Annotated in this window: 46 protein-coding genes (1 of these 46 running past the window's edge); 18 read left to right on the plus strand and 28 right to left on the minus strand. The window is 61.1% G+C overall.

Going from position 1 to position 57671, the window contains the following annotated elements; translation table 11 throughout:
- Nucleotides 1-88: 88 nt before the first annotated feature.
- The gene (locus ACEW8Q_RS04960) at nucleotides 89-574 is read right to left on the minus strand and encodes an integrase arm-type DNA-binding domain-containing protein (RefSeq protein WP_373502947.1); all 486 of its coding nucleotides are present in this window, start codon (nucleotides 572-574) and stop codon (nucleotides 89-91) included.
- 334 nt (nucleotides 575-908) lie between these two features.
- The gene (locus ACEW8Q_RS04965) at nucleotides 909-1889 is read right to left on the minus strand and encodes a LysR family transcriptional regulator (RefSeq protein ID WP_373502948.1); all 981 of its coding nucleotides are present in this window, start codon (nucleotides 1887-1889) and stop codon (nucleotides 909-911) included.
- A 115-nt stretch (nucleotides 1890-2004) separates the two neighbouring features.
- Here ACEW8Q_RS04965 and ACEW8Q_RS04970 point away from each other — a divergent pair, with 115 nt between their 5' ends.
- From ACEW8Q_RS04970 to ACEW8Q_RS04990, 5 genes are read left to right on the plus strand one after another with little or no spacing between them, the layout of a single operon-like run.
- Nucleotides 2005-3528: a trimethylamine methyltransferase family protein gene (locus ACEW8Q_RS04970; RefSeq protein ID WP_373502949.1), complete on the plus strand. Its 1524-nt coding sequence runs from the start codon at nucleotides 2005-2007 to the stop codon at nucleotides 3526-3528.
- Nucleotides 3528-5897, plus strand: coding sequence for an FAD-dependent oxidoreductase (locus tag ACEW8Q_RS04975; protein WP_373502950.1), 2370 nt, complete (start codon nucleotides 3528-3530; stop codon nucleotides 5895-5897). The genes ACEW8Q_RS04970 and ACEW8Q_RS04975 overlap by 1 nt, the downstream gene beginning before the upstream one ends.
- On the plus strand, nucleotides 5894-8290 hold the full coding sequence (locus ACEW8Q_RS04980; protein ID WP_373502951.1) for an FAD-dependent oxidoreductase: 2397 nt from the start codon (nucleotides 5894-5896) through the stop codon (nucleotides 8288-8290). The genes ACEW8Q_RS04975 and ACEW8Q_RS04980 overlap by 4 nt, the downstream gene beginning before the upstream one ends.
- Nucleotides 8291-8299: 9 nt before the next feature.
- A complete protein-coding gene (locus ACEW8Q_RS04985; RefSeq protein ID WP_373502952.1) occupies nucleotides 8300-9610 on the plus strand; it encodes an aspartate aminotransferase family protein in 1311 nt (436 codons plus the stop codon).
- Complete coding sequence (locus ACEW8Q_RS04990) at nucleotides 9607-10347, plus strand: hypothetical protein (protein WP_373502953.1); 741 nt, start codon at nucleotides 9607-9609, stop codon at nucleotides 10345-10347. The genes ACEW8Q_RS04985 and ACEW8Q_RS04990 overlap by 4 nt, the downstream gene beginning before the upstream one ends.
- 31 nt (nucleotides 10348-10378) lie before the next feature.
- Here ACEW8Q_RS04990 and ACEW8Q_RS04995 read toward each other — a convergent pair whose 3' ends face one another.
- From ACEW8Q_RS04995 to ACEW8Q_RS05020, 6 genes are all read right to left on the minus strand, one after another.
- Nucleotides 10379-11281: a carbohydrate ABC transporter permease gene (locus ACEW8Q_RS04995; RefSeq protein WP_373502954.1), complete on the minus strand. Its 903-nt coding sequence runs from the start codon at nucleotides 11279-11281 to the stop codon at nucleotides 10379-10381.
- An 11-nt stretch (nucleotides 11282-11292) separates the two neighbouring features.
- On the minus strand, nucleotides 11293-12237 hold the full coding sequence (locus ACEW8Q_RS05000) for a carbohydrate ABC transporter permease (RefSeq protein ID WP_373502955.1): 945 nt from the start codon (nucleotides 12235-12237) through the stop codon (nucleotides 11293-11295).
- Nucleotides 12238-12315: 78 nt separating this feature from the next.
- On the minus strand, nucleotides 12316-13629 hold the full coding sequence (locus ACEW8Q_RS05005; RefSeq protein WP_373502956.1) for an ABC transporter substrate-binding protein: 1314 nt from the start codon (nucleotides 13627-13629) through the stop codon (nucleotides 12316-12318).
- An 85-nt stretch (nucleotides 13630-13714) separates the two neighbouring features.
- Entirely contained in the window at nucleotides 13715-14776 is a 1062-nt protein-coding gene (locus ACEW8Q_RS05010; protein WP_373502957.1) for an ABC transporter ATP-binding protein, read from the minus strand.
- A 194-nt stretch (nucleotides 14777-14970) separates the two neighbouring features.
- Complete coding sequence (locus ACEW8Q_RS05015; protein ID WP_373502958.1) at nucleotides 14971-17193, minus strand: NADP-dependent isocitrate dehydrogenase; 2223 nt, start codon at nucleotides 17191-17193, stop codon at nucleotides 14971-14973.
- A gap of 154 nt (nucleotides 17194-17347) precedes the next feature.
- Nucleotides 17348-18031, minus strand: a complete 684-nt coding sequence (locus ACEW8Q_RS05020) for a fumarylacetoacetate hydrolase family protein (RefSeq protein WP_373502959.1) — start codon at nucleotides 18029-18031, stop codon at nucleotides 17348-17350.
- A gap of 183 nt (nucleotides 18032-18214) precedes the next feature.
- Between ACEW8Q_RS05020 and ACEW8Q_RS05025 the strand changes: the two genes are divergently transcribed.
- The 7 genes from ACEW8Q_RS05025 (at nucleotide 18215) to ACEW8Q_RS05055 (ending at nucleotide 24873) form a co-directional block, all read left to right on the plus strand.
- Nucleotides 18215-18898, plus strand: coding sequence for a FadR/GntR family transcriptional regulator (locus ACEW8Q_RS05025; protein ID WP_373502960.1), 684 nt, complete (start codon nucleotides 18215-18217; stop codon nucleotides 18896-18898).
- Between the two features lie 85 nt (nucleotides 18899-18983).
- The gene (locus tag ACEW8Q_RS05030; RefSeq protein ID WP_373502961.1) at nucleotides 18984-19946 is read left to right on the plus strand and encodes an ABC transporter substrate-binding protein; all 963 of its coding nucleotides are present in this window, start codon (nucleotides 18984-18986) and stop codon (nucleotides 19944-19946) included.
- 82 nt (nucleotides 19947-20028) lie between these two features.
- On the plus strand, nucleotides 20029-20790 hold the full coding sequence (locus ACEW8Q_RS05035; RefSeq protein WP_373502962.1) for an ABC transporter permease: 762 nt from the start codon (nucleotides 20029-20031) through the stop codon (nucleotides 20788-20790).
- Complete coding sequence (locus ACEW8Q_RS05040; protein ID WP_373502963.1) at nucleotides 20777-21577, plus strand: ABC transporter ATP-binding protein; 801 nt, start codon at nucleotides 20777-20779, stop codon at nucleotides 21575-21577. The genes ACEW8Q_RS05035 and ACEW8Q_RS05040 overlap by 14 nt, the downstream gene beginning before the upstream one ends.
- An 8-nt stretch (nucleotides 21578-21585) precedes the next feature.
- On the plus strand, nucleotides 21586-22338 hold the full coding sequence (locus ACEW8Q_RS05045) for an ABC transporter permease (protein WP_373502964.1): 753 nt from the start codon (nucleotides 21586-21588) through the stop codon (nucleotides 22336-22338).
- Nucleotides 22339-22372: 34 nt separating this feature from the next.
- On the plus strand, nucleotides 22373-23899 hold the full coding sequence (locus ACEW8Q_RS05050) for an acyl--CoA ligase (protein WP_373502965.1): 1527 nt from the start codon (nucleotides 22373-22375) through the stop codon (nucleotides 23897-23899).
- Nucleotides 23896-24873 carry a 2-dehydropantoate 2-reductase gene (locus ACEW8Q_RS05055; RefSeq protein WP_373502966.1) on the plus strand — a complete coding sequence of 326 codons (978 nt, stop codon included), beginning with the start codon at nucleotides 23896-23898 and terminating at the stop codon, nucleotides 24871-24873. Before ACEW8Q_RS05050 ends, ACEW8Q_RS05055 begins: the two co-directional genes overlap by 4 nt.
- Nucleotides 24874-24885: 12 nt before the next feature.
- Here the strand turns inward: ACEW8Q_RS05055 and ACEW8Q_RS05060 are convergent, their stop codons facing one another.
- From ACEW8Q_RS05060 to ACEW8Q_RS05070, 3 genes are all read right to left on the minus strand, one after another.
- Nucleotides 24886-27123 carry a multiheme c-type cytochrome gene (locus tag ACEW8Q_RS05060; RefSeq protein WP_373502967.1) on the minus strand — a complete coding sequence of 746 codons (2238 nt, stop codon included), beginning with the start codon at nucleotides 27121-27123 and terminating at the stop codon, nucleotides 24886-24888.
- Nucleotides 27124-27172: 49 nt separating this feature from the next.
- The gene (locus tag ACEW8Q_RS05065; RefSeq protein ID WP_373502968.1) at nucleotides 27173-28180 is read right to left on the minus strand and encodes an HAD family hydrolase; all 1008 of its coding nucleotides are present in this window, start codon (nucleotides 28178-28180) and stop codon (nucleotides 27173-27175) included.
- 78 nt (nucleotides 28181-28258) lie between these two features.
- Nucleotides 28259-29818: an arylsulfatase gene (locus tag ACEW8Q_RS05070; RefSeq protein WP_373503024.1), complete on the minus strand. Its 1560-nt coding sequence runs from the start codon at nucleotides 29816-29818 to the stop codon at nucleotides 28259-28261.
- A 224-nt stretch (nucleotides 29819-30042) separates the two neighbouring features.
- On the opposite strand from ACEW8Q_RS05070, the gene ACEW8Q_RS05075 reads away from it, so the two are divergent.
- On the plus strand, nucleotides 30043-30723 hold the full coding sequence (locus ACEW8Q_RS05075; RefSeq protein ID WP_373502969.1) for a Crp/Fnr family transcriptional regulator: 681 nt from the start codon (nucleotides 30043-30045) through the stop codon (nucleotides 30721-30723).
- Nucleotide 30724: 1 nt separating this feature from the next.
- Here the strand turns inward: ACEW8Q_RS05075 and ACEW8Q_RS05080 are convergent, their stop codons facing one another.
- Genes ACEW8Q_RS05080 through ACEW8Q_RS05105 form a run of 6 tightly spaced genes read right to left on the minus strand, consistent with a single transcriptional unit; the run spans nucleotide 30725 to nucleotide 40585 of the window.
- Nucleotides 30725-31606, minus strand: a complete 882-nt coding sequence (locus ACEW8Q_RS05080; RefSeq protein ID WP_373503025.1) for a phosphotransferase — start codon at nucleotides 31604-31606, stop codon at nucleotides 30725-30727.
- A gap of 53 nt (nucleotides 31607-31659) precedes the next feature.
- Nucleotides 31660-34077: an FAD-dependent oxidoreductase gene (locus tag ACEW8Q_RS05085; RefSeq protein ID WP_373502970.1), complete on the minus strand. Its 2418-nt coding sequence runs from the start codon at nucleotides 34075-34077 to the stop codon at nucleotides 31660-31662.
- On the minus strand, nucleotides 34074-36515 hold the full coding sequence (locus tag ACEW8Q_RS05090; protein WP_373502971.1) for an FAD-dependent oxidoreductase: 2442 nt from the start codon (nucleotides 36513-36515) through the stop codon (nucleotides 34074-34076). Before ACEW8Q_RS05090 ends, ACEW8Q_RS05085 begins: the two co-directional genes overlap by 4 nt.
- Before the next feature lie 43 nt (nucleotides 36516-36558).
- On the minus strand, nucleotides 36559-38538 hold the full coding sequence (locus ACEW8Q_RS05095) for an ABC transporter permease (RefSeq protein WP_373502972.1): 1980 nt from the start codon (nucleotides 38536-38538) through the stop codon (nucleotides 36559-36561).
- A complete protein-coding gene (locus ACEW8Q_RS05100) occupies nucleotides 38535-39599 on the minus strand; it encodes a glycine betaine/L-proline ABC transporter ATP-binding protein (RefSeq protein WP_373502973.1) in 1065 nt (354 codons plus the stop codon). The genes ACEW8Q_RS05095 and ACEW8Q_RS05100 overlap by 4 nt, the downstream gene beginning before the upstream one ends.
- Before the next feature lie 17 nt (nucleotides 39600-39616).
- Nucleotides 39617-40585, minus strand: coding sequence for an ABC transporter substrate-binding protein (locus tag ACEW8Q_RS05105; protein WP_373502974.1), 969 nt, complete (start codon nucleotides 40583-40585; stop codon nucleotides 39617-39619).
- A 197-nt stretch (nucleotides 40586-40782) separates the two neighbouring features.
- Here ACEW8Q_RS05105 and ACEW8Q_RS05110 point away from each other — a divergent pair, with 197 nt between their 5' ends.
- Entirely contained in the window at nucleotides 40783-41568 is a 786-nt protein-coding gene (locus tag ACEW8Q_RS05110) for a DeoR/GlpR family DNA-binding transcription regulator (protein WP_373502975.1), read from the plus strand.
- On the opposite strand, the gene ACEW8Q_RS05115 is transcribed toward ACEW8Q_RS05110, so the two are convergent.
- The 7 genes from ACEW8Q_RS05115 to ACEW8Q_RS05145 all read right to left on the minus strand — a co-directional run bounded on the left by ACEW8Q_RS05115 (nucleotide 41561) and on the right by ACEW8Q_RS05145 (nucleotide 48821).
- Nucleotides 41561-42175, minus strand: a complete 615-nt coding sequence (locus ACEW8Q_RS05115) for a calcium-binding protein (protein ID WP_373502976.1) — start codon at nucleotides 42173-42175, stop codon at nucleotides 41561-41563. The two genes, ACEW8Q_RS05110 and ACEW8Q_RS05115, sit on opposite strands and share 8 nt — an antisense overlap.
- A 111-nt stretch (nucleotides 42176-42286) precedes the next feature.
- The gene (locus ACEW8Q_RS05120) at nucleotides 42287-43273 is read right to left on the minus strand and encodes an ABC transporter ATP-binding protein (RefSeq protein WP_373502977.1); all 987 of its coding nucleotides are present in this window, start codon (nucleotides 43271-43273) and stop codon (nucleotides 42287-42289) included.
- Nucleotides 43270-44220 (minus strand): ABC transporter ATP-binding protein, encoded by a 951-nt coding sequence (locus ACEW8Q_RS05125; protein WP_373502978.1) that lies wholly within the window; start codon nucleotides 44218-44220, stop codon nucleotides 43270-43272. Before ACEW8Q_RS05125 ends, ACEW8Q_RS05120 begins: the two co-directional genes overlap by 4 nt.
- Nucleotides 44220-45191, minus strand: coding sequence for an ABC transporter permease (locus ACEW8Q_RS05130; protein ID WP_373502979.1), 972 nt, complete (start codon nucleotides 45189-45191; stop codon nucleotides 44220-44222). Before ACEW8Q_RS05130 ends, ACEW8Q_RS05125 begins: the two co-directional genes overlap by 1 nt.
- Nucleotides 45191-46183 carry an ABC transporter permease gene (locus tag ACEW8Q_RS05135; RefSeq protein WP_373502980.1) on the minus strand — a complete coding sequence of 331 codons (993 nt, stop codon included), beginning with the start codon at nucleotides 46181-46183 and terminating at the stop codon, nucleotides 45191-45193. Before ACEW8Q_RS05135 ends, ACEW8Q_RS05130 begins: the two co-directional genes overlap by 1 nt.
- 35 nt (nucleotides 46184-46218) lie before the next feature.
- A complete protein-coding gene (locus ACEW8Q_RS05140; RefSeq protein WP_373502981.1) occupies nucleotides 46219-47880 on the minus strand; it encodes an ABC transporter substrate-binding protein in 1662 nt (553 codons plus the stop codon).
- A 41-nt stretch (nucleotides 47881-47921) separates the two neighbouring features.
- The gene (locus ACEW8Q_RS05145; RefSeq protein WP_373502982.1) at nucleotides 47922-48821 is read right to left on the minus strand and encodes a proline iminopeptidase-family hydrolase; all 900 of its coding nucleotides are present in this window, start codon (nucleotides 48819-48821) and stop codon (nucleotides 47922-47924) included.
- A gap of 109 nt (nucleotides 48822-48930) precedes the next feature.
- Between ACEW8Q_RS05145 and ACEW8Q_RS05150 the strand changes: the two genes are divergently transcribed.
- Nucleotides 48931-49869 carry an acetamidase/formamidase family protein gene (locus tag ACEW8Q_RS05150; RefSeq protein WP_373502983.1) on the plus strand — a complete coding sequence of 313 codons (939 nt, stop codon included), beginning with the start codon at nucleotides 48931-48933 and terminating at the stop codon, nucleotides 49867-49869.
- Nucleotides 49870-49937: 68 nt separating this feature from the next.
- Here ACEW8Q_RS05150 and ACEW8Q_RS05155 read toward each other — a convergent pair whose 3' ends face one another.
- The 4 genes from ACEW8Q_RS05155 to ACEW8Q_RS05170 all read right to left on the minus strand — a co-directional run bounded on the left by ACEW8Q_RS05155 (nucleotide 49938) and on the right by ACEW8Q_RS05170 (nucleotide 55020).
- A complete protein-coding gene (locus ACEW8Q_RS05155; RefSeq protein WP_373502984.1) occupies nucleotides 49938-50840 on the minus strand; it encodes a calcium-binding protein in 903 nt (300 codons plus the stop codon).
- A gap of 376 nt (nucleotides 50841-51216) precedes the next feature.
- Nucleotides 51217-51807, minus strand: a complete 591-nt coding sequence (locus ACEW8Q_RS05160) for a hypothetical protein (protein ID WP_373502985.1) — start codon at nucleotides 51805-51807, stop codon at nucleotides 51217-51219.
- A gap of 155 nt (nucleotides 51808-51962) precedes the next feature.
- Nucleotides 51963-53264 carry an HlyD family type I secretion periplasmic adaptor subunit gene (locus ACEW8Q_RS05165; protein WP_373502986.1) on the minus strand — a complete coding sequence of 434 codons (1302 nt, stop codon included), beginning with the start codon at nucleotides 53262-53264 and terminating at the stop codon, nucleotides 51963-51965.
- A gap of 1 nt (nucleotide 53265) precedes the next feature.
- Nucleotides 53266-55020: a type I secretion system permease/ATPase gene (locus ACEW8Q_RS05170; protein WP_373502987.1), complete on the minus strand. Its 1755-nt coding sequence runs from the start codon at nucleotides 55018-55020 to the stop codon at nucleotides 53266-53268.
- A gap of 213 nt (nucleotides 55021-55233) precedes the next feature.
- On the opposite strand from ACEW8Q_RS05170, the gene denD reads away from it, so the two are divergent.
- The 3 genes from denD to ACEW8Q_RS05185 all read left to right on the plus strand — a co-directional run.
- Nucleotides 55234-56214 (plus strand): D-erythronate dehydrogenase, encoded by a 981-nt coding sequence (gene denD / locus ACEW8Q_RS05175; protein ID WP_373502988.1) that lies wholly within the window; start codon nucleotides 55234-55236, stop codon nucleotides 56212-56214.
- On the plus strand, nucleotides 56214-57239 hold the full coding sequence (locus tag ACEW8Q_RS05180) for an Ldh family oxidoreductase (RefSeq protein WP_373502989.1): 1026 nt from the start codon (nucleotides 56214-56216) through the stop codon (nucleotides 57237-57239). Before denD ends, ACEW8Q_RS05180 begins: the two co-directional genes overlap by 1 nt.
- An 86-nt stretch (nucleotides 57240-57325) precedes the next feature.
- Nucleotides 57326-57671 carry the beginning of a DMT family transporter gene (locus ACEW8Q_RS05185; RefSeq protein ID WP_373502990.1) on the plus strand. The gene runs 536 nt beyond the window's last position, so 346 of the gene's 882 nt are visible here — the first part of the coding sequence; it begins with the start codon at nucleotides 57326-57328; its stop codon lies off the right edge, out of view.

The raw sequence follows: 57671 nt of genomic DNA on the forward strand, positions 1-57671 counted from the left end.
GCCAATCCTCAAGGCCGCACTTCAAAACCATCGGACCGAGCAGCCAGCCTCCCATGCAGTTGACCGCTTGGCCGATGCTGCATAAGGTTCAACCAGCGACGCCAGCCTTGGCATTTTCAACAGAGTACGGGACATCCCCGAGATCGCCGACCTTAAGCTTGCCTATGACGGGGAAGGCATGACGTTCAAGCGTGGTAATCCATTGGTCGGCATGCTTGGCGTTCTTCCATCCCGGCTTCTGTTCCTCGTGCACCTTCCGGGCCGCCTGTTCGAACGTCATGGCTGCGGCCTGCACACTGGCGGCGGCTTGGCGTTCCTCCAGCGGGTCGCGCTTGGCCTTAAGGAGCGACCGAGCCGCCAGTGCCTTCGCACGGGCCTCCGCTATGGTAACCTCCGGGTAGGCCCCTAGCCCCATGTCCCGGCGCTTACCTGTGACGGGCGAAACGAAACGCAGCATCCACTTTCCATGCCCCTTCAGCTTCCCAGCCTCCAACTTCAAGCCGGGAACAGTGCCGTCGCTCACCGCGTGTCCGGGCGCGATGTTGCGCGCCTTCATGTCCGTGATCTGTACCATCGTGCACCTCTTTGGCCCCACATCTGGCCCCACATCCTTAGTGGGCTTTCCTGATACGTCCTGATATGAGGTTGTTCAAAGATGCTTGAATACAATGGTTTATGCAAGACAGGTGGCTCAATCTGATCCAGTGTGATATTGATTATGGCGGTCTCCCCCTCCGCCAGTGTTGTTCATCAAAGCAATGATTTAAATGCAGAAATGGCGGAATGCTGACCCGCCACCGAGGGTCTTCTACAGACAAATTCAGAACCTGGCCTGAGGTCTGCCGGCAGATCACTCCCGAACTCGCCATGCCTAATTCCTGAAGCCAAGACGCGGCGTTGCGTGTGCCTCAGGGCCAGCTGTCTTTGCCGAGCAGATTGAGGGCGCCCAGGCCCACTGCCCCCATTTGCCTGTCGATCTGCTCAACCAGCGTGGTGCGCGAGAGATTGGCGACATGCAGCGGGAAATCCGCCAGTTCATTTTCGCGTGCCACGACCGTTATCGTTCGTGAAAAGCCGGGCACCGGCAATGGCAGCACGCGAAGCGGCATCTGCTCGACAAATCCGTCAATCAACAAACTCGGCGTGAGCAACGTGAAGCCCATGCCGTGCGCCACGCAAGCGGTGACCATGGACGAGCGGTCAGCCTGGATCACCTGCTGCGGCTTTGCCCTGATGCGGCGGAGGTGCTGGGTGATCTGACGGCCGACACTCGTGGAGTCGCCAAAGCGGATGAGCGGCAGTTTGGCCTGTACGGCTTCCAGCCTGTCGGTCGGCCCGCGATATTTCTCCGGCACGACGAGCAGGAAGGATTCCTGCAGTACAGGGTAACGCTCCAGGCCATCCATGTCGTAGAACGGATTGGATGTGATGGCGAGGTCCGCCGTCCTCGTGCGCAGAAGGTTTTCATGGTCGCCGCTCTGGCCCGCATGAAGGGTCACGTCCTGCACGCCGAAGCCCTTCCTGGCGAGGGTGACGAGCGGCGGCGTCAATGTCGTTGCGATCGACGCCAGAATGCCAAGGCGCAATACGCCAATGGGATGCGGGCCCTGATGGCGCATTTCCGTTTCCAAGTCGCCCACTACGTTGAGAATGCGGGCCGCGTGGCGGTGCAGCAGCGTGCCCACCTGGGTGAGGCGCGTGGGGCGCACGCTGCGATCGAAAAGCACAGCCTCATAGGCGCGTTCCAGCGAAGCAATATGCTGCGAGGCGGCCGATTGCGTCATGCCCAGCAATTGCGCTGCCGCCGTCATCTTGCCGGTTTCGGCCACCGCCACGAATACTTCCATGGCCTTGAGCAGGTTCGAGTTGATGGGCGCGCGTTTCTTCATCGGATGTCCTGATGTTGCTACTATAAGAAATCCTAATGATGAGCCTCCGTCAATTGAACTCTGGCGCGCGCTGTGAAAGCCTGCAGACTGGAAATTCGAATACAGGCTCAACACAATGCTGGCGGCAGACAAGACAAGACGAAGACGCACCGCAGGAGCAGAAGCAGCGCCGCGCGCAGCCTACATCCTGCGCAAGCTCGATACATTCAGCGTGCTCTCGGTGGAGGGCCTGTCGCTCATCGAGGCCAACGCCGATACAATCCTTCAAGAAACAGGCATGGAGTTCACCGGCGATCCTGAAATCCTCGATATCTTCCGCAACGCCGGATGCGACGTGAGGGAGACGCGTGTCCGCTTCGAGCGGGGCTTCTGCCGCCGCACCATTCAGGCCACGGCACCTGCCGCATTCACCCAGCATGCGCGCAACCCCGCCAACAACGTGCGCTTGGGTGGCAGCGCCACCGTGCTCTGCCCGTCCTGGGGACCACCCTTCGTGCATGACCTCGACGGGGGCCGCCGCTATGCGAGTTACGATGACTTCAAGACTCTGGTGAAGCTGCATCACACGCTGCCATGGCTGCATCATTCAGGCGGCGTTGTGTGTGAACCAGTTGACCTGCCTGCCAACAAGCGGCATCTGGACATGCTCTATGCCCACATCCGCCATTCCGACCGGGCGTTCATGGGGGCCTTCATCGGGGCTGAACGGGCGGGCCACGCGATAGACATGGCGCGCATCGTGTTCGGTGCCGAATTCGTAGCACAGAATCCTGTGCTCTATTGTGTGTCCAACACCAATGCGCCCCTGGTCATGGACTCGCACATGTCCGGCGCACTCAAGACTTATGCGCGGGCTGGCCAGCCGGTGGCCTGCACACCCTGGGTGCTGACCGGCGCCATGAGCCCCACGACCGTTGCCGGCACGCTCTCGCAAGTGCTGGCGGAAGCAACCGCATGCCTGGCACTGGTTCAACTCATTGCATCTGGTGCGCCGTGCCTCATGGGAAGTTTTGCCTCGACCATGTCGATGCAATCAGGCGCACCGACCTTCGGCACGCCGGAAGCCGGGCTCATGGTTCTGGCTGCCGGACAGCTGGCGCGGCGGCTGGGCGTTCCATTTCACACCGTGGGCACCCTCTCCGCTTCCAAGCTGCCTGATGCGCAAAGCGAACAGGAAGCTGCATGGGGCCTCATCATGTCGATGTTTGCCGGGGCCAATCTCATCAACCATGCCACTGGCTGGCTCGAGGGCGGGCTCGTCACATCCTTCGAGAAGACGATCATCGATCATGATCTCTGCGGCAAGGTGGCGCGCTTCTTTGACGGCATCGATCTCTCCGAGAATGCACAGGCGATGAGCGCCATTGCCGAGACCGGCCCCGGTCAACACTTTCTCGGTTCCAGCCATACGCTCGCCAACTTCATGGGCGCGCTGTTCCGCCCGCTGACGCCCGACAACAACTCCTTCGAGCAATGGCAGGCGGAAGGCAGCAAGGATGCTGCGCAGCGGGCCAATGCCATCTGGAAAAAGCAGCTCGAGAATTACGTGGACCCGGGCCTCGATCCTGCCATCGACGAGGCGCTGCGCGACTACATGGCGCGGATCAAGGCATCCCAACCCGATATGAACTACTTCTGATGCGTACCATCATTGTCATAGGCGGCGGCGCCATCGGCCTCAGCGTCGCCTATCATCTGGCCAAACGCGGCGAGAAGAACGTGACGCTTCTCGAGCGCAATCAGTTGACTTCCGGCACAAGCTGGCATGCGGCAGGGATTGTCGGTCCGCTGCGCGCCACGGCCAACATGACGAAGATCGCAAGCCACGCGCTGCAGCTGTTTCCGCAGCTTGAAGCCGAAACCGGCATGAGCACCGGCTATCGCAGCACGGGAGGCTATTGGCTGGCGCGCGAGCATGAGCGAATGGATGAGCTGCACCGCATTGCCGCCAGTGGCCGCCACATGGGGCTCACCCCGGAGATCATCTCACCTGCTGACGTTGCCGTACCGCAGCTCGACCTCTCCAGCCATGTGGGTGCGCTGAGAGTGCCCGAGGATGCCAATGTCAATCCGGTTGACCTTTGCATGGCCTATGCACGCGCCGCAAAAAACCATGGTGCAGTGATCCGCGAGGGGGTGAGCGTTACCCGCATTGTCACCCAAGGTGGCAGCGCCACCGGCGTTGTGCTGGCCGATGGCAGCGCCATGCCAGCCGATGCCGTGGTGTTGTGCGCTGGCGCATGGTCAAAGAAGCTCGCCCATGACGCGGGCCTCGCCCTGCCCCTGCAAGCAGTCGAGCACATGTACATTGTTACCGAGCCGATTCCGGGTCTGCCCAACCCCTTTCCTGTTGTGCGCGATCTCGACAGCGGCATTTACGTGAAGGGCGACGCGGGCAAGCTGGTCATTGGCGGATTCGAGCCCAATGCGAAGGTCTGGGACGCTCATGGCCCCGAGGGCAATCGTCCCTTCCTCGAGATGCCGGAGGACTGGGATCAGTTCGGCCCCTTCATGGAAGCAGCTCTCGCGCTCATCCCATCGCTTGCGACCGTCGGCATCCAGCATTTCATGAACGGGCCGGAAAGCTTCACGGTGGATACGCGCCCCCTGGTGGGTGAGGCCCCGCTGGTGGACGGGCTGTTCGTGGCGGCGGGCATGAACTCGGTCGGCATCATGAGTTCGGCCGGTATCGGAAAATACCTGGCGGACTGGATCGTGGATGGCGAGCAGCCCATCGACCTGTGGGAAGTCGACATCGCCCGCATTGATCCCGCCACGGCATCCGACAGCCACATGCAAGAGCGCATGATTGAGGCGGTATCTGATCTCTTTGCCATGCACTGGCCGTTCAAGCAGCCCACGGCAGGGCGTGGGTTGCGCCGTTCAGCGCTGCATGACAAGTGGGCGGCGCAAGGGGCCGTGTTCGGGTTGACAGCCGGTTGGGAACGCGGGTTGTGGTACGCCACAGACGAGAGCGAAAGGAAACTGCCCTATTCAGTGGGCGTGCAGGCCTGGCAAGGGATCGCCGAGCGCGAGGCCGCACAAATGGCGAAAGGCACGGCGCTGATCGACCTTTCCCCCTTCACGAAGATCGACGTGAAAGGGATTGATGCGGAAGCATTCCTGCAGCGTCTCTGCACCGCCAATGTGGCCCGGGAAATTGGCCGCGCCGTCTATTTGCTGATGCTGAACGCGCGCGGCGGAATCGAGATGGATGTCACGGTCACGCGGCTGGATGAGCGGACATTCCGCATCACTTCAGGTGCCGCTACGCGCCAGCGCGACCTTGCCTTCCTGCGCCGTTCCTTGCGCGGCGAAACCGTCAGCATTACTGATCGCACGGAAGACTTCTGCGTCATCGGCGCAATGGGGGCGAATGCCCGTTCAGCATTGCAAGGCATCTCTGACGATGACTGGACGGATTTCCCCTTCTCCACCTGCCGGGATGTCACCATTGCCGGCGTAACCTGCTCGGCGACGCGGCTGAGCTTCGTTGGAGAGCTTGGGTGGGAGATCAGCGTTGCCGCCGCGCACGCCGTTGGTGTGTTCGATGCACTCATCAGTGCTGACGCCAAGCCCATGGGCCACCACGCGCTCAATGGCTGCCGCATCGAGAAGGGTTATCGCCACTGGGGCCATGATCTTGGCCCGGAGCTTACGCCTCTGGAAACCGGTCTCGGCTTTGCCATAGACTGGTCGAAGCAATTCAAAGGCAAGGCGGCACTCGAAAAGCAGAAGGCGCAGGGCCTGTCGCGCCGCATGGTGCTGCTCGCGATTGAAGGCGATCCGCTCATCCTGCATGACGAGCCTGTTTATCAGAATGGCCAGCATGTTGGCGGTGTCACGTCAGGCGCAAAGGGCGTTCGCACCGGTCTCACGCTTGCGCTGGCCCTGCTTTTGACTGGCACGAGCGACGACGTGGAAGTGGAAGTAGCGGGCAAGCGGTATCCGGCTCATGTTCTGGCCAAACCGCCGTTTGATCCGGGCGGCGCGAGGATGAAAGCATGAGTGATGTACAGGCCGTCATCATCGGCGGCGGGGCAATGGGGGTGTCCCTCCTCTATCACCTCGTCAAGTCGGGCTGGTATGATTGTGTGTTGGTCGAGAAGAATGATCTCACCCACGGCTCCACCTGGCATGCGGCGGGACTGTGTACACATTTTGCACATAACCCCACCATCCAGGAACTGCGCGCCACTTCGGTTCGCCTGTATCGTGATATTCTCCCGCAGGAGACCGGGCAGTCCTGCGGCTTTCATCGCTCAGGGGCCATGCGTGTTACCCGCAATCCGGAGCGGATGGATGAATTCCGCCATGTCGCTGGCCTTTCAGAGTTCACCGGCTATCCGCTCGAGATCATCGACCGGGCGCGCATTGCAGAACTGCATCCGCTGGCTAAACTCGACGGTCTGCTCGGTGGCATCTTTGAACCGGATGATGGCCACGTCGACCCCTCGCTTGCCACCAATGCTATGGGGCAAGTCGCGGTGCGCCACGGTGCCGTCATTCAGCGCTACAATCCCGTGCACGCCATTCGCCGCGAGGGTGATCGCTGGATCGTTGAAACCGCCAGGGGCACGCTCAGCGCCGTTCATCTCGTCAATGCCGCCGGCACCTGGGGCTTTGAAATCGGCCGCATGATGGGCGTCAACGTGCCTTCTGTGCCAGTGCTGCATCAGTACCTGGTGACAGACACGATCCCCGAAATTGCGGCGCGGCAGAAGGCGGGTGCACCGGAGCTGCCGATCATCCGCGATCCGGAAGAAAGCTGGTACCTGCGGCAGGAGCGCGATGGGTTCATTCTCGGCCCCTATGAAAGACAAGCGCAGGTCTGGTCGGTGGACGGTGTTCCGCCGGCCTTTGGCGCGGAGTTGATGCCGCCAGATCTCGAGCGGGTCGAACACATCATCGAGATGGCGATGGCGCGCGTGCCGGCAATCGGCAATGGCGGCGTCAAGACCGTCATCAATGGGCCCATTACCTTCACACCGGATGCAAACCCGCTCATTGGCCCTGCGCATGGCGTGCCCAACGCCTGGCTGCTCACGGGGTCGTCCATGGGCGTCATGGAAGGTGGTGGCGCTGGCAAATTCCTTGCCCACTGGATGACGCATGGCGCGCCGTTGATGGATGCACTCGCCGTTGACCCGCGCCGCTTTGGCGCGTGGGCCGACCGGGACTATCGTGTCGCCAAGGCGATCGAGTGCTTTGGCCTGCAATTTGGAGTGCACTACCCGTTTGAGGAACGGCCCGCGGCCCGCAACGTCCGCATGTCCGCGCTGCATGACCTGATGGTGGAACGCGGTGCAGTGATGGGAGCGCCACATGCGTCGGAGCGGCCCAACTGGTTCTCCACCAAGCCGCAGGATGTGACGCAGGACAGCTTCCGCCGCACCAACTGGTTCGAGGCGGTGGCGCGCGAAATCGATGCCGTGCAAAACCGCGTGGCTCTGGCTGATCTTTCGGTGTTCTCGAAGTTCGAAGTTTCAGGCGCCGATACGCTGCGCTTTCTCGATTGCCTGGGGGCCAACAGGCCACCGAAGCCCGGGCGCGTTGGCCTCACGCATGTACTCACCCCTGCTGGCGGCGTTGCATCGGAATTCACCATTGCAGTGCTCAGCGAAGGTCACGCCTACCTCACATCCGCTGCGGCGTCCGAGGAAATGGACCTTGATGTGCTCACCGCGCGCGCTTCAGGATACGACGTGAAGATCATCAACCAGACGGATGCGCTCTCCGTCATCGGGTTGATGGGCCCCCGCTCGATTGATGTATTGCGTTCGATATCCGATGACGATTTCGGATCTTGGCTCTCGGTCCAGAGCATGAACATCGCAGGCGTCAGCGCCCGCGTGCTGCGCGTGTCTTATGTCGGCGAACTCGGCTTTGAACTGCACCTGCCCCGCGCTGATGCGGCCCGGGTTTTCCTGGCGCTTGAAAGCGCGGGCAAGCCCTTCAGCATCGGTCATTATGGAGCCTATGCCGCCAATTCCATGCGGCTTGAAAAGGGCTATCGTGCCTGGGGCTATGATCTTACGACCGAGCGGTCACCACTTGAAAATGGCCTCGCGCCGCTCGTCAAGACCGAAGGCCGCGAGTTCATCGGGCGGGATGCCATGCTCGCAAAGCCCAGGCCATGGGACATGGTGTTACTTACCATCGACACGGCCGAAGACATCGAACCGTTCTATTCGCATGCCGTGTTTGCAGGTGGAAAGCCTGTGGGCGTCGTGACATCGGGTGCCTATTGTCACCGGGTGAAGCAATCGCTTGCCCTTGCCTTTCTCCGCGATGCCGAGGCCCGCACTGGCCTTACCGTCAAGATGCTGGGCCGCGAATTCACGGCGCGCATCCTGGGTGCAGCGCCCTATGACGCCGCCAACGGCCGCATGAAGGTTTAGGAGCAAGAGATGGACAAACCCCTCCCCACTGACTGGTCAACCGCTGCCACGGCCGAACGGCGCAACACTTTTTATGCCGCCTCGCAGAAGAAGTTCGTGCCGTTCAAGGAGCCCATGGTGTTCCGCAAGGGCGCGATGCAGTACCTGTGGGATGTCGAGGGCAAGAGGTACATCGATCTGCTCGCCATGAACGTGTGCATCTCGGTCGGACACTCCCACCCCAAGGTGGTGAAGGCGGCCATGGACCAGGCACAAGACCTCACCCACTGCACGACCATGTTCTATCACCCGGTGCCTGCGCATTTTGCCGAAGAACTGGCTGCAACCATGCCCAAAGGCCAGGAATGGGTGGTGCACTTCACCAACTCGGGCTCGGAGGCCATCGACCTCGCCATGGTGATGGCGCGCACGTTTACAGGCCATCTGGACCTGCTGGCGCTGCGCACCGCCTATCATGGGCCGACATCTGCCGCACAATCCGTCACCGGCATTGCGGCCTTCCGCCACCCCGGCATGCCGGGGAATGTTGCCTTCGTGGCAGAGCCCAATCAGTATCGCGGTGTCTACGGCGCGACGGTCGATCCCTATCTCGATGAAATCGAACAGGCCATCGCTGCCGCAACCACAGGCCGCGTCGCTGGCATTCTCGTTGAGAGCGTGCAGGGCTATGGCGGCATCATCGAAATGCCGAAGGGCTATATGTCAGGCGCCGCAGAACGGGTGCGCGCCGCCGGTGGCCTGTACATCGCCGATGAAGTGCAATCGGGCTTTGGCCGCACCGGCGACCATATGTGGGGCTTTGAGCAGGATGGCGTGGTGCCCGACATCGTGGTGTTGGCAAAGGGCATCGGCAACGGTTTTCCGCTGGGCGCCGTGGTGGCGCGAAAGGCCATTGGCGATGTGATGGCCGAGAAATTCATGTTCCACACCTATGGGGCCCATCCCACCTCGTGCGCGGCGGGCCGCGCCGTGCTGCAGGTCATCCGTGAGGAGCGCACGCAGCAGAATGCAAAGGCTGTAGGTGCCGTGCTGCTCGAACGATTGAAGGATTTGCAGCAACGCCACAAGGCGATCGGCGATGTACGGGGGCGCGGGCTGATGCTTGCCATCGAAATGGTGAAGGACCGCAAGAGCAAGGAGCCCGATGCGGAAACGACCGCTGCCGTGTTCGAAAAGTGCCGCGACCAGGGCCTCATTCTGTCGAAGTCCGGCCCCAACCGTTCGGTGCTGCGCATGGTGCCGCCCATGTGCCTGTCGCTCGAAGATGTGGACCAGGTGGCCGAGGGGCTGGACCGCGCTTTCAATGAGGTGGCCACGTGAGCCACCCCATCATCGCGCTGTGGTCACACCCGCGCTCGATGTCCACCGCCTTCGAGCGCATCATGCGGACACGAGGCGATCTCAAGTGCCTGCACGAACCTTTCATGTACGACTACTACATTCACCGTTCGAAACGGGAAATGCCGCATTTCGACGCGAAAGACGATCACCCGCGCGACTATCAGAGCATTCGCGACATGATCCTCGCCAAGGCCGAAAGTTCACCCGTGTTCTTCAAGGACATGAGTTACTATGTGATGCCACATCTGTTTGATGATCCGGAGTTCGTTGACCGGGTCACTCACTCCTTTCTGGTGAGGGAGCCCGTGGCCTCCATCGTTTCCTATGCCAAACTTGATCCTGAGTTGACGCTGGAAGAGATCGGCATCGAGGCACAGTGGCGGCATTTCGAGAGACTGCCAAAGGCAGTCGTGGTGTTGAGCGAGGATGTGCGCAGCGATGCAGCGGGGACGATGCAGCGCTACTGGAGTGCAGTCGGGCTTGCAGACAAGCCGCAAGCACTGGATTGGAACCAACCTGCGCCAGAGGACTGGCAGCAGGTTTCCGGCTGGCACAAGGATGTAATGACGAGCAAAGGCATCAAGCCACTGGAGTCAGACCATGAAGCCCGGACGCAAGCACAATTTGCCCAGCTCGTGGCGGAGCAGCCGCGTTTCCAGAAGTTCTATGAGCATCACAAGGCGTTTTACGACCTGCTCAGAGCGCGGGCGATCTAGAAGTCCATCGCGTCAGGAGTGATGGCTCAGGTCATTCCTTCACGGCACCCGTCATGGACGAGACATAGTAGTCCACGAAGAACGAATAGAGGATCACCACGGGCAGCGAACCAAATAGAGCCCCGGCCATCAGCGCCCCCCATTCGAAGATGTCGCCGCGCACCAGTTCGGTGAGAACGCCCACCGGCACAGTCTTGTTCTCCGACGACTGGATGAAGGTGAGCGCGTAGATGAACTCGTTCCACGACAGCGTGAAAGCGAAGATGCCGGCCGAAATCAGCCCCGGCACGGCCAGCGGCAGGATGATCCGCCGCAGGATCTGCCAGCGGGTGGCGCCGTCGACCAGTGCGCTTTCCTCAAGCTCATAGGGGATCGAGCGGAAATAGCCCATCAGCAGCCAGGTGCAGAAGGGAATGAGGAAGGTGGGATAGGTGAAGATGAGTGCAAACTTCGAATCGTAGATGCCGAGATTGAAGACGATGAAGGCCAGCGGAATGAAGAGGATCGATGGCGGCACCAGATAGGCGAGGAAGATCAGCAGGCCGAAAGTGCGGGCACCCGTGAAGCGCACGCGCTCGATGGCGTAGGCCGCGAAGACCGAGGCAAAGAGCGAGAGGAAGGTGGCGGCCGTCGAGATCAGCAACGTATTCCACAGCCAGCCCGGATAGGATGTTTCGAACAGCAGATACTTGATATGTTCCAGCGTCGGGCCCACCACCCAGAACGGGCTGTAGTTTTCGTAATCGGTGAGCTGCGAGTTGGGCTTCACCGCGGTGATCGCCATCCAGTAGAACGGGAACAGCAGCACGAAGACGAATATGGCGAGCGGCAGATAGATCAGCACCACCCGCCGCGGCAGGTTGCTCAGGTAGCTCATGCCTTCGGATTCGTCGTGGAACTCGTCAGGGGTAATTGTCTTTGATGGATTTACCATGATGTGCCCCCTCAGTCCTGTCCGCCCTGTTGCCATTTGCGGCGCTGCAGCCCGAAGAAGCTGAACAGGATTGCCGCGAGCAGGAACGGGATCATCGACACGGCAATGGCAGCACCTTCGCCAAGCTGACCACCGGGAATGCCGCGCTGGAACGACAGCGTCGCCATGAGATGTGTTGCGTTCACCGGGCCGCCCTTGGTCAGCACGTAGATCAGCTGGAAGTCGGTGAAGGTGAACAGCACCGAGAAGGTCATCACCACTGCGATGATGGGCGTCAGCATTGGCAGTGTTACATAGCGGAAACGCTTCCACGGCGTGGCACCATCGAGCGAGGCGGCTTCCTGCAGCGATACGGGGATCGTCTGCAATCCGGCAAGCAGCGAGATCGCCACGAAGGGAATGCCGCGCCAGACATTGGCGGCGATGACGGAGAGGCGCGCGTTGAGCGGATCGCCAAGGAAATTGATGGGGGTGTCGATCAGGCCGAGCTTCATCAGCGACCACGAGAGAATGGAAAACTGCGCATCGTAGATCCACCAGAAGGCGAGCGCCGAGAGAACCGTAGGCACCACCCATGGCAGCAGCACGATGGCGCGGAAGAATGATTTGTAGGGGAGCTTCTCGTTGAGGATCAGCGCCAGCCAGAGGCCGAGCACGAACTTCAGGATCGATGCGACGACGGTGTAGACGACGGTGTTGAAGACCGAGAGCCAGAACACCTGATCGTCCATCAGGTAGGCATAGTTCTCGAGGCCGATGAAATCGCCCGCGCGGCCAATCCGCGTATCGGTGAAGCCCAGCCAGACGCCCAGCCCCAATGGATAGGTGAGGAAGCCGATCAGGAAGATCGCGGCGGGCAGCATGAAGATGATGCCGAGCGCGTTCCTGTTGTTGTTGAAGCGCGACAGTATCGTTCCTGACCGCTCAGGTGATGCGGTGGTGGATGAGCTGGTCATGCCGCGTGCCTCTTTAGCGAACTCTTGAGTAAGTTGCGGGCCACCCGCATGAAGCAAATGGCCCGCAGCGTTGCGAGATCAGACCTTGTAGTAGCGATTTGCGCGCTTCTCGGCCTGGGTGATCGCCTCTTCAGGCGTTGCGGCACCCGTGACGACGGACGCGAACATGTCAACCACCACATAGTCGGCCATGACGGCGGCAGAGGCATAGCCCAGCGGCCCGGCATAGCCGTTCGGCTGGAGCGTCGCCGAAGCAACGGCATATGGTGCATGCAGCGGGTCTGCGGTCCAGATGGGATTGTCGGCGAAGGCCTTGAGCGGCTGGCAGCAATAGGCGCTGGAGCCGGTGATCCAGGCGTTCATCTGCTCGGCTTCGAACATGAACTTCAGATAGGCCTTGCAGGCGTTGGGGAACTTCGTGTGGTTGAACACGATGGCCTGCGTCGTCTGATGCAGTTCGACGCTCTTACCTACGGGACCGACGGGGAAGTTCACGGTGCGGAGATCGGCCACCATGTCCTTCAGCTTCTCGTCCTTCTTGGCGGCGTAGTAGAGCGAAACGCCGTTGGCCGTCAGCGACACCTGACCCGCGAGGAAGGCGCGGTTGTTGTTGATGTCAAGCCAGCTTTCCGTGCCCGGAATGAAGGTGTCGTAGAGCGCCTTGGCGTAGTTCAAAGCCGCGAGCGTTTCGGGGCTGTTGATGGCCACGACGCCGTTCTCGTCCACCATTTTGCCACCATGGCTCCACAGCAGCCAGTGAGCGTAGTTGTTGCCGTCGCCCACGGCCTTGCCATGCGCGAAGCCAGCCGGTGTGCCCTTGGCCTGCATCGCCTTGCAGAGTTCAAGGAAGCCTGCGGTGTCCTTCGGGAATTCCTTGAAGCCCGCCGCCTCGATATGGCTCTGGCGATAGCAGATGGCGTTGCCGATGGCGGCCAGCGGCAAGGCGATGTACTTGTCGCCACGCGTGGCATAGCCCTTGAGGCCTTCATAGAAGCCGCCGTACTTGCCATCGAGATAGGTGCCAAGGTCCGTCAGGTCGACCAGCTTGTCGGGATATTGGTGCGGGTCGTCGAACCAGCAGAGAACCATGTCGGGGCCGGATCCGACGTTCGCGGCCACGGCCGACTTCGGGCGGATGTCTTCCCAGCTTTCCTTGTCGACGCGGACTTCGACGCCGGTCGCCTCGGTGAACTTCTTGGTGTTGGCAAGCCAGGCATCTTCATCGCCCTGGACAAAGGGCGACCAGCGCAGAAGACGAAGGCTGGCGCCTTCTTCTGGCGTATAGCTTGGCTCCTGCGCGAAGGCCGGGTTGCTTCCGCCGAGCCCGAGTCCGGCTGTAGCTGCAAGTCCTGCGGCCGACACCGCAAGCAGATCGCGTCTGTTGATTTTCATTGCTTTCCTCCTAAGCGTTTCCGGGAAGTTGCGAGTTGTCCGTCCGGCGCCATCCCGTGGCAGCACCGGTGGCTTGAGTTTGAGCCTAAAGTCGCTGTCCCGTCTCCTTGTCGAAGACATGGACGGCCGCCTCGTTAATCGCAATGCGCAGCATATCGCCGGGGTTCACGTGAATGCGCTCATGGAACACCAGCGTGAGATCACTGCCGCCGAGGCGCGCGATCACCAGCGTCTCGGCGCCGGTGGGTTCGGTAACGACGACGGTTGCCGGAATACCCTCGGGGTCGAAGCGCACGTGTTCGGGCCGCAGGCCATAGACCAGTGCCTTGCCCTTCGCCGCATCGACGGGCTTGGCGAGCGGCAGCGCGGTTCCGTCTGCCGTGAGAAAGGTCTTGGGGTCAGTTGGGGAAATGGTCCCCTCGATCATGTTCATCGCTGGGGAACCGATGAATCCCGCGACGAACAGATTGTTGGGCCGGTCGTAGAGATCGAGCGGCGCGCCGATCTGTTCGACGATGCCATCATGCATGACCACGATCTTGTCGGCCATGGTCATGGCTTCGATCTGATCGTGTGTGACGTAGACAGTTGTTGTCTTCAGGCGCTGGTGAAGTTCCTTGATCTCCACGCGCATCTGGACGCGCAGCTTAGCATCGAGGTTGGAAAGCGGCTCGTCGAAGAGGAACACTTGCGGATTGCGGACAATGGCGCGGCCCATGGCGACGCGCTGACGCTGGCCGCCAGAGAGCTGGCGCGGGTAACGGTCGAGCAATTTGGTGAGGCCGAGGATTTCAGCCGCTGGCTTCACCCTCGATTCGATTTCGGATTTCGGAACGCCATTCATCAGCAGCGAGAAGCCCATGTTCTCGGCGACCGTCATATGCGGATAGAGCGCATAGTTCTGGAAGACCATGGCGATGTCGCGCTCTTTCGGCGGCATCCTGTTCACGACCTTTCCGCCAATGCGGACTTCACCAGCCGTGATGTTCTCAAGCCCTGCCAGCATGCGGAGCAACGTCGACTTTCCGCAGCCCGAAGGCCCGACGAGAATCACGAATTCTCCATCGGCTATGTCGATGTTCACGCCCTTGATGATGGGGGTGGCGCCGAATGACTTTCGGACATTGACAAAATCGACTGGCGCCATTGGCATCCCCATTCCGTTCAAGCACCGGCATTCAGTTTCGTGCTGTTGTATCCATCATGCAGGTAACATGATGGTTGTGCCGGTCAGATTCAATTTGTCGAACGATCGCCGCCTGGTGTCAAGTTTTCATGCCTGACACCAAGCCCCGTGTGCGTTTGTGGTCACACCATGGAAGATGCAATGACCTTTCAACTTCAGCCGATGATGCGCGCGAAAGTTGGCGATGGCCGCATCACGGTTTCCGTCAATGCAGGGTCGGTGTGGTAGTATCCGCCAAGGTCCGCGGGCTTTCCCTGCGCCGAGGAGATTTCAGCAGCGATCTTCTGCTCGTTTTCCGCGAGCGCCTTGGCAATCGGTGCGAAATGCGCCGCGAGTTCGGCATCGTCCTTCTGTGCTGCGAGAGCCTCAGCCCAGTACATCGAGAAATAATAGTGGCTGTCGCGATTGTCGGTCTGGCCAACCTTGGCGCCGGGCGACTTGTTGTGGTCGAGCACACCTTGTGTCGCCGCATCGACAGCGTTGCCCAGCACCCGCGCCTTGGAATTGCCCTTGGCATTGGCGAGGAACTTCAGGCTTTCCCCCAACGCGCAGAACTCGCCCAGCGAATCCCAGCGCAGATGGTTTTCTTCCATCAGCTGCTGCACGTGCTTTGGCGCAGAGCCGCCGGCACCGGTCTCGAACATGCCGCCGCCGTTCATCAGCTTCACGATCGAGAGCATCTTGGCGGATGTTCCAAGCTCGAGGATCGGGAAGAGGTCCGTCAAATAGTCGCGGAGCACGTTTCCAGAGACGGCAATGGAGTTTTTGCCCTGGGTTATCGTCTCGAGCGAAAGGCGCGTGGCCTCTCGCGGGGCGAGAATCTGGAACTTGTCCGCTACACCCGCCGCAGCGAGGATCGGCTTCACATACTTGATCAGTTCCGCGTCATGCGGGCGCGTTGCATCCAACCAGAAGATGGCCTGGCAGCCCTCTTCCTTCTGGCGCTCGATGGCAAGCTTCACCCAATCCTCGATGGGCGCCTTGCGCGTGGTGGCCGCGCGCCAGATGTCGCCCTTCGACACCTTGTGCTCGTGCAGCACGTCGCCATTCGCCAGCACAAGCCTGACAGTGCCATCCGCGGGGATTTCGAAGGTCGTCGGGTGCGAGCCGTATTCCTCGGCCTTCTGCGCCATGAGGCCGATGTTCTGGACGGTTCCGGCGGTCGATGGATTGAACGCGCCGTTCGCCTTGAAGAAGCTGATCGCCTCATCGTAGATCGAAGCGTATGAACTGTCGGGGATCACGCAGTTGGTGTCGGCGGCCTTGCCGTCCGGCCCCCAGCCCTTGCCGCCAGCGCGGATCAAGGCCGGCATCGAGGCATCGACGATCACGTCTGATGGCACATGGAGGTTGGTGATGCCCTTGTCGGAGTTCACCATGTAGAGCGGCGGCCGGGCTTCGATCACGGCCTTGATGTCGGCCTCGATTTCAGCGCGCTCAGGCATGGTCGCAACCTGGTCCATCAGCGCGCCGAGGCCGGAATTCGGGTTCACCCCTGCCCTTTCAAGCGCCGCACCATGCTTCTCGAAGACGGGCTTCAAGAAGGCTGCGACCGCATGGCCGAAGATGATGGGGTCGGACACCTTCATCATCGTGGCCTTCAGGTGGATCGAGAACAGCACGCCGTTGCGTTTCGCGCCTTCGATCTGCTCGGTCAGGAACTGGCTCAGCGTACGCGCGGACATGAAGGTCGTGTCCACAACCGTACCGGCGTGAAGGTTCACGCCAGATTTCAGCACGACGGCAGAACCATCGGCCTTCACCAGTTCGATCCGGGCGGCACCGGCCTGCGCTTGGTCAAGCGTTGCGGATTTTTCGTTCGCGCGGAAATCGCCGCTGGACATGGTCGAGACATAGGTCTTGCTGTCGGCCGTCCACTTGCCCATCGAATGCGGGTTGGCCTTGGCATAGTTCTTCACCGCAATCGCGGCGCGCCGGTCGGAATTGCCTTCGCGCAGGACGGGATTGACGGCAGAGCCCTTGATGGCGTCGTAGCGGCTGCGGATCTCCTTTTCTTCGGCAGTGGCAGGGTCCGCAGGATAGTCCGGAATGTCGTAACCTTGTGATTGCAATTCCTTGATGGCGGCCATGAGTTGCGGTTCGGACGCCGAAATGTTCGGAAGCTTGATGACGTTCGCTGCGGGACTTTTCACCAGTTCACCGAGTTCGGCCAGATCGTCCGGCTGGCGCTGTGTTGCCGTCAACTTCTCGGGGAAGGCGGCGATGATGCGCCCTGCCAGCGAAATATCCTTGGTACCGACCGAAATCCCCGCCGGGGCCGTGAAGGCCCGGATGATCGGCAGCAGCGATGCGGAGGCGATCTGCGGCGCTTCGTCGACCTTGGTGAAGATGATGTCGGGGACAGAACGATCAGTCATTTTCCGAGCCTTTCCTTGATGCCGCTCGCGTCATAACGGGCCGTGCAGACAAGGTCCACACGACAAATTGCTAACGCCTGCGAGGGGATGGCGAGCCTCGTGAAGCACGCCACCCATAAATGCGGAATGTTGCGGAGGGCAGAACGCCCGGGCGTCAGACGACCTTGACGGAGAGCGAGCCCAGGCCTTCGATCATGGCGTCAATCTTGTCGCCCTTGACGACCGGGCCGACGCCCGAGGGCGTTCCGGACATGATGATGTCGCCCGCCTGCAATTCGAAATATTCGGAGAGATAGGAAATCATTTCCGGCACTTTCCAGATAATCTGGTTCATGTCGCCTTCCTGCTTGAGGGCGCCATTGACCTTCAACTCGACGCGGCCGGCCGTTGGGTGGCCGACTTTCGTTGCGGGATGCAAGGGACCGACAGGGCCCGAGCGTTCGAAGGCCTTGCCGATTTCCCACGGGCGGCCCTGCTTCTTGGCTTCGCCCTGCAGGTCGCGCCTGGTCATGTCGAGCGCCACCGCATAGCCCCAGACGTGATCGAGCGCCTTGTCTACGGGAATGTTCGTGCCGCCCGACTTCAGCGCGACGACGAGTTCGACTTCGTGATGAACATCCGAGGAATGCGGCGGATAGGGAAACTCGCCCGACGAATCGAGGTTGTTCGGATTCTTCTGGAAGAAGAAGGGCGACTCGCGATCCGGATCATGTCCCATCTCGACCGCGTGGGCCGCATAGTTGCGCCCGATGCAGTAGACACGGCGAACCGGGAACGCGCCCCCGCCGCTAACTGGAATGGAGGGGACGGGCGGCGCAGGAATCACGAAGTCGGCCATGTAACACCTCTTGGCAAGAATGATGACACCGGAGCCTATAGCAGGCAGGACGGCAAAATCAATCCCTGCCAATACGAGTATCATGATGGCATCGGCGATCAATCATAGATTGGTTCATTATTTTATTGAGAAACGAACGGAACCATGTCATGAATTGGTCAACCAATTTGAGACCAATGCCTGATGTCAATACAGATGAACGGCAATTCCGATCCGGTAGCGCGGCTCCGCAGCTACATTGCTGACGGCGGTTTCACGCAGGGCGTCCGGTTGCCGCCTGAGCGTCACTTGACCGACGAGCTCGGCATGACTCGCGCAACGCTTCGGAAGGCCCTTGGCGCGCTTGAACGCGACGGGGTGATCTGGCGGCATGTGGGCAAAGGTACCTTCATTGCCGATGGCAGCCCGCAAGCGCCCAGCAACGCGACCGTCGAGCTTGGCCGTCAACTTACGCCCTTCCGCATGATGCGGGCCCGCATGGCGATCGAGCCTGCCATCGCGCGGGAAGCGGCGGTCAATGCATCGGGCGATACGCAGATGCGAATGCAACGCGCGCTCGAACGCTCGAAGGCGGCGGCGACCTGGCGGGAATATGAAATCCAGGATGATATCTTCCACCGCACGGTGGCGGAGGCGAGCGACAATCTTTTGCTGCTGACGCTGTTCGACCAGTTGAACGGCGTTCGTCGCGCGGTTGCCTGGGGCAACGTGACCCGGCGCAGCGCCCAGCCCTCGCCCGACCATTCGAGCTTCGCCGAACATGATGCGATTGCGGCGGCGATTGCCAACCGCGATCCGGTGGCAGCTTACGAATCGATGCGGGGACACCTGCGCTCCGTATCGCAAAGACTTTTTGGAGAGGGTTGAACAGCGCCGGCCCGTTGCAGAAGAAGGCGAACGCCCCGCACGGGAGACTATCGAACGTCACGCAAAAACTCAGGGAGGTTGAGTCATGAACTACTTCGTCAAGAAACTTGCAGGCCTGGTGCTTGCAACCGGAATGATGGTATCGACGGCCTATGCCGACAAGATCCGCATTGCGCTGGCAGAGCCGCCATCGGATGAAACCGCGGCGTTCTTCGTGGCACTCGAGCGGGCCAAGGCCAATGGCCTCGACTATGAATGGACGGCATTCGCCGACGAGGAACTGGCCATTCAGGCCGTGCTGAGCGGCGACATGGATATCGCGTTCGGAACGCCCTATGCGGCGATGCAGCGCTCCAAGGCGCCGCTCCGCATCATCTTCCAGCTTTCGCGTCTGGTGTTCTTCCCGGTCACCACCAAGGAATTCACCAAGCTCGAGGACCTGAACGGCCAGCCGATCATGCTGCACTCGCGCGGCGGCGGCACGGATTCGATCGCCAACGTCATCGAGCAGCGCGCAGGCATCAAGTTCGGCGACCGCTCCTATGTGCCGGGTTCGAACAACCGCGTCGTGGCCATGATCGCCGGACAGGCGAAGGCAACGATTCTTGACCTGTCGAACAAGAACAAGATCGTGGCGCAGGCGGGCGACAAGTTCCATGCGTTGCCGATGTTCGAAGTGAAGGCGAGCGATGAAGCGCTCTTCGCCAACCTGAACTGGATCCAGAACAACGAGAAGGCGGTCAACATTTTTGTCGATGCGCTGCACAGCACGTGGACCGACATGATGAAGGACCCGACCATCATCCGGAAAGAGACCAAGGCTGATGGCCCCATCGGCCAGCTCCCCGAGGAAGTGCTCGCCGAACTCGACGGCTTCTACAAGGATGCGGTCGAAGGCGGTCTCTACGATCCGAACGGCGGTGGCCGTGAGGCAGCGAAGGCCGACATGGAATGGTACACCGGTGCTGGCCAGCTTGAAGGCGATCCGGCCACATTGAACATCGAAGACTTCTGGTACTTTGCTCCGCTCGACGCGGCGATGAAGTAATCCAGCACAGGCTTTGAACTGCCGGCCGGACAACCGGCCGGCAGATTCCCATCTTTTCAACAGGACAACCGGATCGGCATTGATGAAACACCGCTCGCTGCTTCTGAAATTGCTGTCGGCAGTGATCGTCTTCGGGGCATGGGAAATCGCGGGCCGCATTCCCGTGAGCTATGCCTTTCCGACCTTCAGCGACTCCATGATGTCATTGGCCCGGATGGTTTTCGATGGCTCCATTTTCGTGGCTTACGGTGAAACACTTCGGCCTCTTGCAGTCGGGCTCGCAATCTCCGCCGTTGCAGGAATTGGCCTCGGCCTGTGGATCGGGCTCAGCGCGCGTTTCGACTGGCTGTTTTCTCCCATTTTCGTCGTCATGCAGGCCGCACCACTTGCCGCACTCATTCCCATCCTCGTGATGGTCTACGGCATCGGGCTCACATCCAAGGTATTCGTCGTCTGCATCATGGCGATGCCGGTGATCGTGCTGAACACCGCAGGTGCTGTCCGCAACACGCCGGCCTCGATGAAGGAAATGGCGACCTCCTTCATGGCGAAGGACCGCGACGTGCTGCTGAAGATCATTCTGCCCGCAGCTTCGCCCATCATCTTCTCGGGCCTTCGCCTCGGCGTATCGGCGGGCTTTATCGGCGCGATCCTGTCGGAACTGAAGATCACGCCGACGGGCGTTGGCGACATCATCACCTACAGCCGTTCGATTGCCGATTATCCCAGCATGTATGCGGCGATCTTTTCCATCATCCTCCTTGCGGTTCTGTTCCTGAACCTTCTGGAGAAGCTTGAAAATGTCCTGTTTGAAGGAAACAACCGTGGCTATGTCTCAGATTAAACCGGCCGGACCGCAGATCGTGGCGCCTGCCGCCGACAGCGCGGTCTCGGTCAAGAACGTGTCCAAGTCCTATCAGGAAGTGGAAGCGCTCAAGAACCTGTCGCTGGAGTTTCCGCGCGGCGAACTGACCTCGCTGCTGGGGCCATCGGGCTGCGGAAAGACCACGCTGCTGAAAATCATCGCGGGGCTTCTGAAGCCGTCATCGGGCGAAGTGATTGTCAACGGCAAGACGGTCACCGCGCCCGGCCCGGACCGCGCCTTCGTGTTTCAGGACTTCGCCCTGCTCCCGTGGGCGAACGTGATGCGCAACGTGGCCTTCGGGCTCGAACTGCGCGGTGTTGCCAAGTCGGAGCGTGAGGCGATAGCTGAGAAATACATTCGTGAAGTGGGCCTTGCAGGTTTCGAGAAAAAGTATCCGCACCAGCTTTCGGGCGGCATGCGCCAGCGCGTCGGCCTTGCGCGCGCCCTCTCGGTCGATGCACAGGTGCTGCTGCTGGACGAGCCGTTCTCCGCTGTTGACGAGCAGACGCGGCGGAAGTTCCAGGAAGACCTCCTGTCGCTCGTCGCCAACGAAAAGAAGACCTTCATCTTCGTCACGCACTCAATCGAGGAGGCGGTCTATGTCTCCGACCAGATCGCGATCCTCTTGCCGCGCCCGAGCCGCGTTTCCGAGATCATCCGCCCGTCGAGCTTCAGGGGCAAGGGCGTGAACAATATCCGCCGTGACCCTGAGTATCTCGATATCGTGGACGAGATCTGGGCCTCGCTGCGCAGCTACGTGGAGTGACGGGTGGCATGACGCTTTTTGGAATGAGGCTTCCCGCCATGTCATCGCTGCTCATCTGGGCAGCGTTGTGGGAGATCGTCGGGCAGTTGAAGCTCACCTTCTTCGTGCCGCCGTTTTCGACCGTCATCATGACGCTCTTCAAACTGCTTCCCACGCCCGCATTTCTCAACGCGCTGGGTACCACAGCCTATGCCTTCTGGATTGGCGTTGCGTTTTCCATCGTCATCGGCATTCCCGTTGGTATCCTCATGGGAAAGAACCGACTGATCGACGAGTTGCTGCTTCCCTGGGTCAATATCTTCCTGTCGGCGCCGCTCACCGCGCTGGTCCCCGTCCTCATGGTGCTGTTCGGGTTTGGCACCAAGACCATCGTCATCACGACGACTCTCTTCGCGATCTGGATCATCATCCTCAATGCGCGGGCGGGCGTGCTGCAGATCAACCGGTCGCTCGTCGAAATGGGCCGCAGCTTCGGCGCCTCACCCATGGACGCCTTCTTCAAGATCTATTTCTGGGCGGCATTGCCGGAAATCCTCGGCGGCGTCCGAATTGGCGTTATCCGCGCGGTGAAGGGCGTCATCATCGGACAGTTGCTGATCTCGATCGTCGGCTTCGGCGCGTTGTTCGAACTTTATGCCAGCAACTTCCTGATGGCCCAATTCTGGGCGGTGCTGATCGTGCTGTTTGGGCTGGCCTTCACGATTTCCGAATTCCTGGCCCATCTCGAACGCAAGGTTTCCTATTACGCTGCGTCGCGATAGGTTCGGGCTCACAAACATCGAAAGAGATGACGACATGACTGCGACACTCGCGGGGCTTTTGGCCGGTACGGATGCCAACTCATTTGCAATCGGTGCGCCGGGCCGCGCATGGCTGACTTACGGGGCCTTGCGTGAACTGGCAGCACGTGTTGTCGAACAACTGCACAGTTTCGGCATTGGCGCCGGCGACAGGGTTGCCATCGTACTGCCGAACGGCCCGGAGATGGCGACGGCCTTCATCACTATCGCACAAGCCGCGGTGACGGCACCACTGAACCCTTCCTACAGGCTGGAGGAGTATTCCTTCTACCTTGAAGACCTGAAGGCCAAGGCGCTGGTCGTCATGGCGGGATATGAAGGCCCTGCCGTTGTGGCCGCCGAGTCAGGTGGTATCCCCGTGCTGCGTGTTGAAACACGGCCCGATTTTCTTGCCGGACAATTCAGTCTTTCCGGTCCCTCTGCCCAGGCATCCAGTACTGCGGCGCCAGGCCCTGATGACGTCGCCTTGATCCTCCACACGTCTGGCACCACATCGCGGCCCAAGATCGTGCCTCTGCTGCAGCGGAACCTCGTGGCATCGGCATGCAACATCGGCGCTTCACTGGCGCTCACCCCTGCGGACCGCTGCCTCAATGTGATGCCGCTGTTTCACATTCACGGGTTGATCGCGGCGGTGACGTCCTCGCTCGCCGCCGGAGCATCGATCTGGTGCGCGCCCGGCTTCGACGCCCTGAAATTCTTTGGCTGGATGAAGGACGCGCAGCCGACGTGGTATACGGCTGTGCCGACCATGCATCAGGCAATCCTCAGCCGCGCGGCCCGCAACCAGGATGTGATCGATGCGGTGCCCTTGCGGTTCATCAGGTCGTCCTCGGCATCGCTTCCCGCACAGGTGATGCTGGCTCTGGTCGACGCGTTCAAGGCCCCGGTGATCGAGGCCTACGGCATGACGGAAGCCACCCACCAGATGGCAAGCAATCCGCTGCCGCCGCGCGCACAGAAGCCGGGATCGGTCGGGCTTGCCGCAGGCCCAAAGGTGCGGATCGCGCATGAGGTCGAGAACCGCCTGGTCGACGGTACAGGCGAGATCGTGATTTCCGGGCCCAACGTGACACCGGGCTACGAAGGCAATCCGGATGCAAACGCCAAGAGCTTCTTCGAGGCCGAGGGCGAAAGATGGTTTCGCACCGGCGACCAGGGCGCGCTCGACGATGAAGGCTACCTGAGCCTCACCGGACGCCTGAAGGAAATCATCAACCGCGGCGGCGAGAAGATCAGCCCGCTCGAAGTCGATGGCGTGCTGCTGGACCATCCGGCAATCGTGCAGGTGGTCGCCTTCGCCATGCCGCATCCGAAGCTTGGCGAGGAAGTCGCCGCCGCCGTGGTGCTCCGAGAAGGCCATACGGCGACCGAACGCGATATCCGCGATTTCGCGGCAAGCCGCATGGCGGATTTCAAGGTGCCGCGCCGCGTGATCATCCTCGATGAAATTCCCAAGGGTGCTACCGGCAAGCTGCAGCGCATCGGGCTCGCCGAGAAGCTTGGCCTCGCGGCGCAATGAAGATCTGCATCTTCGGCGCGGGCGCCATCGGCGGCTACATGGGCGCAAAGCTGGCGCAAGCCGGGGCGGATGTGAGCCTCGTGGCGCGTGGGCCGCATCTGGCGGCGATGCAGGCAAAAGGCCTTACTCTCGTTGAAGAGGGCAAAGACCCTGTGAGCGTGACTGTCCGAGCCAGTGCCGATCCGGCCGAGCTCGGCGTCCAGGATTATGTGATCGTTACGCTGAAGGCACACTCGGTTCCACCTGTCGTCGGCGCCATGCTGCCGCTGATCGGAGAACACACAACGATCGTCAGCGGCGTCAATGGCGTGCCGTGGTGGTACTTCCACAAGATCGGCGGGCCGCTCGAAGGCACAAGGCTTCACAGCGTCGATCCCGGCAATGCGCAGTGGGACGGCTTCGGGCCTGACCGCGTGCTGGGCTGCGTCGTCTATCCGGCGGCGGAGGTGAGCACGCCCGGCACCATCCACCACATCGAGGGAAATCGCTTTTCCCTTGGTGAACCAGACGGGTCGAAGTCGGACCGTGCCGTGGCGCTGTCACAAGCGCTGCAATCCGCAGGGCTGAAAACCCCCGTGCGGCCACGGCTGCGGGATGAAATCTGGGTGAAGCTGTGGGGGAACCTGTCGTTCAACCCGATCTCGGCCCTCACGCATGCGACGCTCGACGTGCTCTGCACCGACCCGGGCACCCGCGACGTCGCCCGCCGCATGATGATCGAGGCGCAGGAGATCGCTGAAAAACTTGGCGTCATATTTCCCATCGACGTCGAACGCCGCATCGACGGCGGCGCTGCAGTCGGAGCGCATCGGACGTCCATGCTTCAGGATCTTGATGCGGGACGGCCAATGGAAATCGACGCGCTGATCGGGTCGGTCCAGGAACTGGGCAGGATCACGGCGACCCCCACACCCACCATCGACACGGTTCTGGCCCTTGTCACCCTCCGGGCCCGCGTTGGCGGATTGTACTGATCGGCGATCCCGCTACCGGGTGAGGTCGTCGAGTTCCTGCGGCAGTTGGATGCCGGGATTGATGGCGCGGGCGCGAAGGGCGAGGTCCCTGGCCTTGTCTCGATCGCCCTGAATGTAGTGACCGATCGCGGCCAGAACATAACCATCGGTGTTGTCCGGCTGAAGCTCCATGGCCTTGCCTGCGGCTTCCAGCGCAAGCGGTATATCACGGGCACGAAGGGCTGAGGACGCAATCCGCAGCCAGGCCTCGGCATTGGAAGGGTCGATGGCGATGATGCGGCGATACCAGCCGATGGCGCGGGCGTCCTGGCCCTTCCGCTGTTCCCGATTGCCGCGCTCGATCAGGAGCGCGATGCTGGAAGGCAGATAGCCCATGGCCTGCTGCAGGTAGGCCTCCGCCCCCTGCTCGTCTCCAAGTGCCGATTTCAGCCGGGCGAGCGTGAGCCAGGCCTGTTCCAGTTGCGGGTCTAGGTCGGTTGCCCGGCTGAAGGCTGCTTCCGCCTCATTCCAGCGCCTCATGCTGAGCGCCAATCCACCAAGCGCCAGATGAGCTTCTGGCATGTCGGCGTTGGCAGCGCGAGAGTCCATGTATTCCTTGAGGGCTTTGCCGAAAGCCGCTTGATCTTGTTCGTTCAACGCAGAACGGTCGGACGCTGCCAGTTCAGCCGCCGCCGCTTGCCGGACAGCCCGCACGGGATCGGAGAGAAGCAGCTTCACCAGTTCGATCTTTCGGGCCGGGTCGCCATAGCGGGTAAGGCCGATGGCGGCGTTGCGCACCAGCGGGTCGGGGTCTTGCAGCAATGGCATGAGGCTCGCGTCAATGGCATCCGTAGCGGCATCTGCCAAAAGCGAGGCGGCTGTGGCGCGGACGATGGCGGGACGATCGAGGTTCAGCGCATAGGTCTTGAGGGACTCGAGTGTGGCAGCCGTTCGATCGCCGCCGTTGAACGCGATGAAGGCTGAGCGATCCTGCCAGTCATGGTTTCGCTGCGGAAACCAGCCGGTAATGGCGGCATTGGCCCACTCCGCGGTCTTATCAGTATGGCAAGTGGTGCAGGCATCAGGCGAGCCAGCCGCCTTTGACTGCAAGGGATCGGGCATGCGGAAGAAATGGTCGCGGCGCTTGTCGGTCACCATGTAGGCGCGGTCCGGCATGTGGCAGGTGACGCATTGCGCGGCCTCGCTGTCCGCCTTGTGGTGATGGTGGGTCGGCGTGTCATAGGAACGCCGCGCGAGGCTCGGGAACTCGGTGTTGCCCGCCTCGCTGTGGCACTGGGTACAAACCGCATTTCCCTCGGCCACAAGCTTGCCGCCATGCGGCTCATGGCAGTTGGAACAGGTGACGCCCTTGGCCTTCATCTTCGACTGCAGGAACGAGCCGAGAATGAAGACCTCGTCCTGCTGCTGGCCATCACCAAAGTAAAGATTGGGCCGCAGCAGCATGAGATTGTAATGGTCGGCGAATGTGGCACCCACGGGCGCGCTCTGTTGCGAGAAGGCCTCGCGCCGTGAATGGCAGGGACCGCATGCGGCAAGCTCGTTCGCCTGCTGGCTGGGGCCGAGCTTCATCAGGGACTTCGGCAGCTGAGTCGACGAACCGTCCTTGGTCTTGCGGGCTGCTGCGACGTGATCGCTTGCCGGGCCGTGGCAGGATTCGCAACTCACCGTGAGTTCCGACCAATGGCTCTTGTAACTTTGCGATGCGGCATCGAGGCCCTTGTCAAAACCGGTCTGATGACAGTCGGCGCAGCGGGCCTGCCAATTCTTGTAGCTGCCGGTCCAGTGCATGCCGTTTCTAGCGGCGACATCGTCATTCGGATAAAGGTGATACCAACGGCGGTTTTCAGTATCCCAGGCCGTGTCGAGAGCCTGCAGGCGCCCCCCTTCGGTCTCCACCAGATATTGCTGAAGCGGCCGCACGCCCACAGCGTACCTGACCTCGAATTCCTTCAGCTTGCCGTCCTTGCCATCGGTCTCGACGAAGTAGCGCCCGTCGCGCTGAAAGAAGCGTGAGGTTACGTCCTTGTTGGTGAAGGTAATACCACTGAAATCACCGAGCACATTCTCAGGTGAAGGTTCCCGCAGCGCCCAGCCATGGTCAGACTTCGTCCAGGCTTCAGTTTCCGCCGCGTGGCATTCGGCACAGGCCGCGCTGCCGGCGAAAGACTGCGGTTCGGCATGCGCCGACGCGGCTCCGCACAAGACGAGAAACGCCGCCGCGAACCAGGCCGTGATCGAGAATCTCGTCATACAGGGACGCTAGCCCGCCGGGGCCTCTCCTCCAAGTGCCGAGAGTTGATCACGCCTTCGGGAAGACCTCAAGCCAATCGCTTTTCATGTCCACCACCAGCCAGCCTGCCGCAGGCGCCGCGTCCAATGCCTTGTCCAGCTGGCCGATGTGAGAGTCACGGTCGTATGCGTACTCACGCTCGGCGTCCGTGTGATGGACGATCATGCCGAAGCGCGGGCCTGTTCCTGATGTCGTCCACTGCAGCATCTGCAGGTCGCCATCTGAATTTCCGGCCGCGAAGACAGGGCGCTTGCCGATGAACTTGTTGATGCCCACCGGCTTGCCGTCCTTGTCGTCGATGAAGTCGATCTTGGGCAGGCGCATCAATTCCGGCTTGCCGTCCAATATCTCGAATTTTGTAACGATGCTGGAGCCGATCAGCTGCTCCGGCGGGATGCCATAGGTACGCTCCGCGAAAGTGCGCATGAATTCGATGCCGCCGCCCGACACGATCCAGGTCTGGTAGCCATTGGCACGCATGTAAGCCAGGAGTTCCAGCATGGGCTGATAGACCAGCGAGTCATAAGGCCTGTCGAAACGCGGGTGCCGCGCTGTCTTCAGCCATTCAGCCACGATCGCCTGAAATGCGTCGACGCTCATCCCGGCATGAGTTTCCATGACGATCTCGAGCAGGCCATGTTCGCCTTGCGCCATCAGGCCCCTCATGTCGCCTGAGAGCAGGCTCTTGTAGGGCTCTTGGTCTTTCCATTCAGGATGGTCCGGCGCCATCATCTTGATGCGGTCGAAGGCAAATGCGGCCTGGAAGTAGATGGGGTTCTCGCACCACAGCGTTCCGTCATTGTCGAACACGGCAATTCGATCCGCAGGCGCCACATAGTCGGGGCCGCCTTCGGTTGTGGTGGCCGTCACGAAGTCGACGATGCGTTTGAGAGCGGGGCCATCTTTCCACGAGGGCAGCGGGACAGCGCCATTTGCCGATGCAAGCCGGGTGACCGCCAGCGTGGCGGTGGCTGCAAGTGCAAGGCGCAGGGCCTCGCGCCGGGATATGTCGGCCATGATCAATTCTCCGGAACGGGTTGGGCGGTAATCCGAAAGGCCGGGACCATAGGCCCCGGCCTGACTTGCATCACGTTATCAGTTGTTGCCCGGCTTCATGACTGTTTCCATCACGCGCTCCAGGTTGAAGCTGCCCGGCTTCTGGCGTGGCGGGAACTCCTTGAAACTCTGCAGCCACTGGCCGACATAGGCTGCAGCCGGAGCGATCAGGAACATGCGGTCCATGTACCAGCGCTGATAGCCCATCGCATTCTCATGCTCGGCCCGCTCGAACGGGTCCATGCGGAGGTTGGTGAGGAGCGGTGCGCGAAGTTCCGTGAAAGGCTCCTGCCAGACGCGAAGGCCTTCGGCATCCTGCTTCAGGAAGGTCACCTTCCAGTTGCCATAGCGAAGGGCCGCGACGCTGCCGTCATCGGTCCAGTAGATGAACTCCTTGCGGGGCCATTCGGACTTGCCCTGCAGGGCCGGACCAAGGTCATAGCCGTCGAGATGGACCTTGTAGTCGCGGTTGCCGATCTTCTTGCCCTTGAGGAGTTCTTCCTTGGCATTCGAGTTACCACCTGCTGCCACCAGGGTCGCCAGCATGTCCTCATGCGCGGCGATGTCATTGACGACGGTGCCCGGCTTGATCACGCCCGGCCACTTGATGACGGTCGGAACGCGGTAGCCACCTTCCCAATTGGTGTTCTTCTCGCCGCGGAACATCGTGGTTCCGCCATCGGGCCATGTGAAGGTCTCGGCGCCGTTGTCGGTCGAGTACATGATGATGGTGTTGTCCTCGATGCCAAGCTCCTTCAGCTTGGCGAGCAACTGCCCGACGTGGCCATCATGCTCGGCCATGCCGTCGGCATAGATACCCAGGCCGGTTTTGCCTTCCGACTCTGCCTTCAGATGGGTGAAGACATGCATGCGGGTGGAGTTCCACCACACGAAGAAGGGCTTGTCGTCCTTGTAGGCCTTGTCGATGAAGCCCAAGGCCGCGGTTGTGACTTCGTCGTCCACCGTTTCCATGCGCTTCCTGGTGAGCGGACCTGTATCTTCGATCTTCTGGGTACCATCGGGCAGAGCCCAGGAGTGCATGACGCCGCGCGGACCGAACATCTTCTTGAATTCGGGCGACTTCGGATAATCGGGGTTCTCAGGCTCTTCTTCGGCGTTGAGGTGATAGAGATTGCCGAAGAACTCGTCGAAACCGTTGTTGGTCGGCAGCATCTCGTCGCGGTCGCCAAGATGGTTCTTACCGAACTGGCCAGTGACGTAGCCCTGCTCTTTTAACAGCGTAGCAATCGTCGGATCCTCGATCTTCATGCCCTCGGGAGCCCCCGGCAGGCCGACCTTGGTAAGGCCGGAGCGGATCGGCGACTGGCCCGTGATGAAGGCGGCACGGCCGGCTGTGCAGCTCTGCTGGCCGTACCAGTCGGTGAAGAGCGCGCCCTGCTCCGCGATCGAGTCAATGTTGGGCGTCTTGTAGCCCATCATGCCGCGATTGTAGGCGCTGATGTTGAAGCCGCCGATGTCGTCGCCCCAGATGACGAGAATGTTCGGCTTCTTCGTTTGGGCCAAAGCCGCCCCAGTGGCTGTCACTCCCGCCGCAAGCAGACAGGCGGCGAACAGCGTGAGGCTTTTCGCGAGGCTCATCTTTTTCAAAATGTTTCTCCATTGATTTCAAGATCGCAGTTGATCACGCGTGTCGACAGCATACCCGGCAATCGCCGTCGCCTGCCGGTTCCGATCAGCGCACGTGCCGTCGAGTTTGTCGAGCTTTTCTGTTGTTGGTCACAGGTTTCCCGTCGCGTTCCTCCAGCGGGACAAATAGCAACTTCCATGATATAGCTTGTTCAAACTGTGGAGTTTGGCCAGTATTGAACAATCCAACGCACAAACAATTGCAGCTGGCACCTCTTGATGCCACCGGCTGGTTGTCCGAACAGCCGGAGGACTTCAAGAACTGGGCGGCGCGCGTCGGGCGGTGGCAGCACTATCGCGCTGGCCAGTTCGTTTACATGGCTGGAGATGCTGCAGACGGCGTTTATGGGCTGGCATCCGGCGGGCTGGAGATCACATTTCCCCTGGTGGGTGGAGAGCCGGTGGTGATCTATCGTGCTGAGCCCGGTTTCTGGGTCGGCGAGCAGGCCGGGTTCTCTGCGAGTCCCAGAACAATCAGCCTTATGGCCGCCGTGGAAAGCCGCATTCTCCATCTGCCCTCACGCGCCCTTGAAGCTCTGGTCGCAGAGCAGCCGAAGCACCTTTTGTCTTTCTACAAGCTGTGTGCCATCAACCTCACCAATGCGATCACCCTGCTCTCCGAAACACTTGCGCTTACTGTTCGTGCGCGCGTCTGCCGGAGACTTCTCAAGCTCACAGAGGGCCGGTCCGAAGCCGACCTCACGCAGGACGATCTGGCGAAACTTCTCGGCGTGGCGCGCGCCACCTTGCGGCCCTGCCTCAACGACCTCACGGCGCAAGGGGCCATCGAACTCGGTTACCGCAAGATACGGGTGCTCAATCCAGCCCTTCTCGCCCTCTACAAGGACGAGCAGTAGCTCAACCCTTTGCGACGGCGGCCACGTGTTTCGAGAATTCGGGTGACGCCATCAGCGCCTTGCAGCGCTCGAAGCGGTTCGTCGCATAGGCCCAGAAATCGTCGACCGGGTTCTGGTTGGCGTGCTGGATCAATCCCCAAAGCGTCCAGAGCAGGTCGCACATCGCCTTGTAGATGACGATGCGGCCGCGGTCCGTTGCCGATGGCTCGCCGCCGAAATAGGCGCGGATCATCTCCTCCTCCTGGCCGGCTGAGAACTCCCCTTCGACACAAAGGTCGCCCAGGTCCCACATGGGGTCGTTCATGCCGGAATATTCCCAGTCGACCAGCCACATGCGCTTGCCCGTATCGAGGAAGTTCTCGCAAAGCGGATCGCAGTGGCAGGCCACCAGTGGCAGCGGATGCGCATTCAGCGCCGCTCGGACTGACTCGGCGTCCTTCACGACATCATGGTAGCCGGCGGGAAGTTCGATGTCCTTCGTCGCGAGAACCTTGAGGTATTCGTCGATCATGGCGAAAAGCTCGAAGCGGAAACTGAACTTCGCATCGGAGGAATGTAGCCTGCGGAAAACCTCGCCCGCCCGTGCCGGAGCGCCTGCGATGGACTTGAAATTGGCGGCCGACATGGTGACGGCGCGGTCGATCAGGTGGGTCACCAATATGCCCTTCGCCACATCGACATACACAACACCCGGACTGACGCCGGCGCGGGCTGCTTCCTTCGCGGCCTGTGCCTCGTTGGCGCGGTTGATGTATTCCTCTGTGCCTTTCCCCGGCAGGCGCAACACATATTGCTCGCCGCCGTGGTCGACCCGGAACACCAGATTGGTGAGACCGCCCAGCCGCGTGACGTCGATTTCGGTTTCGTCCAGATGCCAGAACATCTGGATGTGGCGGAGCGCTTCACGCGCCTGTTCGATGTCTTCGCTTTCCAAGGTCAGCTCCTCAGCCGTTCCATCTTTGCATCATAAAGACAGCGCGGGCCCCGCGTTGCCGCATATCCCTTGCCGAACGCCTCGATGGTGAAGCTCTTCTGCTCTGCTGCATCGATTGGGAGATATCCGAAGGCAATGGACTTCTGAAGCGTGTGGCCGAAACCCACGCTCGATGTGGAGCCCACGACCTTTCCATCGAGAATGATGGCCTCGCCGCCATGGAGGGGGGCGAAGCCGTCGATGGTAAAGGAACAGAGCTTGTGGGTTACGCCTTCCGTCTTGATCCGCTGCAAGGCCTCGCGGCCGATGAAATCACCCTTGTCGAGTGCCACGGCAAAACCAAGCCCTGCTTCATAGGGATTGTAGTCGGGCGTGATGTCGCCTGACCAATAGAGGTAGCCCTTTTCCATCCGGCATGAATCAATCGCGCGGTATCCGGCATTCACGATATCGAAGCGGCGGCCCTCGCCGTTGATGAAGTCGTACAGCCGCGGCGCAAATTCCTGTGGAATATAGAGCTCATAACCGAGTTCCCCCACATAGCCGATGCGTACGGCCAGCACCCTGGCATAAACCAGATCGATCCATCTCGCCGCCAGAAATGGAAATGCGGCATTCGACAGGTCATCGTCGCTCAAGGCCTGGAGAACCTCGCGGGCATGCGGTCCACACACGTTCAGCACCGCAAAGCTGTTGGTCACGTCTCTTATCGATACGGTCGGGGGAAGATGCCGGGCGACCCATCCGGAGTCTCGCACCCCGAATCCCGAACCGGTGACCAAATAGAAATGATCCGGCGCATCATGAACGATCGTCACATCGGCCTCGATGCCGCCACGCGCGTTGCACAGCTGGGTGTAAATGGCCTTTCCGGGTTCACCGCCGATGTCGTTCGCGCAAATGCGCTGCATCGCGGCCTCGGCGCCCTGCCCTGAAATCTCGAACTTGGAAAAAGATGTCTGGTCGATGATGGCCACCCGCTCGCGAATGGCGCGGTGCTCATTGGCGACATGATCGAACCATCCGGGCTTGCCTTCGAAGGACGGATAATCGCCCCGATCAACACCATCGGGCACGAAATGGTTGGGACGTTCCCACCCCATCTTCGAGCCGAAAACGGCACCCGCCTTCTTAAGCCGCGAATGCACCGGCGACATCCGAAGCCCGCGCCCGGCCTGTGCCTCCTCGCCCGGCCAATGGATCTTGTAATAGGCCGCATAGGCCTCGATGGCGCGGTCCTCGAGATAGAGCGGCTGCGCCTGCAACGCAGAAAAGCGGCGGACGTCGAAGGGCCAAAGGTCCATGCCCGCATCGCCGTGCAGGATGAGGTTTGACATGGCGAGGCCGGCACCGCCCGATGCGGCAATCCCCGCGGTGAAGCCGCATGCCACGAACAGGTTCTCGAAACCCGGCGCCAGACCCATGATGGGTTCGCCATCGGCTGAGACGGGAATGGGGCCATTGATGATGGTCTGGATGCCGATCTCGTTCAGCACCGGCAGCCGGGTCGAAGCGGGAAGCGCAAAGCGCTCCAGCCGCTCGAGATTGGACTCCAGCAATTCGCGGCCAAAGGAAAATGGCGGAAGCCCACGATGGAAACCCTTTGACCCATCCTCCCAGCCGCCGATGGCAAAGGAGCCGGTGTCGGGCTTGAGGTAGAAGTTGTTGTCGGGGTCACGCAGCGTGGTGAGGCCTGGATCGAAGGAGAGTTTCTTTTCAGTCAGGAAATACTGATGCTCGACGATGCCTGCGGCGAGTTCAAGCCCTGCCATGCGGCCCACGCGCTTGGCCCATAAACCGGCGCAGCTGACGAGGATGTCACAGGCGATGGAACCGCCATTGGTAACGACGCCCGCAACGCGGCCATTCTCGTGAACGATCTCCTCGACGCACACGCCCTCCTCGATCCGCGCGCAGTTCATGCGCGCGCCCTTGGCATAGGCCATGGTGAGCGAATAGGGATCGATGTACCCATCGCCCGGAATGAAGGCCGCCCCTTCGATGCCGTCCGTGGTGATATATGGAAAGTGCTTCTTGGCTTCGTCCGCCGAGAGTGAGTGGCATTCAACCCCAAAGCTCTTGGCCTGCCCCATCGAGCGCCTGATTTCGCTCCAGCGGGCGGGAGAGCCCGCGAGTCTGAGCGAACCCACCTTCTTCCAGGAGATCGCCTGATCGGTTTCCTTTTCCAGCCTGTCGAACACGGCGACCGAATTCTGCATCAGGCGCGTGAGGTTCTTCTTGCCGCGCAACTGCCCGACGAGGCCCGCCGCGTGCCATGTGCAGCCATGGGTGAGCTGCGCCTTCTCGACAAGCAGCACGTCCCGCGCACCATCGCGGGCCAGATGATAGGCAAGCGAGGTGCCGATTGCACCGCCGCCGATGACGAGGATGTGGACGTGCCTGTCCGCCCGGAAATTCACGACTTCACCCGCGCGTTGGTGGGATCATAAAGCGGCTCAAGGTGGACATTCGCCTTTACCACGTCCTTCGCCACCACGAGTTCATAGGTGCCGGAGCGCAAATAATCCGCCGTGACACCGGCGGCATTGCGCACATAACCATATCCGATCGGTTTTCCCACCGTGTAGCCATATCCTCCGCTGGTGAGATAACCAGCAAACTCCCCGTTGCGCAGGATCGTTTCGCGGCCGACGAGCACCACGTCGTCGCGCTCGGTAGTGAAACAGGCCAGCATCTTCGTCAATGGCTGCGACAACACCTTCTCGCAGGCCGCGCGGCCAATGAAATCCTGGTTTGACTTGAGCTTCACGGCCCAGCCGAGGCCTGCGTGAAAGGGCGTGTCGTTGGGGGTGATGTCAGACCCCCAGGCGCGGTATCCTTTTTCCAGCCGCAGGGCTTCCAGCGCGCGGTAACCGGTGGGCACGAGCCCCTGCGTGCCGCCCGCCACCATCAGCGCATCGAAGACATTGCCGATGGCGTTGATGGGCGCATGGAGTTCCCAGCCGAGTTCACCGACATAAGTGACGCGAAGCGCCCGGACTTCTGTCCCTGCAATGGCGATGGAACGGACATGGCCAAACGAAAAAGCAGCGTTGCTTATGTCGGCAGTCGTCACCTTGGCCAGAATGCTGCGCGAGGCTGGCCCCATCAGCGAAAGTGTGCCCCAGTCTTCGGTGACGTCGACAAGTTTTGCATCAAGGCCCGGTTTCACATGGTCGGCGATCCACCCGAAATCATGCGTGCGGAATCCGGTGCCGGTCACGATATAGAAATGATCGTCCGCAAGCTGGGCAATGGTGAGGTCGCATTCGATGCCACCACGGGTGTTGAGCATTTGCGTGTAGGTGAGCCGCCCCAGCCCGCGCGCCACGTTGTTGGCCGAAATGAATTGAAGCGCTTCGGCGGCGTCGCGCCCCTTCATCTCATACTTGGCGAAGGAGGACTGGTCGAACACCCCTGCCCGTTCACGAACCGCCTTGTGTTCTTCTCCTACCGCATCGAACCAGTTCTGGCGGCCCATGGAATAGATGTCTCGCGGCTCCGTTCCCTCAGGCGCAAACCAGTTGGGCCGCTCCCAACCCAGCTTGGAGCCGAAGCAGGCATTGAGATTCTTCAGCCTGTCATAAAGCGGCGAGACGATACGCGGACGGCCACTTGCATATTCCTCATGCGGGAAGCCGATGGTGTAGTGCTTGCCATAGGCTTCAAGTGTCCGTGTGCAGGTCCAGTCGCGGTCCTTGTGGAGGTCGGAGAAGCGGCGGATGTCGACCACCCACAGGTCCATTGGCGCTTCGCCCTTCGCCGCCCATTCCGCCAGCACCCAGCCGGCACCGCCACCAGACGCGATGCCGAACGCGTTGAAGCCCGCGCCCACATAGAAGTTCTTCAGCTCCGGTGCCGCGCCCAAAATGAAGTTGCCATCTGGCGTGAAGCTTTCGGGCCCGTTGATCATCTTCTTGATGCCAGTGTTGGCCAGAGCGGGAACGCGGGCCAGAGCCTGCCCCATGTGCTGCTCGAAGTGGTCCCAGTCATCATCGAAGAGTTGGAACTCGAAATCATCCGGCACGTCGCCTGTCGTCCAGGGAACAGGGTCTGGCTCGTAGCCGCCGAAGACGAGGCCACCCACTTCTTCCTTGAAATAGGTGCGGCGGTCGGGATCGCGGAGCGTTGCCGCGTCGGGCGAAAGGCCGTCGACCTTCTCGGTGATGACATACTGGTGCTTGACCGGTTGCAGGGGAACGGAAACACCCGCCATCGCGCCGACCTGCCGGGCCCATTGCCCGCCGCAATTGATGACGGTCTCGCAAGCGATCGTACCCTGACTGGTGCGGACCGCCTTCACACGGCCCTCGATGATGTCGAAGCCGAGGACGCGTGCACCCTCAACGATCTTCGCGCCGTGCATGCGGGCGCCCTTGGCCAGCGACTGTGCAATGTCGGACGGTGAAGCCTGCCCATCGGTCGGCAGCCATGACGCACCGACGAGATCGGACACGTCCATCAGCGGCCACATCCTTTTCACTTCTTCCGGTGAAACCAGATGCATCTCCATGCCAAAGCTTTGCGCCGTGGTGGCAAGGCGGCGATATTCCGTCCATCGGTCTTCATTCGTCGCGAGACGGAGGCAGCCCGTCATCTTCCAACCGGTTTCGAGGCCCGTCTCCGCATCCAGGCGCTTGTAGAGATCGACCGAGTATTTCAGGACCTGCGTGATCGAGGCGGAGGACCGCAGCTGCCCCACCAATCCCGCGGCATGCCAGGTGGAGCCGGAGGTGAGGCGGTTCTGCTCGAGCAGGACGACATCGGCCTTGTGGTCGCGCGCCAGATGATAGGCGGTCGAACAGCCGATGATGCCGCCGCCGATCACGACGAACTGGGCGTGTGCTGGAAGAGTCATGTCGATCCCATTGTCACAGAGTCTTGTTGCCGCGCGCCGCCGTTCAGGCGGTCACGCCTTGTCTTGCACGCATGCGCTTTACCCAGGCGGTGATGAGGCGGTCGGCGACGATGCCGATGAAGGCGATCACGAGGCCAGCCACCAAACCCCGTCCTGAATCAGCCTTGGCGAGGGCCTTGAACACTTCCTGCCCGAGGTCGCGGGTGCCAACCATGGCGCAGATGATGATCATGCTGAGGGCGAGCAGGATGGTCTGGTTGATGCCGAGCATGATTTCAGGCAGCGCCACGGGCAATTGCACATGGCGGAAGAGTTGCCACCGCGTGCAGCCTGTGACCTTCCCCGCCTCGATGAGATGCAGCGGCACCTGACGCAGGCCGTGATTGGTGTAGCGCACGGCGGGAACGATGGCGAAGGCCACGGTGGCGATCATGGCAGTGACATCGCCCACGCGGAACAGCATCACGACGGGAATGATGAAACAGAAGGACGGTATGGTCTGCAGCGTGTCGATGATGGGTGTCACCACGGCCTGCACACGGTCGCTGCGCGACGCCCAGAAGCCGATCGGGATGCCGAGGAGACAGGCCACCAGGGCCGAGGCGCCGCAGAGATAGAGCGTCTGCATCGCGGGAATCCAGAGGCCGGTGCTCGCGGCAAATGCCGTCAGTAGGCTGACGATGATGGTGAGGCCCCAGCCACCCAGCCGCCAGGCCAGAACAGCGAGGATGAGGAGCACGCCGAACCATGGCAATGCCTCGAAAGCCGCGCGCAAGGGATTGAGGAAATAGAGAAGCATGAACACGCGGCCTGCCTCGATGGCGTCGAACCAGTTCAGCGTGATCCAGTCGACGCCCATCTTCCAGTAGGGCGCGGTGGTGAGAGTCAGGCTCTCGGGGATCTTGTTGAAGCCGGGGATGACCAGCGCCAGGAGCGTGGTGCCGAGCAGAAGGCCCAGCACGATCACCAGATTGAGGTTCCGTGCCAGGAATCCCTGCTGAACGAGTGCGTCGGGCTTCTTGTGGGCAATAGCCTGGCTCAGCCGGTCGAGAACGATCGCGATGATGACAATGGCGAGGCCAGCTTCCATGGCCTGTCCGATCTTCAAGGCCCGAAGCGCCAGAAGCACATCGTAGCCCAACCCGCCAGCACCGATCATGGAGGCGATGATGACCATGTTGAGGGCCAGCATGATGACCTGGTTGACGCCGATCATCAGGGACGGCTTGGCAGCCGGCACCAGCACGCGCCAAAGCTTCTGTGAGCGTGTGCATCCCGCCATGTCGGCGAAGTCCTTGATCTCCTGCGGCACCTTGTTGAGGCCCAGCACGGTGGCGCGCACCATCGGCGGCGTGGCGAAGAGGCCGGTGGCGAGAAGCGCCGAGACGGGACTCGCGCCAAACAGCAGCAGCATCGGGATCAGATAGGCGAATGTCGGCATCGTCTGCATCAGGTCGAGCATTGGCGTGATGAGCCAGTTGTTGACCTTGGCCGAGCGATAGCCCCAGATACCGAGAAGAAGGCCCGTGATGACGCAGAATGGAACGCAGATGACGATCAGCGCCAAGGTGAGCATGGCATTGTCCCACACCTTGAACACTGCGAGCGCGAGAAAGCCGAGGCCGCACAGCAAGGCCAAGCGCAATCCGCCGTATAGCCATCCGAGCCACGCCATCACGAGTGTGATGCCAAGCCATGAAAGCCTTGGGAGTATATAGGCTTCCGGCCCCGCCCCCACCTTGAACCCCTTGGCAAGAAGGTTGAAGGCAAACTTCAACGGCACGTCAACGATGGCGGTCAGCGACCGGGTCAGCCATGAGAAATTGACCTTGACCCACGTCATCATCGTGGCAAGCCAGTCCTTGAACGGGATCACGGCCCAGTCGGGATAAACAGCAAGGCCGGGCAACAGATCACGAAGCAGGAATATTGCGAGGGCGGCAAGCAAGGTTGCGGGCACCAGCCACCGCAATGCGGATGAAGCCGGGGAAACAGCAGTCGTGCCAAGCGCCATGTCGCTCATGCGCGGACCTCAAGTCCCTTGCCGGAGAGAAGGTCGATCACCGCCCGGGGCGACACCTCCCCGATGATCGCGCCCTTTGCGTCGGCTACGGCAAACGGCGTGGGCGAGTCGACGATCTCTGCCGCGAAGGTGATGATCTTCGCCCTCGCCTCAACCGTCCTGTAGCTTGACGAAGCCGTTGAAGGCTCAGCCATGACGCTTTGAGCTGACAATACTTTTGCTCGATTCACATCGCGGGTGAATTCGGCGACGTATTCCGTGGCGGGGTTGAGCACCAGTTGCTCTGGCGTGCCGATCTGGATGATTTCACCATCCTTCATGATGGCAATGCGGTCGGCAAGGCGGATTGCTTCATCAAAATCGTGGGTGATGAAGACGATGGTCTTCTTCAACACGCTCTGGAGGCGCATGAGTTCGGACTGCATCTCCCGGCGGATCAGCGGATCGAGTGCCGAGAATGGTTCGTCGAGAAACCAGATTTCAGGCTCGACAGCAAGAGAGCGTGCAATGCCGACGCGCTGCTGCTGACCGCCGGAAAGTTCGGAGGGAAAACGTTGCTCGCGGCCTGTGAGGCTCACAAGATCGATCATCTGCCGCGCGCGGGCCTCGCGTTCTTCCCGGCCTATGCCCTGGATGAAAAGGGGGAAAGCGACATTCTCCAGCACATTCAAGTGTGGCAGCAGCGCGAAGTGCTGGAACACCATCCCCATCTTGTGGCGGCGGATCTCGATCAGTTCCTGCTCGCTGGCGCCCAGCAAGTCCCTTCCGTCAAACATGAGTTCGCCCATCGTCGGTTCGATGAGCCGCGAGAGGCAGCGCACGAGCGTCGACTTGCCTGAACCCGAGAGGCCCATGACGATGAAGATTTCGCCCTCGCGCACTTCAAGGGAAGCGCTTCGCACGGCGCCTACCAGGTGAGCCCGATCAAGGTCGGCGCCCGTCACCTGACCCTTGCGCTCCTCCATGAAGGCGCGGGCATTGGGGCCGAACACCTTCCACAGGTTCCGGCACGACAGCTTGACCGGGCGCGGATCAACCGCGCCCGTTTCGTGTTTGATCATGTACAGTCGCTCCGGGCTTATTGGGCCCAGGCCTTCCACTTGGCTTCGTTGGCATCCACCCAGGCCTTCGCGACATCCTCGATGGACTTGCCTTCGAGATCGACTTCTCCCGACATCTTGTTCAGTTCGGCAACGTCGATCTGGTAGGCCTTGGCAACCTTGTAGGCGACGGGCCACTTGTCCTTCATGCCGGCCCAGGAGAACTTCCAGATGTCGCCGAAGGGCTTGCCGCAATCATAGGCCTTGTCGGGATTGGAACCCCACTTCGGGTCGGTGTAGCATTCGGCCGTATATTCCGGGAACTGCACCCATTCGCCTTCATACTTGGCAGGCGCCCAGTGGGGCGAATAGACCCACAGCATGATAGGGGCCTTGCGCTGATAGGCCGAGTCGAGTTCGGCGAACATGGCGGCGTCGGTGCCGGCATGAATGACGGTAAAGGGCAGCCCGAGCGAAACGACGCGCTCGTCGTCGAAGCCTTCCCATGTGACGGGTCCGCCGAGGTAGCGGCCGTTCGGCGCGGTTTCAGCGGTGGAGAAGGCCTCGGCGCATTTCGGGTCCTTCAGGGCTTCCCAGTTTGGAAGGCCGGGGCATTTTTCCTTCATGTACATCGGATACCACCACTCTTCCTTGGCCTGCGGACCAAGGGTACCCAGGCGCTCCGTCTGTCCTGTGGCTTCGGAGGCCGTCATGGCCTCGCCCGCGGTCGTGTCCCAGTACTCGACGCCAACCGTGATATCGCCCGTCGTGAGGCTGGTGGTGAGCGAGGAGAGATAGTCGGATGTGGGATATTCAACGGTGTAGCCAAGCTTTTCGAGTATGCCACCGAGAATCTTGGCGTTGATGTTCACGCTGGTCCAGTCGAACAGCGCCACCTTGATCGGATCAGACGATTCGACGGCTTGGGCATTGAGCGGCGAAAGGACGGTCGCTGCGAGTGCCGCTGCCGCAAACACGGCTGATCTCCACGTATTCTTCCTGGTCATGTTTCCCTCGATCATTTTGTGTGACGGCTGCTCTCCGAACCGCCTTGTGTCGAATGTCGTCCCAAAGCTCTACTGCTGTCAACGTGACGTTCAGCTATTTTGTGGGAACGCGTTGTTTTGACCGAAAACGATGTGGGTTTTTGTCCGAAACCGGGATATTAGTGACTGAAACACCCCAATCCGGTCATGAGTCCCACATGCAGCGCTCAAAACTTCGGCATGCCGCCATTCTGACCCTGGTCCGGGATCGTGGCAACCTGACTGTCGCAAATATTGCCGCCGCCCTTCGTGTGTCGCAGGAAACGATACGGCGCGACCTCAGGCCGCTGGCGATGGCGGGCCAAGTGGTAAAGCTTCATGGTGCCGTCGCCCTGCCCGCGGAAGATAGCGAAGCCCCTTACGAGCGCCGGATGCGGGAGAACTCGGAGGCCAAGCGCGCCGTTGCCCGCCATGCGGCCCGCCATGTTTCGGACGGTGACAGCCTGATGCTGGACACGGGCACGACGACCTCGATCTTCGCGCGGGAACTGCTGCGCAAGCGCAATCTCACGGTCGTCACCAATTCATCCGACATCGCCCGCACGCTCGCCACGGTCAATGGCAACAAGGTTTATATGGCGGGGGGCGAACTCAATGGCGACAACGGCGCGGCGTTCGGCGTAACGGCCGTCGGATTCGTCGCAAGTTTCAACGTGCGCCATGCCTTCATTTCGATCGGGGCGATGGATTCGGAAACCGGCGCCACCGACAGTTCGCTCGACGAGGCGGAGTTCGCGCGCATGCTGTTGAAACAGGGCGAGAGGCGCTACGTATTGACAGACAGCAGCAAGTTCGGCCGGCGCGCACTCATCAAGGTCTGCGAGTTTTCCGACATCGATGTGCTGATCACGGAAAACCCGCCGCCAGACGATCTGGCGGCGGGCTTGCTGGCTGCAAATGTCGTGATCGACGTCGCCCCGCAACGGGGCTCGGTCATCAGGTGAAGATGAAGTCGCCAGAGTCGAGGGAATTCGGATTGACCCAGGCCAGGATCAGGAAATCACCATCCTTGAGGTCGATGATCGTGTCCGGCCCATCGCGATAGATATACTGGCGCAGCTGCGCGAAGTTCTGGACATAGTTGAGATCCAATTCGATCTTGTCCACATCCGGCGTGAAATCCGCGATCACGTCGCTGTCGTCGCCGTGCCTGAACACGAAGATATCCTTGCCACGGCCGCCCACGAGAAAGTCGTCGTCCTGGCCGCCCGTCAGGGTATCGCGCCCGTCCCCGCCATAGATGTCATCCCAATCGTCGCCGCCATTGAGGATATCGTTGCCCTTGGCGCCTTGCAGCAGGTCGTAGCCATCATTGCCGTTCAGGGTGTCATTGCCCTTGCCGCCCTTCAGAACGTCCCAGCCGTCATTGCCGTTGATGAAGTCATCGCCATCGTAGCCGAAAACGAGGTCGTCACCGCTTCCCGCATAGAGAAAATCGTCGAAATCCTGGCCGTAGATGTCGTCTGCGCCATTATAGCCGTAGATCGTGTAGCTGTCGGGCGCGGTCGCCACGAGAATGTTGCGGTTGTAATTGCCATAAAGGTACTTCATCGCAGAGCTCCTGTATTGCCCGATGGCGCCGATCTAGCTTCCATTTGGGACAATACGGCGGCATTCCCGTGGCCGCCTTGCGTTGGAGCGGGAGCGCGCGGGGCTCGAAGCTCAGCCTGTGATGGATGCCGGGAAATGGCACGCCGCCAGCCGGCCTGCCGCCTGTTCCACAAGAGCCGGACGGTCCACCTTGCAGCGGTCCTGAGCAATGGGGCAGCGCGTATGGAATCGGCACCCGGAGGGCGGGTTCACGGGGCTCGGCACATCGCCCGTCAACACGATGCGATTGCGTGAGCCGGACTTGGTGATGTCGGGCACCGGCACGGCGGAAATCAGCGCCTGCGTATAAGGATGCGATGGCCGGCTGAAGATATCGTCCGCCTCCCCCATCTCGACAATCGAGCCCAGGTACATCACGGCAATCCGTGTCGAGACCTGGCGGACAACGCTCAGGTCATGGGCAATGAAGACGTAGGTGAGATTCAACCGTTCCTGGAGGTCGGCCAGCAGGTTCACGATTTGCGCCTGGACGGATACGTCCAGCGCCGAGACCGGCTCGTCCAGCACGATCAGCTCAGGATTGAGCGCGATGGCGCGGGCGATGCCGATGCGCTGGCGCTGGCCGCCGGAAAACTCATGCGGAAAGCGCATGGCATGATCGGGCTTGAGTCCAACGATCTCGAGCAGTTCCGCCACGCGGCGGCCGATCTCGGCGGATGACATGGAGGTGTGCACGCGCAGCGGCTCCGCAATCAGGTCCCGCACGCGGCGGCGCGGGTTGAGCGAGGCGGAGGGGTCCTGGAATACCATCTGGATACGGCGGCGGAGTGGCCGCATCTGCCGTTCCGAAATGGATGAAATATCGGTTCCACCAAACCGCAGCGTGCCGGAGGACAGTGTATAGAGCCGCGTGATGCAGCGGCCCAACGTGGATTTGCCGCAGCCTGATTCACCCACCAGCCCAAGCGTTTCGCCCTGCTTCACGGTCAGTGATACGCCATCCAGCGCATGAACCGTTCGTTGGCCCTGGCCCGAAAAGCGCGAGCCGACCTTGAAGCGCTTGCTGACGTCGATGATCTCCAGAAGCGGCGCCATCATGCCATCACCCTGAAACAGGCTACGGCGCGGGCACCGCCATCGAGCACGGGATCTGCAACGCATTTCTCGAAACGCTGCGGACAGCGCGGCGCGAAGGAGCAGCCGGACGGGCGGTTCAACAAATTGGGAGGCGAGCCCGGAATGGTGCGCAACCGCCTCGGCTTCTCGCCGCTCAACGGGGGAATGGAGTCGAGCAACGCCTGCGTATAGGGATGGCGCGGCTCCACGAAGAGTTCTTCCTTGGTCCCTCGCTCCACCACGCGGCCGGCATACATCACCATCATCCGGTCGGCGATTTCGGCCATGACGCCCATGTCATGGGTGATGAAGACGATGGCACTGCCATGGTTCTTGCGGAGCTTCCTGAGGAGATCGAGAATTTGCGCTTGCACCGTCACGTCCAGAGCTGTGGTCGGCTCGTCGGCGACCAGAAGAGCCGGATTGCAGGACAAGGCCATGGCGATCACCACGCGCTGGCGCATGCCGCCCGAGAGCTGGTGCGGATAGCGGTGGACCGCCTCCTGCGGGTTCGGGATGCCGACTTCGGCCAGCAGGTCGACGGCACGTTTCCACGCAGTGTTCTTGCTTATTTTCTCATGCGCGAGGATCTGCTCGGCGATCTGCCAACCGACTGTGTAGACCGGAGTGAGCGCCGTCATCGGGTCCTGGAAGATCATGGCGATCTCCCTGCCCCGCAGCTTTCGCATTTCCTTTGATGGCAGGCCCACGAGTTCACGCCCGCGATAACGGATCGAACCCGTGATGATGGCGTTGGGATCTGTGATCAGACCCATGACGGCAAGAAGCGAAACGGTCTTGCCCGAGCCTGACTCGCCTACCACGCCCAGAAGCTCTCCTTCGCCGACGTCGAGCGAAACGCCATCGACGGCCCGCACGATGCCTTGCTCGGTGCGGAAGCTGACATTGAGGTCGCGGACCTTCAGCATCAGGCCGTCCTCACGCGCGGGTCGAGCAGGATGTAGACGACATCGACCAGCGCATTGGCCATGACGACGAAGAACGACGCATACATGACGGTCGCCATGATCACCGGAAGATCGAGGTTCTGCAGTGCATCGTACGTGAGCTTGCCCACGCCCTGCAGGCCGAAGACCACTTCGGTGAGAAGCGCCGACCCGCCGACGAGCGCGCCGAAGTCGAGACCGAAAAGCGTCACGAATGAAATGAGCGACGTTCGAAGGGCGTGGCGCAGCAGGATGCGGGTTTCGGACAGTCCCTTGGCACGTGCCGTGCGGATGTAATCCTCCTGCAGCGACTCGATGATGGCGGCGCGCAGCACACGGCCATAAAGGCCGATATAGAGGATCGACAGCGTGAACCAGGGAATGACCAGCGTGAGGAACCAGCCCTTGGGATTTTCCGTCAGGTTCTTGTAGCCCAGCGGCGGCACCCAGGAGAACAGCCAGGTATCGTGATAGCGGCTCTGGGTCAGGAGGTTCATCATCTCGCCCAGCCAGTAGACCGGCATGGAAATGCCGATCAGTCCGAGAACCATCAGCAGTTTATCGAGCCAGGAGCCGCGCGTGGCGGCCGCGACGAGGCCGATAAGCAGGCCGAACACGACCCAGAGCACGGCGGCGCCGATGACGAGCGATAGCGTGACCGGAATGGTATCCATCACGGCGGGAACAACCTTCCACCCGCGATTGACGAAGCTGGTGAGATCGCCGGTGATGAAGAGCTTCTTCATCATGGTGAAATACTGGACATAGATCGGCTGGTCGAAGCCGAAGCTCTTGCGCACCGCCTCCAGCACTTCGGGCGAGGCATTGCGGCCAGCGATGCGGGCGGCGGGATCGGCCCCAGGCGTTGCGAAGAAGATGAGGAACACCAGAACGCTGATGCCGAACATCACGAACAGCATCTGCCCAAGACGGCGAAGCAGCGCAAAGATCATCAGCCGCGTCCGATCCTGATCTTCGAGCGCGGATCGAGCGCATCGCGAAGGCCATCGCCCAGCACATTGAGCGCCAGCACGGTGATGACGATGGCGATGCCCGGCGCCATGGCCACAAGGGGCCGCGTGTAAAGCAGCGTCTGTCCGTCCTGGATGATGGTGCCCCAACTCGCTGCCGGCGGCTGCACGCCGATGGACAGGAACGAGAGTGCCGACTCTGTCAGCATGTTGAGCGCCAGCATGATCGGCACGAAGACGATGAGCGTGGTTGAAACATTGGGGAGGATGTCGCGCAGCAGGATGCGGTGGCTCGGAACGCCGAGGCCGATGGCGGCCAGCACGAACTCGCTCTCGCGAAGCGCCAGTACCTGGCCTCGCACGGGCCGCGCCACATAGGGAATATAGACGACGCCGATGATGAAGATGGGAAGCCAGAGCGAGCCGGATTGGATGGTGATCGGACCCAACTCAATTCCCTGCGCGATCAGCACGATGGAAAGCGAGATGGCCAGCAGGTAGATCGGGAAGGCCCAGAGAATATCGAGAATGCGAGACAGCACGAGATCGACGATGCCGCCGAAGAAGCCCGCGGCCAGCCCGATGAGGGTGGCGAAGGTGAGCGTCAGTATGGTTGCCGCGCCCGCGATGAGCAGCGAGTTGAGGCCGCCATAAAGCAGCCGCGCCATCACGTCACGGCCCTGGTTGTCGGCACCGAGGAAATAATTGCCCAGTTGCCATGTCGGACCGATAGGCGTGTAGCCCAGCCCCAGCCCCTCTGTCGATTGCTCCATGACCGGCATGTCCTGCCCGTTGACCTTGATGATGGCATCGAGCGTCGAACGGAACGGATCGACGCCGGCCCAACTCGCATAGGCCGGCGCAAGGAAGCAGACAGTCACAACGAGGATGAACACGGCGAGCGCCGCAACAGCCGCGCGGTCGCGGAACAGACGGCGAAGAGCCGTGGCCCAGGGGCCACGGCTTCTTGTCATTGTTTCAGTTGTATCGGTAACGGCTGACAAGGTGCTTACTGCACCCAGGACTGGGTCACCATCCAGTAGAACTGCGCGTTGAACTGGAAGTTGCCGACGCGCTTCGACACGAAGTCGATGTGCTTGGGGGTGAACAGCGGTGCTGCAGGCGCAGCTTCCGTCACCATCCTGTCGACCTCGGCCCAGATCTTGTTGGCGCCTTCAGGATCGGTGGCGGAAAGCGCGAAGGCCTCCTTCATCTTGGCCTCGACCGCCTCATCGCAGAAGCCTGCGATGTTGATCGACGAGTCAGAGCCTTCCTGGAAGCTGCCGCAGCCGAACAGCACGTTGAGGAAGTTCGATGCCGCAGGGTAGTCCTGGTACCACTGCGAAATCGACATCTGCACCTTGTTGTTGGTGTTCTGGATGTAGGTGAACTGGATGTTGGGCGAGATGGGCTTGAGGTTCGCCTTGTATCCGATGTCGTTCAGAACGGACTGGAGATAGACGCCCACCGACTTGGACACGGCGTTGTCCTCGGCGATGATCGTCACTTCCTGGCCCTTGGTGCCGGATTCCTCGACAAGCTGCTTGGCCTTCTCGATGTCAGGCGCGGTCCAGGTGGTGCCCGGGTCCTTGGTATAGGGGCAATAGGCGACATGCCCGGGGAAGGTCGGAGGCAGGACCTGGCAAACAGGAGCCGCCAGAACCGGGCCACCGAACAGATTCACCAGGGCCTTGCGGTCGATGGCGAAGTTCACGGCCTGGCGCGCCTTCACATTGTCGAAGGGAGCAAGCCTGGTGTTCATCGGCGCATACCACCACGCGGTCAGCTGGTTGATATAGACCTGATCCTTGAACTTCGTTCCGATTTCGCCAAGGCGATCCGTCGGCGGCTGGTCATACATCCAGTCAGCCTCGCCGTTCATCACGGCGGTGACTTCCGCTTCGTCCGTCAGGCCGAAGTCGTATTGAACGACATCCGGATATCCGTCGGGCGCCGCGTCTTCGCTCCACACCTTGAAGTTCGGATTGCGCGACATGGTGAGGCCCTTGTTCGGGTCATAGGCCGAGAAGAAATACGGGCCTGTGCCGGCAATGGGTTCCGAGCCAGCATCGCTGGCCGGAGCGTCAGCCGGGAGGATCGCTGCATGAGGAACCGCGAGCTTGTAGAAGAACTCGGGGTCGACACGCGTCAGGTTGATCGTGACAGTACCTGCCGCCTCGTCACCAACGACACCGCCTTCGAGCGTGCAGCTTGCAGGTTCGGCAATGCACTTGTCCGCACCGACGATGACCGAATAGAAGCCGCCGGACGTGGGGCTCGACACCTTGAACAGGCGCTGGAACGAGGCAACGACGTCATTGACCGTGACGTCGCGTCCATCGGAGAACTTGATGCCCTTGCGGATCTTGAACGTGTAGGTCTTGCCGTCATTGGTGGCGGCGGGCAGTTCCTCGGCAATGTTGGCGACGACCTTGAAGCCTTCCTCACCCGCGCCCTTCTTGAAGCCCGTGAGTCCCGAATAGACCGACTGGTAAAGCTGCCAGTACTGGAGCGTATAGTTGATATGCGGATCGAGCGTACCTGCCGCCGAGCGCGCGACAAGGCGCATCGTGCCGCCGCGATGCTCGGCCATGTACTCGGCAAGCGCCGGGGCAACCGACGTGAAAACCATCACCGCCGCAGCGGCTCCAGCCAGCAACCATTTCCTCATGAGCATTCTCCCTGTCCTTGTTGTTGTCAGTCGATTTGCCGTCAGTCGTTGGCGTCGAGGAAGTCCCCGACGGTCTTCATGCAAAGTTCTTTTTCCTCCACATGCGGCATGTGGCTCGAGTCTTCGAAGATCACCCAGCGCGAACCCTTGATGTTGTCGGCGTAGGGCTTCACGCAGGCTGGCGTCGCTTCGTCATGGCGGCCCGAGATGATCAGCGTCGGCACATTGATCTTGTGGAGTTCGGGAATGATGTTCCAGTTCTTCAGGGTGCCGGTAACGAAGAACTCGTTGGGACCGTTCATGGTGTGATAGACGGTCGGGTCCTTTCCGATCTGGTCGAAGCTCGCGGTCACTTCGGGCGGGAACGGCACCACCCGGCAGACATGGCGCTCGTAGACCCACATCGTGGCCTTCTGATACTCGGGATCACTGTAGGTGCCCGCCTTCTCGTGCTTGTTGAGCGCGTCCTGAATGTCCTGCGGCATCTCTGAGCGCTGGCGCATCGCCTCGCTGACCCAGAGTTCCATGGAGGCGGGCGAATTGGCGATCGTGAGCGACTTGACGCCTTTGGGACGGCGCGAGCCATATTCGGCTGCCAGCATTCCGCCCCAGGACTGGCCCAGCACATGGAACGCCTGCCGCTGGCCAAGATGGTCGACGAGATTTTCCAGCTCGTCGACGAAAAGCTGGGGCGTCCAGAAGCCCGGCTCCATGTCCGGATGATGGGAAGACAACCCGCAGCCGATCTGGTCGTAGTGGACGACGGCACGTCCGCCTCGACTCAGCAGCTTGTACGAATCCGCATAGTTGTGCGCCGCTCCTGGCCCGCCGTGAAGAATGAAGATGGGCGGCTTACCCGATCCAAGGTCTCCGGTGATCCGATACCACGTCTCGCCCGGACCGAACTTTGTCCGGCCTTCCACTTGCTTCAGCTCAGTCACTGCACGGCCCTCACTCGCCTTGAAGCCATGACGCTATCCCGCATCCAGAACTCTTGCAACCGCGAAGGCGGCGTTGACAGGCTGCACGCCTCGTGGTCACGATGTCGCAATGAAGTGCACTCACACCATACACGACCGTCATTGCCATCATGGGTGGAACAATACCAACACGCCGGTCCTCCGGATCGAACCGGGTGAGACAGTAGAGTTTCTCACGCAGGATTCCTCCGGCGGACAGCTCGGCAAATCCTCGACATTGGCCGATCTTGGAAAGCTCGACTTCGCGAAGGTCAACCCGGTGACCGGTCCTGTTCACATTGACGGAGCGGAACCGGGAGACGCCATCGCCGTGACTCTCTTGGAGTTCGGTCCATCAGGCTGGGGCTGGACGGCGAACATTCCCGGGTTCGGCTTGCTGGCGGACCAGTTCAAGGACCCTGCCCTTCACATCTGGACTTATGACGCCCAGTCGCTTGCCCCCGCCCTCTATGGTCCAGGAGGACGCGTGCCGCTGAAGCCCTTCTGCGGCACCATCGGACTTGCACCCGCTGAACCGGGGCTGCATTCCGTCGTGCCGCCACGCCGCATGGGCGGCAACATGGATATCCGCGACCTTGCCGCGGGAACGACGCTTTACCTGCCGGTGGAAGTCGCTGGCGGCCTGTTCAGCCTCGGAGATACGCATGCTGCGCAAGGAGATGGTGAAGTCTGCGGCACGGCGATCGAAAGTCCTTGCACCGTTGCGGCGAAGTTCGAACTGATCAAGTGCGCCAATCTCGCATTCCCGCGCTTCACCACGCCCGGGCCCGTGACCCGGCATCTCGATGCCAAGGGCTATGAAGTGACGACGGGCATCGGCGCCGACCTCATGGAGGGTGCAAGGGCAGCAGTGTCAGGCATGATCGATCTCCTCTGCAAGCGCCACAACATGAATGCCGTCGATGCCTACATGCTGTGCTCGGTGTGCGGCGATCTCAGGATCAGCGAGATCGTGGACATGCCCAACTGGGTGGTGTCCTTCTACTTCCCGCGCATCGTGCTCGAGTAGCGGGCACTCGCAAAAAGACGGGCGCGGTTTGCTCCGCGCCCCATTTCAACAAACCTGTCTATTCCCGTCTAGAAAATGACGATGTCGCTGACCGTGACGGTGCCTGTGGTGAAGGTGCCGATCACGATCGCCGCATAGGCCGTGCCACTGCCATCCGCGTCGTAGCGGAGGATGCCGGTGTCAGTCTCGAAGAAGAAGCGGATGCCCGCTGCCTTGGCGCTTGCAGCAGTGCCGGATTGGAACATCGAGGCATCGAGCGCGCCGGCATCGAGGTCTCCGAAAGCAGAGCCCTTGAAGAGCAGGACGTCATTGTTGTTCTTCGCGAAGGACGAGAAATCGGTAAACCTGTCGCCGGCTTCGCCGAGCGAGTTGTAAACGAACGTATCGCTGCCCAGGCCGCCGGTCAGCGTGTCGACGCCAAGGCCGCCCTCAAGCCTGTCGGTACCCTGTTCGCCGTTCAGCGAGTCATTGCCATCTCCACCGATCAGGGTGTCGCTGCGGCGGCCCGCCGTTATCGTGTCGTTGCCATCGAAGCCGATCAGGACGTCGTTGAAGAACGACCCGAAAATAGTGTCGTTGCCGGCCAGGATCTGTTCGAGGAATTCGGTCGCATAGTCAGCGCCCACATCGTCCATCATGCTCATCTGCATGTAGACCGTGGCGGCAACCGCATCGTAGTTGAAGCCCGAAATGTTCGCCCGGATAATGCCGTCACTGTAGTATTCGTAGCCGCTCATGTTGCCGCCGCTGAGAGCGACGAGTTCAACCGGATCATCCGGCGGATCGTTGGTCGCGAAAGTCGTCAATGTGAAATTGCCGCGGTAGATCGCCGTCTGCGAACCGCTCCCGGTGGAACTGCCCTCATAATAACGGATCGAATTCTGCCTCCAGTTGACGGAGTCGCTCATCGTGCCGAACAGGAACTCGAAGTTCGCCATGTCTGTGGACTGATAAAATCTGGCGATGGCCATGAAATCTACCTCTTGAAGCGGATTGACGTTCAAGGAAGATAGCTTTTCCGATTCCTGCTGTCCACGAAGAACAACTAAGCAAGAGAACTATAAAGTAACTATATTTTTGCACATGCGCGTGCGCCGGATGCTCAGGTGTCGGACTTCTTCGTGATGTTAATATGTTGTTTTAACTGACTTTATTGGTTTGTGTTTCGACTTTTTCCAGTTGCATCGGGCGATACGGCCGCCAGCCAATATTTACTGGTTATTAATAAATAGTGCCAGCGGGCGCCTGATTCGCAACCTGCATGGCACAAAGACGATCTCTATCGTGCCTTCTGGCGGAAGGCCCGTCGTTGCGACCAGTCATTGAGTTGTCGAGAAGCCTGGAGCTTCAGCTCCTGGATTTTCCTGGCGGCTTCTTTTCCTTGGTGGCGGTTGACCCGCCATCAATTGCCGCCGACCCAGCGCTGGCAAGTCGATGCCATTCGCCCACCGTCGCCTGAAAGGAACTGCTTGGCACGCGGCCTTCGGCGTAGCCAAAAACCTCGAAATGGTGCGCGGCGTCCCGTACCTGGCCAGACTTGATGGCCCGTTCGACGTCAGGATAGGTGGCGATATACCAGTCGGAGTCGAAATCGCAGTTCAGCGGCGCGCGTCCCTCGAAGAATCCGTATGCGGCGAAATGGCGGAGCCCCGATGGAATGGACCCGGAATCCACTCCGGCACGAATATCGCTGTTGCTGGTCAGATAGCTCACTTCATCGAAACCAGGGTTCAACGCCGCCTCGAGAAGTTTGGTGAAGGCGTCAGCAGGCATGGAGACGATCGGGTTGCCCTGAGCATCGGTACCACGGGTAATCAGCGATTGCAGCAACTGCGGGGGCGGAACGTAGCTCCCGGCATCCGTCCCGGCGGCATGGGATTTCGCCTTCTGCATTGCTTCGGTTTTGGTTTCGAAAGGCTTCTCGGCATTCGGCTTCATGGGAGTCTCGATTCAGATCGCAAGGTCACGTTTGCAAAAAACCGTGCCGTGTCGACGTCCCAAAGTCAAATGAAGACACCAGCCGCAGCCGCTTGTTCCCCAGCGAGCAGCATGAATTCCTCACCTTTGCCGCTCGCGGACCATGAATTCAGGTGCTACCGCTCGCGCCACGTGTGCTGGAACTGGTCCATCAATGGCTTCATGAAGTACGACATCGGCGTTCTGGACGTGGTCTGGATAAAGGCCTCCGCCGGCATGCCTGGCTTAAGTTCACTGGTTCCCAGAAGCGCCAGCTGATCGTGGGGAATGCGGAGCCGGACATCGTAGAACGGGGGCGTGTCGGCGCTCATCCGCGACACGTCGGCCGAAACGCTGAAAACCTCGGCCTGAACCTCCGGCGTGGTGCGGGAGTTGAAGGCCGGGAAACGGATCTGGGCCTTTTGGCCCATGGTGATCTGCTCGATGTTCTGGGGCATCACCTGCGCCTGCAGCACGAGATCATCGGCCTCGGGTACGATCATCATCAGCGGCTCGGCGGGCGTGACCACGCCACCCTCAGTGTGAACCATGAGCTGATAGACTGTACCGGTGATGGGCGCCTTGACGACCATGCGGTCGAGCCGTGCACGGGCCGCCAGCTTGCGCTCGCTCAACTCGGCAATGCGACCGTCCGCCTCGCGCAGGTCGAGCAGCGTTTGCGAGAGCACCTCTTCGCGAATCTGGAGAATCTGAAGCTTGATTTCTCCGGCCTTGCTGCTGGCCGCGGCGCGCGAGCCGATCAATTCGCCCCGCTCGCCTTCCAGCCGGGCCTGCTCACGCTGCATGGCCAGTACGCGCGACTGCGGCGTGAGGCCCTTATCGAGCAGGGTCTGAAGATCGCTTAGTTCGTCCTTGATCAACTCGATCTGGCGATCCTTCGACTTGATCTGCGCGGAAATGCCTTCGATCTGCTCGCCAACCTGGCCCACCTGCTCGTTCAGCTGGTCGATCTTGCCCTTTACGGCGGCGAGCCGCGCGGCATGAAGCTTTTCCTGTCCTTCCAGAACCTTCCCGATTTTCGGATCGGACCGCTTCTGCAGCAGTTCATCCGGGAATGTGAGAGACACGTTTTCGTCGCGCTGAGCTTCGAGCCGGGACTTCTTGGCGAGTTCCTCGACCAGCAGGGCATCGACGATGCCGAGTTCGGCCTTGGTCTCGGTGTCGTCGAGGATCACGAGTTCCTGTCCCTCGGTCACGCGATCGCCATCGCGCACGAGGATCTTGCGGACGACACCGCCGTCCTTCTGCTGAACCCGCTTCGAATTTGTTTCAGCAATGATTGTTGCAGGCGCGATGATGGCACCATGAAGTTCGGTCGTTGTCGCCCAGGCGCCGAACACGCCGATCATGACGAAGGCTGACGAGTAGCCCATGATCTGGAATCGCCGAAGCGACTTGTCGGTTGAAAAGGCAGCCATGTCAGTTCACCTCGGATTGGGGACCGGGCGCATTGATGCGCTCCACATTTCCCTGGGCAGTGGTTGGGCGCACCATGACCTTGCGCATGATCTCGTCGCGCGGGCCCAAGGCTGCGGTCTTGCCGTCCGACAGCACCATCATCTTCGGAATGGCCGCAAGAGCACTGGGGCGATGTGCGATCACCACGACCGCAGCGCCACGCGCCATGGCCTGGCGGATGGCGAAATCGAGAGCGGCCTCGCCTTCGGCATCGAGTGCCGAGTTCGGCTCGTCGAGAACCATCAGCTTCGGCTCGCCAAAGAGGCAGCGCGCCAGTGCCACGCGCTGGCGCTGCCCGGTGGACAGCCTCGCGCCGTTCTCGCCGAGCGGCGTGTTGTAGCCCTCGGGCAGGCGCATGATCAGGTCGTGCACGTTGGCGAGTTTCGCCGCAGTGACGATATCGTCAGGGTTGGCGTCGGGACGGAAGCGGGAAATGTTCTGGGCCGCCGTGCCATCGAACAGTTGCACGTCCTGGGGCAGGTAACCGATCATGGCTCCCAGTTCATCGGCGTCGCGCTGGTCGAGCGTCGCGCCGTCGAGACGGATATGGCCGCGTGTCGGCGGAATGATTCCGACAAGCGCACGGGCGAGCGTCGACTTGCCCGCACCCGTCGGGCCGATCACGCCGATGCCCTCGCCGGGTTCGACAGTGAAGGTGAGGCCTTGCAGCAACGGCTTCTCGACGCCCGGCAGCATGACGGTCAGGTTTTCAACCGACAGCCTGCCCTGCGGCGGCGGAAGCTTCATCAGGGTCTTGTCCTTCGGCACGATCCTGAGTGCGGCGACGAGCCGTTCACGCGCCTTGCGGAAGGCGAGGAACTGCTGCCAGTTGGCAACCGCCTGTTCCACGGGCGCAAGGGCGCGCGACATGATGATGGAAGCCGCGATCATGGTACCGGGGGTAATCTCGTGAAGGATCGCGAGATAGGCGCCCAGGGCCAGAATGCCGGACTGGATGAACAGGCGCAGAACGCGCGAGGCCGCACCCAGCATGCCGCCCGCGTCGTTGGCGACGGTCTGGTGGTCGAGGGCCGTCTGGTGCACGCTCGTCCAGCGTTCGCGCATGGTACCGGCCATTCCGAGCGAATGCAGCGCCTCGGCATTGCGGCGGCCCTCATCGGTCATGATCGCCGCCTTGACGGTCGACTTGGTCGCTTCCTGAAGCGGCCCGCGCGTGGCGCGTTCCGACCATATGGCGAGCGCAAAGATGGTGACCGCGGCAAACAGCGATGCGACGCCCAGCATCCAGTGCATCAGGAAGATGATGCCGAGATAGAAAGGCATCCACGGCATGTCGAAAAAGGCGAAAGGACCCTGACCCGACAGATACTGCCGGATTGTCGCGAGATCGTTCAGCGGCTGCGAGCCGACGCCCGGCGTACGGCGCAGTGCATGAGCAGTGACGGCATCGAAGACACGGCCACGAAGACGCTCCTCGACCCTGCGGCCAAGCCGCACCATCAGCCGGGCGCGGAGGAACTCGAGGAAGCCATAATAGGCATAGAGCACGGCCACGATGATGATCAGCGCCACCAGCGTCGAGACGCTGCCGGAGGCCAGCACCCGGTCATAGACCTGAAGCATGAAGAGCGGGCCGGTCAGCATCAGGATGTTGACGATGCAACTGAACACCCCGGCGGCGATCAGGGTGGCACGGCTTTCCCTGTAGACCAGACTGATTTCGTCGGGTCCTGAATTGTCGTTTGGATGGGCCATGGCGCTTCCGGAGATTCCTTTGGATTTGGCTTCTGATAGCACAAAATGTCAATAATCTGTTCAACACTGTTCCCAGCGGAAGAGTCCGGCGGGTGGGTTTGCCAAGCCGCAAGTGGGTTTGCCAAGCCGCAACATGGCATGTCTGCCCCGCCGGGCCTTGTTACGCAGGTCACAATGCGCCTATCTTCCCGCAACTTTTTTGGGAGGACTGACATGAATATCCTAGTGATCGGCGGCGGCGGCATGGTGGGCGTCAAGTTGATCAACCGGCTCGCTGCGGAAGGCAAGCTCGGGTCCACGCCGATTTCGAAGATCATTCGCCAGGACGTGGTGCTGGCGCCGCCTCCCCCCGCATCCGGATTTCCGATCGAAACGCTGATCGGCGACCTTTCGGTGCCCGGAGAGGCGGAAAAGCTGGCGGCGATGAAGCCCGACGTGATCTTTCACCTCGCGGCCATCGTCTCGGGCGAGGCAGAAGCCGATTTCGAAAAAGGCTACCGTATCAACCTCGACGGGACGCGCTATCTGTTCGAGGCCATCCGCAAGGTGGGCGGCGGCTACAAGCCGAAGGTGGTCTTCACATCGTCCATCGCCGTGTTCGGCGCCCCCTTCCCCGAAGCCATCGGGGACGAATATTTCACCACGCCTCTGACCAGCTATGGCACCCAGAAAGCCATCTGCGAGCTGCTGTTGTCGGATTATACGCGGCGCGGCTTCTTCGATGGCGTCGGACTGCGGTTTCCCACCGTCTGCGTAAGGCCGGGTAAGCCAAATCTGGCAGCGTCCGGCTTCTTTTCCAACATCATCCGCGAGCCGCTTGCGGGGCATGAGGCCGTGCTCCCTGTTGGCGAGGATGTGCGCCACTGGCATGCCAGTCCCCGCGCTGCCACGGGCTTCCTGATCCATGCTGCGACCATGGATACGTCCAAGCTGGGCAGTCGCCGGAACGTGACGCTTCCTGGCGTGTCCTGCACGGTGGGTGAACAGATCGAGGCGCTCCGCAAGGTGGCGGGCGACAAGGTGGTTGCCCGCATCCGCCGCGAGCCCAACGAGACCATCATGAAAATCGTGGCGGGCTGGCCGCGGAACTTCGAGGCGAAGCGTGGACGCGAATTGGGTTTCGAGGCGGAATCCAGCTTCGAGGATATCATCCGCGTGCACATCGCGGACGAACTCGGCGGCAAGATCGCCTGATGAGCCGGACTGCCCCTCTGGAGACGCTCGTGGAATTTTCACGGGCGGTTCTCCTTTCGGCCGGTGCCAATGCCGAGTCGGCCGACGCTGCCACCTGGGCCATGATGCATGCCTCGCTCCACGGGCTGGACACGCATGGCATTCGCCTGCTCCCCTGGTATGCCGACTGCCTTCGCAGCGGGCTGGCCAAGGGAAGCCCTGACATTACGGTCGAGCTGAAGCGCCGGGCAGCAGCTCTGGTCGATGCCGATGGCGGGATGGGGCATCTTGCCATGTACCGCGCCATGGACGAGGCCTGCGCGCTGGCGAGGGACTGCGGCATCGGCATGGCCGCTGTGATCAACTCCACGCATTTCGGGGCGGCGGGTGCCTATACCATGGCTGCGGCGGACGCAGGTTTCATCGGTTTTGTGACGGCCAACTCAGGCGCATTCGTCGTTCCGCACGGCGGCTCGAAGCCCATCCATGGCACCAGTCCGCTGTCGGTTTCAGCGCCCAATCCGGGTGGCGACCCATTCTTGCTCGACATGGCCACCAGTTCAATACCGTGGAACAAGGTTCTGAGGTATCGGACCGAAGGCTATGAATTACCTCAAGGAGTTGCCGTTGATGAGACTGGCGCCTTTGTCGCTGACCCGCATAAGGCAGTGGCGCTGGCACCCGCAGGCGGCGCGGATTATGGCTACAAGGGCGCGGCCCTTGCCGGTGTCGCCGAAGTTCTGGGCGGTGTTCTGACAGGCATGCGATTGTCCCGCGAGCAGGACGGACTGGCGCTGGCCGATTCGAAGATGGGGCATTTCGTGATGGCGATCGACCCCACGCTGTTCATGTCGCTCGAGGCATTCGGTCTCAGGCTCCAGACCTATTTCGACGGGTTCAAGGCCCAGCCTGGCACTTATGCCGCGGGCGGACCCGAGTGGGAACGAAGGCGTGTGAGAGAGGTCGAGGGCATTCCCCTTCCCAATGGGCTCTATGCAGAACTGCTCGCTGCCGGCGAGGCAGCAGGCGTGAAACTTGACGCCTGACTGACTGCCGCCATGCGCGGCACGCAGTGTCCTTGCGTGTTTGCAGCCCGTTGGCGGCATGAGTCCGCGCGCCTATAGGTCAGGCCATGGCGCCGGAACACAGGGAGAATCGGACGGCCGGCATTCTCTGGATGCTGGCGACGATGTTCTGCTTCATCGCGCTGGACGCCATCATGAAGCACCTCATGGAAACCTATTCTCTCGTGCAGGTGACATGGGCGCGGTTCTTCTTCGCCACCATCGTGGCGATCGTGGCCTGCGGGCCGCGCCTGTCGACCATCGCCGTCAGCCGCCACCCGAAACAACAGCTTTTGCGCTCAGTTCTGCTGATGTCGACGACCGGCATGTTCAACGCGGGCATCCGGACCACGCCGTTGACCACCGGCACCACCATCATGTTTCTCAATCCCATCCTCGTCACCATCCTTTCAA

This window comes from Aestuariivirga sp. (genome assembly GCF_041738905.1).
GTDB lineage: Bacteria > Pseudomonadota > Alphaproteobacteria > Rhizobiales > Aestuariivirgaceae > Aestuariivirga.

Excerpts from the sequence above, each read along its gene's own strand:
- ACEW8Q_RS04960 (WP_373502947.1), bottom strand. The coding sequence starts at position 574 with ATGGTACAGATCACGGACATGAAGGCGCGCAACATCGCGCCCGGACAC.
- ACEW8Q_RS04965 (WP_373502948.1), bottom strand. The coding sequence starts at position 1,889 with ATGAAGAAACGCGCGCCCATCAACTCGAACCTGCTCAAGGCCATGGAA.
- ACEW8Q_RS04970 (WP_373502949.1), top strand. The coding sequence starts at position 2,005 with ATGCTGGCGGCAGACAAGACAAGACGAAGACGCACCGCAGGAGCAGAA.
- ACEW8Q_RS04975 (WP_373502950.1), top strand. The coding sequence starts at position 3,528 with ATGCGTACCATCATTGTCATAGGCGGCGGCGCCATCGGCCTCAGCGTC.
- ACEW8Q_RS04980 (WP_373502951.1), top strand. The coding sequence starts at position 5,894 with ATGAGTGATGTACAGGCCGTCATCATCGGCGGCGGGGCAATGGGGGTG.
- ACEW8Q_RS04985 (WP_373502952.1), top strand. The coding sequence starts at position 8,300 with ATGGACAAACCCCTCCCCACTGACTGGTCAACCGCTGCCACGGCCGAA.
- ACEW8Q_RS04995 (WP_373502954.1), bottom strand. The coding sequence starts at position 11,281 with ATGGTAAATCCATCAAAGACAATTACCCCTGACGAGTTCCACGACGAA.
- ACEW8Q_RS05000 (WP_373502955.1), bottom strand. The coding sequence starts at position 12,237 with ATGACCAGCTCATCCACCACCGCATCACCTGAGCGGTCAGGAACGATA.
- ACEW8Q_RS05005 (WP_373502956.1), bottom strand. The coding sequence starts at position 13,629 with ATGAAAATCAACAGACGCGATCTGCTTGCGGTGTCGGCCGCAGGACTT.
- ACEW8Q_RS05010 (WP_373502957.1), bottom strand. The coding sequence starts at position 14,776 with ATGGCGCCAGTCGATTTTGTCAATGTCCGAAAGTCATTCGGCGCCACC.
- ACEW8Q_RS05015 (WP_373502958.1), bottom strand. The coding sequence starts at position 17,193 with ATGACTGATCGTTCTGTCCCCGACATCATCTTCACCAAGGTCGACGAA.
- ACEW8Q_RS05020 (WP_373502959.1), bottom strand. The coding sequence starts at position 18,031 with ATGGCCGACTTCGTGATTCCTGCGCCGCCCGTCCCCTCCATTCCAGTT.
- ACEW8Q_RS05025 (WP_373502960.1), top strand. The coding sequence starts at position 18,215 with ATGTCAATACAGATGAACGGCAATTCCGATCCGGTAGCGCGGCTCCGC.
- ACEW8Q_RS05030 (WP_373502961.1), top strand. The coding sequence starts at position 18,984 with ATGAACTACTTCGTCAAGAAACTTGCAGGCCTGGTGCTTGCAACCGGA.
- ACEW8Q_RS05035 (WP_373502962.1), top strand. The coding sequence starts at position 20,029 with ATGAAACACCGCTCGCTGCTTCTGAAATTGCTGTCGGCAGTGATCGTC.
- ACEW8Q_RS05040 (WP_373502963.1), top strand. The coding sequence starts at position 20,777 with ATGTCTCAGATTAAACCGGCCGGACCGCAGATCGTGGCGCCTGCCGCC.
- ACEW8Q_RS05045 (WP_373502964.1), top strand. The coding sequence starts at position 21,586 with ATGACGCTTTTTGGAATGAGGCTTCCCGCCATGTCATCGCTGCTCATC.
- ACEW8Q_RS05050 (WP_373502965.1), top strand. The coding sequence starts at position 22,373 with ATGACTGCGACACTCGCGGGGCTTTTGGCCGGTACGGATGCCAACTCA.
- ACEW8Q_RS05055 (WP_373502966.1), top strand. The coding sequence starts at position 23,896 with ATGAAGATCTGCATCTTCGGCGCGGGCGCCATCGGCGGCTACATGGGC.
- ACEW8Q_RS05060 (WP_373502967.1), bottom strand. The coding sequence starts at position 27,123 with ATGACGAGATTCTCGATCACGGCCTGGTTCGCGGCGGCGTTTCTCGTC.
- ACEW8Q_RS05065 (WP_373502968.1), bottom strand. The coding sequence starts at position 28,180 with ATGGCCGACATATCCCGGCGCGAGGCCCTGCGCCTTGCACTTGCAGCC.
- ACEW8Q_RS05070 (WP_373503024.1), bottom strand. The coding sequence starts at position 29,818 with ATGAGCCTCGCGAAAAGCCTCACGCTGTTCGCCGCCTGTCTGCTTGCG.
- ACEW8Q_RS05080 (WP_373503025.1), bottom strand. The coding sequence starts at position 31,606 with ATGTTCTGGCATCTGGACGAAACCGAAATCGACGTCACGCGGCTGGGC.
- ACEW8Q_RS05090 (WP_373502971.1), bottom strand. The coding sequence starts at position 36,515 with ATGACTCTTCCAGCACACGCCCAGTTCGTCGTGATCGGCGGCGGCATC.
- ACEW8Q_RS05095 (WP_373502972.1), bottom strand. The coding sequence starts at position 38,538 with ATGAGCGACATGGCGCTTGGCACGACTGCTGTTTCCCCGGCTTCATCC.
- ACEW8Q_RS05100 (WP_373502973.1), bottom strand. The coding sequence starts at position 39,599 with ATGATCAAACACGAAACGGGCGCGGTTGATCCGCGCCCGGTCAAGCTG.
- ACEW8Q_RS05105 (WP_373502974.1), bottom strand. The coding sequence starts at position 40,585 with ATGACCAGGAAGAATACGTGGAGATCAGCCGTGTTTGCGGCAGCGGCA.
- ACEW8Q_RS05110 (WP_373502975.1), top strand. The coding sequence starts at position 40,783 with ATGCAGCGCTCAAAACTTCGGCATGCCGCCATTCTGACCCTGGTCCGG.
- ACEW8Q_RS05115 (WP_373502976.1), bottom strand. The coding sequence starts at position 42,175 with ATGAAGTACCTTTATGGCAATTACAACCGCAACATTCTCGTGGCGACC.
- ACEW8Q_RS05120 (WP_373502977.1), bottom strand. The coding sequence starts at position 43,273 with ATGATGGCGCCGCTTCTGGAGATCATCGACGTCAGCAAGCGCTTCAAG.
- ACEW8Q_RS05125 (WP_373502978.1), bottom strand. The coding sequence starts at position 44,220 with ATGCTGAAGGTCCGCGACCTCAATGTCAGCTTCCGCACCGAGCAAGGC.
- ACEW8Q_RS05130 (WP_373502979.1), bottom strand. The coding sequence starts at position 45,191 with ATGATCTTTGCGCTGCTTCGCCGTCTTGGGCAGATGCTGTTCGTGATG.
- ACEW8Q_RS05135 (WP_373502980.1), bottom strand. The coding sequence starts at position 46,183 with ATGACAAGAAGCCGTGGCCCCTGGGCCACGGCTCTTCGCCGTCTGTTC.
- ACEW8Q_RS05140 (WP_373502981.1), bottom strand. The coding sequence starts at position 47,880 with ATGAGGAAATGGTTGCTGGCTGGAGCCGCTGCGGCGGTGATGGTTTTC.
- ACEW8Q_RS05150 (WP_373502983.1), top strand. The coding sequence starts at position 48,931 with ATGAAGTGCACTCACACCATACACGACCGTCATTGCCATCATGGGTGG.
- ACEW8Q_RS05155 (WP_373502984.1), bottom strand. The coding sequence starts at position 50,840 with ATGGCCATCGCCAGATTTTATCAGTCCACAGACATGGCGAACTTCGAG.
- ACEW8Q_RS05160 (WP_373502985.1), bottom strand. The coding sequence starts at position 51,807 with ATGAAGCCGAATGCCGAGAAGCCTTTCGAAACCAAAACCGAAGCAATG.
- ACEW8Q_RS05165 (WP_373502986.1), bottom strand. The coding sequence starts at position 53,264 with ATGGCTGCCTTTTCAACCGACAAGTCGCTTCGGCGATTCCAGATCATG.
- ACEW8Q_RS05170 (WP_373502987.1), bottom strand. The coding sequence starts at position 55,020 with ATGGCCCATCCAAACGACAATTCAGGACCCGACGAAATCAGTCTGGTC.
- denD (WP_373502988.1), top strand. The coding sequence starts at position 55,234 with ATGAATATCCTAGTGATCGGCGGCGGCGGCATGGTGGGCGTCAAGTTG.
- ACEW8Q_RS05180 (WP_373502989.1), top strand. The coding sequence starts at position 56,214 with ATGAGCCGGACTGCCCCTCTGGAGACGCTCGTGGAATTTTCACGGGCG.